Below are 56,675 nucleotides of genomic sequence, written 5' to 3'. Positions count from 1 at the left end.
ACTTCGCGGGCCTGGTCGCTGCCGGGCTGCACCCGTCGCCCGTGCCGTACGCCGACGTCGTGTCCAGCACGGTCCACAAGACGCTCGGCGGGCCGCGCTCCGGCCTGATCCTCGCCAAGCAGGAGTGGGCGAAGAAGCTCAACTCCGCCGTTTTCCCCGGCCAGCAGGGCGGGCCGCTGATGCACGCCATCGCCGCCAAGGCCGTCTCCCTGAAGATCGCGGGCACCGAGGAGTTCAAGGACCGTCAGCAGCGCACCCTGACCGGCGCGAAGATCCTCGCCGAGCGTCTGACCGGCGCCGATGTCGTCGACAAGGGTGTCAGCGTCCTCACCGGCGGCACCGACGTGCACCTCGTGCTCGTCGACCTGCGCAACTCGCAGCTCGACGGCCAGCAGGGTGAGGACCTTCTCCACGAGGTCGGCATCACCGTCAACCGCAACGCGGTGCCGTTCGACCCCCGCCCGCCGATGGTCACGTCCGGCCTCCGGATCGGCACGGCGGCGCTCGCGTCGCGTGGATTCGGGGACGAGCAGTTCACCGAGGTCGCCGACATCATCGGCACCGCACTCGCCGGATCGTCCGACGTCGAGACGCTGAAGTCCCGCGTGTCGAAGCTTGCCGCCGACTTCCCGCTGTACGAGGGTCTCGAGGACTGGCGCCTGATCTAAGCGGCTCCGCCGCCCGTGCGTGGCCTGCGAGTGCAGGGACTCGTTAACCACGCACGGGCGTCGCAGGCGCCCGCACGTAACTTGATGTTCACCGACACGCCCGCCGCTCGCACGGCCGTCCGGCGTGTTTGGCAGTACCGTCGGGGGTAACAGGCAGCGGGGAAGTTGCTTGTACGGGAGGTCCTGATCGTGGCTGACACACTCAGTGCGAGGGGGCCGGCGCCCGGCCCTCGTGTGGTGACACACCAGGGACGGACCGGTCCAGCGAACCGAGTTTGCGTGGGTGCCACGCAGACCTAGGAGCCAACGTGACTGCTTCACGCTCCGTCTCAGCCCGCGTCGGACGTTCGTCCGCCGCCCCCAGGAAATCGTCGGATTCTGCAGTTCGTACATTCGTACTCGATACCTCCGTACTGCTGTCCGACCCCTGGGCCGTCACCAGGTTCGCCGAGCACCGTGTGGTGCTTCCCCTCGTCGTGATCAGCGAGCTCGAAGGGAAGCGGCACCACCACGAGTTGGGATGGTTCGCAAGAGAATCGCTGCGCATGCTCGACGACCTCCGTCTGGAATACGGTCGTCTCGACCAGCCGGTGCCGATCGGCACCGAGGGTGGCACCTTGCAGGTCGAGTTGAACCACACCGACCCGTCGGTTCTTCCGGTCGGATTCCGCACGGACAGTAACGATTCGAGGATCCTGGCCTGCGCACTGAACCTCGAGGCCGAGGGCGGTGACGTCGTCCTGGTCAGCAAGGACATCCCGCTGCGAGTGAAGGCCGGTGCGGTGGGTCTTCCCGCCGACGAGTACCACGCCCACGACGTCGTTCCGTCGGGTTGGACGGGTATGACCGAACTGGACGTGGCGTCCTCGTCGATCGACGAACTGTTCTCCGAGGGTGTCGTCGATCTGGAGGAGGCCCGGGAGCTTCCGTGTCACACGGGTATTCGGCTGCTGGGCGGTTCGTCGAGCGCACTGGGCCGCGTGAACGCCGACAAGCGGGTGCAGCTGGTGCGGGGGGAGCGTGAGGCATTCGGTCTGCACGGACGTTCGGCCGAGCAGCGGATCGCCCTGGACATCCTGCTGGACGACAGTGTGGGCATCGTGTCGCTGGGCGGCAAGGCGGGCACCGGCAAGTCGGCGCTGGCGTTGACGGCGGGGCTGGAGGCGGTGCTCGAGCGCCGCACCCAGCGGAAAGTCGTTGTCTTCCGGCCGCTCTACGCGGTGGGCGGGCAGGAGCTCGGCTACCTGCCGGGTAGTGAGAGCGAGAAGATGGGCCCGTGGGCCCAGGCGGTCTTCGACACACTCGACGGCCTCGCCAGCACCGAGGTGATGGACGAGGTGATCAGCCGCGGCATGCTGGAAGTGTTGCCACTCACGCATATTCGCGGACGGTCGCTGCACGATTCGTTCGTGATCGTGGACGAGGCGCAGTCGCTGGAACGCAATGTGCTGCTCACGGTGCTCTCCAGGCTCGGCACCGGCTCCCGGGTGATCCTGACTCACGACGTCGCTCAGCGCGACAACCTGAGGGTCGGACGTCACGACGGGGTGGCCGCGGTGATCGAGAAGCTCAAGGGGCATCCGCTGTTCGCCCACATCACGTTGACGCGCAGTGAACGTTCGCCGATCGCGGCGCTCGTGACGGAGATGCTGGAGGAGTTCGGGCCGACGCCGTAGGCGCCTGCCGCGCAGCGTGATCCGCCCGATGGCACCACGGTCCGACCGGACCGAGGTGACATCGGGCGGAAACGTCAGAAGGCGCTCAAAATACCTTTGAGCGTGCCCCACAGAAAGTCCCGGCTGCTGAAGTAGTCGCGCCAGACGGCGATCTTGCCGTCCTTCATCTCGAACGTGCCGCACACCCAGAACTCGCTGCGCAGCCGCTTGTAGATCAGGACGTCGGTGCGTTCGGTCAGCACGGCCGTTCCGTCGCCGGCGATGTGGTGCAGGCGCACGTCGAATCCGACACCGGGGCGGCTCATTCCGCGGAGTATCCGCATGACGGAGCCGAGGCCGCGGATCTTGGGCAGGGACACGTTGTGCCACATGATGTCCTGGTGCAGATACTGTTGCGCGGCGTCCGGGTCGCCGGCGACGAGCGCGTCCAGGAAGGCCCGGACCACCTGGACGTCTGCCGTGTCCGTTCGAGTGGTTCCCGTCGGTTCGTGCGAGTTCGTGCTCATGGTCTTCTTCCCGTCGAAGTGTCGGCTCAGCGGACGAATGTCCCCCGGCCTTCCGTGTCGTAGTACTCGAGTGTGACGTTGTTGCCGGCGAACGTGGCCTTCGAGATGGTTCCGGGTGGGGCGTTCTCACCGCTGGGTATGAAGGTGAAGGTCTCGCCGTCCCAGTGGGTGAGTGGGAAGGTCTGCCCGGCGGGCCCGAGTTGGAGCGACAGCGCGCCGTTGCTCTCCGTGACGACGGCGGGACCCCAATACGGGTTGCCGTAGGTGCCCGCGTAGGTGGGGAGCGGCTGCGGTGGTGCCGGGTTCGCGGGGGCCGTCTGGCCGACGAGACTGCCCTCGGGCTCGTCCATCGGCGCGATGGCCTGCCGGTACAACGACCTCCAGTCCTCGCGGATCTCCCCGAACTGGACGAGGTCGGCGAACTCGGCGGTGAGGGACTCGGGAATGCCGATGGGCGACCCGTTGGTCAGCGCGACGATGGCGACGTCGGCGGACGGTATCGCGACGAAGTTCGTCGCCACCCCGAGCTGGAATCCACCGGAGTGGCTGAGGGAGACCCGCCCTGCCGGGGTGGTCGAGACGTTGAACCCATAACCGTAGGACCCCGGACGGCTGTCCATCGACCGTGGTGGGCTGGACACCATCTGAGGACTGACCGCGGGGAGCAGTGATTCGGGGGACACGATCTCCTTGCCCTCGAACGTGCCGTCGGCCAGCAGCATCGCCAGCCATTTGCCCATGTCGTTGATGGACGAGCTCACCCCGCCCGCGGGGGACTGGGCGTCGGGATTGCGTACCGCATCGGCGACGTACTTGCCGTCGACGAGTTGGTGCGCGACGGCGCGGTCGTCGCGGGCCTGATAGTCAGCGAATCGCGAACTCGTGGAGGACATCCCCAGCGGCTGGTAGATCGTCTGCTCGGAGAGCGTCGCCCAATCCGTCCCCGACGCCGCCACGACGGCCTCCGCCGCCGCGGTGAGGCCGAAGTTGGTGTACTCGTAGGTGATCCGGAACGGGTTCAGCGGCTCGAGCCGGAGCTTGTCGAGCACCTGCTGCTGGTTGAAACCCAGGTCCTCGAGCAGATCGCCGGCGTGATCGGGCAACCCCGACCGGTGCGAGTACAGATCGCCCACCGTGACGTGCTCGGTGACCCACGGGTCGGCGAGGGCGAAACCGGGTGACTTGGACACCACGGGAGTGTCCCAGCCGATGACGCCGGCATCGACCTGATGGGCAACCACCGTCGACCCCACCGGTTTCGACATCGACGCCAGCTGAAACACGGTGTCGGCGTCCACCTTCTGATCGGTGCCGGCCTCGCGCACCCCGAATCCCTTCGCGTACACGGTCTGCCCACCGTGGACGACGGCGACCGCCATGCCCGGCAGACGGGAACTGTCCATCAACTCGGTCGCCAGTTCGTCGAGACGGCCCACGGCGTCGTCGATCTGACCATCGGGTATATCGACGCCCGCGACCGTCCCCGGGTTCGGCGGCTGGGAGGACTCCGAGGTGGGGTTCGCGCCGGACGTCTCGGAACCGGAGTCGTCTGCGTCGGAGCCGCAACCCGTCACGAGTGACCCGCCGAGCGCGAGAGCCGACAGAAGTATCGTCAGGTTCCGATGTCTGCGCATGGGTGATCCTCTGCTCGGGCCCGGGGTAACCGTGGACTGCCAGCCTAACGACTTCAAGCCCATGACCAGGATGTTTTCGTCACAACGCCGCCGTTGTTCCCGTCGAATTCACCGGTGGTCGACCCGGTGCCCCGGCGCGGACGCTACGGTGTGCGGATGCCGATTGAAAAGAATGACTCGCAGCTGCTCAGTGAGCTGGCCCCGGTGGTGGACGAAAACCTCACACGTCACATCGCCGAGGCGGACGGCTGGCAGCCGCACGATCTGGTCCCGTGGGACCAGGGCAAGAACTTCGCGTTCATGGGTGGAACGGATTGGTCGGCAGATCAGTCGACGCTGAGCGACGTCGAGGCGCTCGCACTGACCGTGGGTGTGCTGGTGGCGGACAATGTGCCCGCGTACCACCGGGAGATCGCCAAGCACCTCGCCCAGGTGGGCCCGTGGTGGCGCTGGGTGGGCCGCTGGACCGCGGAGGAGAACCGGCACTCCATCGTGCTCCGGAACTACCTGATGGTGACGCGCGCCGTCGACCCCGTCGCCCTCGAGCGCGCCCGGATGGACGAGATGGTCCGCGGTTACGCGATGCCGCCGATGCATTTGATCGAGATGCTCGCGAACTCCGCGTTCGAGGAGAAGGCCGCGGCGGTGCGTCATCACAACACGGCGGCACTCGGCGAGGACCCGCTGGTGGCCGTGATCGCCGAGCGGCTGGCCGCGGACGACGAACTGCAGTCGCTGTTCTACCGAAACATCGTCGAGGCCGCGTTCGAGCTGGTACCCGACCAGACGATGCGCGCGATCGCGTCGCGGATCGCCGCATTCGACGTGCCGAGCGTGGCACTGCCCGGCGGAACCGACAGCACCGCCGTGCTCGCCGAGGCCGGTATCTACGACCCCGCACAGCAGGGGGAGAAGGTGTTCGCTCCGCTGCTCCGCTCGTGGAACATCGCCGACCGCACCGATCTCGGCTCGGAGGGCGAGAAGGCCCGCGACGAGCTGTCCGCGCTGCTGTAGGACTTCTGCGCGAGAGGGCCCGCACTCGATCGAGTGCGGGCCCTCTCCGTCGGCAGGGTCAGTCCTTCACCTTCGCCATCGCCAGCACGTCGAGACGCTTGTCGAGTTCTTCCTCGCTCAGCTTGTCGCCGATCAGACCACGGTCGACGACGGTCTCGCGGATGGTCTTCTTCTCCTTCAGCGCCTGCTTGGCGACAGCAGCGGCCTCCTCGTACCCGATCGCGGAGTTCAGTGGCGTCACGATGGACGGCGACGACTCCGCGAGCGTCTTGAGGTGCTCGGTGTTCGCGACGAGCCCCACGACACACCGGTCGGCGAACAGTCGCGTGACGTTGGCCAGCAACGTCAACGACTCGAGCAGGTTCCGCGCCATCATCGGGATGTAGACGTTGAGCTCGAACGCGCCGGCGGCGCCGCCCCAGGCGACCGCGGCATCGTTGCCGACCACCTGAGCGGCGACCTGGGTGGCAGCCTCCGGGAGCACCGGATTGACCTTGCCGGGCATGATCGAACTGCCGGGCTGCAGGTCGGGGAGACGGATCTCGCCGAGACCGGTGAGCGGTCCCGATCCCATCCAGCGGATGTCGTTGGCGATCTTGGTCAGGGACACCGCGATGGTGCGCAGCGCGCCGGACGCCTCCACCAGGCCGTCACGCGCTGCCTGCGCCTCGAAACTGTTCTTCGCCGGTGTGAGGGCGTCGACGCCCGTCGCCTTCACCAGTTCGGCGACGACCTTCGGGCCGAATCCGTCGGGGGCATTGAGTCCCGTTCCGACCGCGGTGCCGCCGATGGGCAGCTCACCGAGCCGGGGAAGGCAGGCCACGACCCGCTCCATCCCCGCCTCCATCTGGCGGGCGTAACCGCCGAACTCCTGGCCGAGGGTCACCGGGACGGCGTCCATGAGGTGGGTGCGGCCCGACTTCACGACGTGCTTCCACTCGGTGGACTTGTCGAGCAGGGCCAGGCGCAGGTGGTCGAGGGCGGGGAGGAGGTCCTTCACCGCGGACTCGGTGGCCGCGACATGCGTCGCGGTGGGAAACGTGTCGTTGGACGACTGCGACATGTTGACATCGTCGTTGGGGTGGACGACCACACCGTTCGCCGCGGCGATCGACGCGATCACCTCGTTGGCGTTCATGTTGGAACTGGTGCCCGAGCCCGTCTGGAAGACGTCGATGGGGAATTGATCGTCGTGCTTGCCCTCGGCGATCTCGCCCGCCGCGGCGATAATGGCGTCCGCCTTCTCGGCGTCGAGGAGGCCGAGGTCCTTGTTGACCTGCGCGCAGGCCGCCTTCAGCAGACCCATTGCACGTATCTGGGTGCGCTCGAGACCTCGACCGCTGATCGGGAAGTTCTCGACGGCGCGCTGAGTTTGCGCGCGCCACAGGGCATCCACGGGCACCCGCACCTCGCCCATGGTGTCGTGTTCGATCCGGTACTGCTGCTCGTTGCTCTCGGTCATGCGTCAAACATGCCACTTCTGAGCGCGTCGTGGGGGCGCTCCCCGTGCGCCTTTCCGGTAGCTCTGGCTACCGGAAAGGCGCACGGGCAGCGGAGCTGCCTAGAACGTCGGCGGAATGGCACCGTCCTCGCCCGTGAAGTCCACGGACGAGTACTCGCGCAACTTCTCGAGACGGTGGTACGCGTCGATCATGCGGACGGTGCCCGACTTCGACCGCATCACGATCGACTGGGTCGAGGCGCCGCCACCGTAGTAGCGGACACCGCGGAGCAGGTCGCCGTCCGTGACACCGGTGGCGCAGAAGAAGACGTTCTCACCGGACACGAGATCTTCGGTGGAGAGCACACGGTCCAGGTCGTGGCCTGCGTCGATGGCCTTCTGGCGCTCGGCATCGTCGGTCGGGGCCAGCCGGCCCTGCAGCGAACCACCCATACAGCGCATGGCGGCGGCGGCGATGATGCCCTCGGGCGTTCCACCGGTGCCGATCAGGATGTCGGTGCCCGACTCCGGACGTGCGGCGGCGATCGCACCCGCGACGTCGCCGTCGGAGATGAGGCGGATCCGGGCGCCGGTGTCCCGGACCTCCTGGATGAGCCTGGCGTGCCGCGGACGGTCGAGGATGCAGACCGTCACGTCGGAGGGGGACGCCTTGCGGACTTTCGCGACGCGCTTGATGTTCTCGGCGACGGGCGCTGTGATGTCGATGACATCGGCGGCGTCGGGGCCGACGGCGATCTTCTCCATATAGAACACGGCAGACGGGTCGAACATCGCGCCGCGCTCGGCGACCGCGAGCACGGCGATCGCGTTGGGCATGCCCTTCGCCATCAAGGTGGTCCCGTCGACCGGGTCGACGGCGAAGTCGCAGTCGGGTCCGTCGCCGTTGCCGACCTCTTCGCCGTTGAACAGCATCGGAGCTTCGTCCTTCTCGCCCTCGCCGATGACGACGACGCCGCGCATCGAGACCGAGCTCACGAGCTGGCGCATGGCGTCGACGGCGGCTCCGTCGCCGCCCTCCTTGTCGCCACGGCCGACCCAGCGACCGGCAGCCATCGCACCAGCCTCGGTGACTCGGACCAATTCCAGAGCAAGATTTCGGTCCGGGGCCTCGCGGCGACTCGAAGTGGTGCTAGCCGTCATGGGCAGTGCCTCCTGGTGCAGTCACGGTCGACGTTGTACGTCGACGCTGTGTCGGTGGCCGTCGGCCGCCGAGTGTCGAGTGGATCTCGCTGCTGATTCTCCCAGAAAGAAGTGTGACGTGCGCTGCTGGGGCGCGAATCATGGGACCGAGAATCGTTGTTCCGGGACCGACCCTGGATACTGGTGGGCGTGGCATCTGATAAACCCCGCATCCTGCACAACAACCGCGACATGGTGTGGTCGCTCGTACCCCTTGTCCTGTTCTGCGTACTGATCGCGGGTATCGCCAGCCAGTGCACGTTCAGCCCGGGCGGACCCACCAGTGGTCCGATTCCCAGCTTCGACGTCGATGCGGCGCTGAAGTACGACGCGCAGGACCTTCCGTTCCCGGTGCGTAAGCCGGAGACACCGGAGGGCTGGACGCCCAACTCGGGCAGCCGCAGCATCGTCAGCGGCGACGGCGGCGGCGATTCGAGCACCGTCGGCTTCATCACCGAGGCAGGCCGCTACATCCAGCTGACGCAGAGCAATGCCGTCGAGACGGTGCTCGTGCCGTTCGTCGCGGGTGGTCCGCGTACGGCGACGGGAACCGAGGACGTTGCAGGTCACAGCTGGATCGTGTACGGCGGGGAGGGAGTCGAGCCGATCTGGGTCTCCGACTTCGGCGACGTCCGGCTCCTCGTGACGGGCAGTGCGTCACCCGAGGCGTTCGAGCAACTCACCACCGCCGCGGCCGACGCCCAGGTCCTCGCCGCCTGACGACCGGGGGCGTGTCAGCCCTCGTCGTCGGCGTGGGCGAGCGCCGTCTCGACGCGCTTGCGCGCCCCTGCGAGGTGCTCCTCGCAGCGTTTGGCCAGGGCCTCGCCCCGCTCCCACAGCGCGAGTGACGCGTCGAGGTCGAGGCCGCCCTGTTCGAGCACCTTGACCACGTCGACGAGTTCGTCGCGCGCCGCCTCGTAGCCGAGCTCCGCGATGTCGGTGTCGGTGTCGTTTCCGGTGGGCTTGCTCATGTCCTACTTGTCCTTTCCCATCACCGCGGCACGGATTGCGCCGTCGGCGACTCGAACGCGAATCTGGGTGCCCGGCGGGGCGTCGTCGACCGAGCGCAGGACCTCGGGATCGCCGTCGGGCACGATCCGCTGGACCACGGAGTAGCCGCGGGCCAGGGTCGCAGCGGGGCCGAGGGTCGTCAGCCGTGCCCGCAGGTGCTCGATCGTGGTGCTCTCCGCGGCGATCGCCCGGCTGATGTCGCGTCGCCCGGCCTCCCGCAGTCGCTCGACCTCGTCCGACCGGTGGTCGAGTGCGCGCAGCGGATCGGCGAGCACCGGCCGGCTCCGCAGCTGGGAGATCAGGTGGGACTCGCGCTGCACCCAGTTGCGGAGAGCAGCCGCGCTCCGCGACCGCAGTTCGCCGACCAGCGCCTGCTCGGCTACGGCATCCGGTACGACCCGCTTGGCAGCGTCCGTCGGTGTCGCGGCCCGCAGGTCGGCGACGTGATCGCTGAGCGGACTGTCCGGCTCGTGGCCGATGGCGCTGACCACCGGAGTTCGGCAGGCGACGATCGCGCGGCACAGCGTCTCGTCGGAGAACGGCAGCAGATCCTCCACGCTGCCGCCGCCGCGCGCGAGGATGATGACGTCGACGTGCGGGTCGGCGTCCAGTTCCTTCAACGCGTCGAGGATCTGCGGAACGGCGGTCGCGCCCTGCACCGGGGTGTTGCGCACCTCGAAGCGCACGGCGGGCCAGCGGCGCTGCGCCACGCTGAGAACGTCGTGCTCGGCGGCGCTGGCGCGACCGGTGATCAGCCCGATGGTGCCCGGCAGGAACGGCAGCGGACGCTTCAGTCGAGGGTCGAACAGACCCTCCGCTGCCAGCAGCGCGCGCAGCCGCTCGATCCGGGCGAGGAGTTCACCGATCCCGATCGCGCGGATCTCCGTCACTCGCAGCGAGACCGACCCGCGGCCGGTGTAGAACGACAACTTGCCGAACATCACCACCCGGCTGCCCTCGGTGAGCGGGACGGGGGAGTTCTGCAACAGCTGCGGGGAGCAGGTCACCGACAACGACATGTCGACGGACGGATCCCGCAGCACCAGAAACGCGGTCCGGGTTCCCGGACGCGCGTTGATCTGGGTGATCTGTCCCTCGACCCAGACACTCCCGAGCCGGTCGATCCACTGTGCGACCTTGGCCGACACGGTGCGGACCGGCCACGGCTGCTCGGCGGTACTCGGTCCGGTACTGGCTGCGCGGGGCTGTGCGGAGGTCACTTGGCCTTGGCGGAGGTGATGCGGTTGGTCAGCATGGTCTGGAACGGTGCGCGTGCCAGGGTCGCGTTCTCGTAGTCCAGCAGCGTCGTGAGGTCCTCGACGGACAGGCTGCGCAGGCGCGCCCGCAGCTGGGCGAGCGTCAGCGTGCCGTAGTCGAGTACGACGGCGATCTCGGGTTCGGCCACCGTCGGGGCGGAGGTCGCGACCTTCTTGCTCACCGGCTTCACGGAGGCGGCGCCGTTGGTGGCGGCGGGAGCAGCCTTCGGGGTCGAGACCTTCCCGGGGGTGCTCTCGTCCTGCGGACTCAGCGAGTACAGGGCGAACCGCCCAGGCCCGGCCGACCGCTCGTCGGTCCCGCCGTCGACGGCGGGTACCGGATCGGTGTCCTCGTCGAAGACGGCCCAGACCGGCTGCTCCTCGTCGTGGGTCCAGTTGATCAGTGCGAAAGCCTGGTCGCCCTTGATGGCCAGCGCCGTCATGGACTGCTGAACACGCATCGTGGTCTGCAGCACCTGACTGACCGCGGTCATGGGCAGGGTCGCCGCGGTGGTCGGCAGTTTCCTGGCCTCTTCGACGGCCGTCACGGCGATTCCAGCGGCGACACGCGCCACGAACGGGGGACGAATCATTCCCACAGCCTGCCTGACAACGGCACGTTTGGGTAGCCGACGTGCCCACAGCGTCGACGACTTCGGTGCGACGATGCGCACACTACCCGGCCGAGGCCCCGCGAAAGTGTCGTCCGTACGGGGTGACCCGTAGTCTGGAGCCATGTCTTCGGCTGTTCCACTCAATGTGGGTATCACACGTTCTGCAGATTCGGGAGCGTCGCGCGCCGACGGCGAGAAGCGCGTACTGCTCGCGGAACCCCGCGGCTACTGCGCCGGCGTGGACCGCGCCGTCGAGACGGTGGAGAAGGCGCTCGAGAAGCACGGCGCCCCGATCTACGTGCGCAAGGAGATCGTCCACAACCGGCACGTCGTCGAGACGCTCACCGATCAGGGTGTCGTCTTCGTCGACGAGACCGACGAGGTTCCGGAGGGTGCGCTGCTGGTGTTCTCCGCCCACGGCGTGTCTCCCGCGGTCCACGAATCGGCCGCGGCGCGCGACCTGCGCACCATCGACGCCACCTGCCCGCTGGTCACGAAGGTCCACCAGGAAGCCAAGCGCTTCGCCCGCGACGACTTCGACATCCTCCTGATCGGCCACGAGGGCCACGAGGAAGTGGAGGGCACCGCCGGCGAGGCCCCCGATCACGTGCAGCTGGTCGACGGACCCGACTCCGTCGACGCCGTGACGGTCCGCGACGAATCGAAGGTCATCTGGTTGTCGCAGACCACGTTGAGCGTCGACGAGACGATGCAGACGGTCGCCCGGCTGCGGGAGCGTTTCCCGAATCTGCAGGACCCGCCGAGCGACGACATCTGCTACGCCACCCAGAACCGTCAGGTCGCCGTCAAGGCGATGGCGCCCGAATGCGACCTCGTCATCGTCGTCGGATCCCGCAACTCCTCGAACTCGGTTCGCCTCGTCGAGGTGGCACTTGGTGCGGGCGCGAAGGCGTCGTACCTGGTCGACTACGCACGCGAAGTGGATCCGGCCTGGCTCGACGGTGTCCGGACGGTCGGGATCACCTCGGGTGCGTCCGTGCCGGAGATCCTGGTGCGCGGTGTGATCGATCTGCTCGACGAGCACGGATTCCACGACGTCCAGCCGGTCACGACGGCCAACGAGACGCTGGTCTTCGCACTGCCGCGCGAGCTGCGGGCCGCGCGGACCTGATCGGCTCGCGACCCGCCCCGTCCCTGCTCTAGCGGGGCTGCTCCGTCTCGAACGGCGGCTCGTACCGGTCGCGGTAGCGCACCTGCGGAATGGGGTGGGCAGGCACGTCGGGGTTCGGCCGGGGTCGCGGCGTCGTCCGCGGCGGCACCGAACGTGGCGCCTGAGTGGTGCGCGGAGGTGCCGAGCGGGGTGCCTGCGCTGCCCGGTCGACCATCGGCGGTGGAGGCGCTGTGCGTCCGCCCGACGAGGACGAGCGGCGAGGCGGTGGGGTGGCCGCCCGTCGCGCCGAGCGGGGGTGCTCCCGTGCGGCGTCCTTGTCACGCGTCCGACGCGGCGGCGGAGACTGCTCCGACTCCTCGGCGGCGCGCCGAGGGCGGGCGGCGCGTGGCGCCCGCTGCGCGCGCCGCCGCTCGGACGTGCGAGCGGGACCGGTCTTGCGTTGCTGCAGCAGGAAGAGGCGGAGTCCGCCGATCAGCAGGGTCACCACGGTGGCGGCGAGCATCACCGGAAAGCGGTTGACCAGTGGATACGCGACGTTGATCGCCAGGTCTTTCAGTGCGGTGCTGTTCTCCTCCGCGATGAGACTCTGCCCGAGCGGCACCGCGACGAACAGGATCAGCGGCGGCTGGACGATCGCGGTGAACAGCGCGCGGTTGCCGGCAGCCGCCACGGCGAGGACACAGCCGAGGAAATAGAACGTGGAGAACGCAGCCGTGAGTTCGGTGCCACGAGCCGCATCGACAGCGAATCCGACAAAGGTGACTCCGACGGCCAGGAGAATGACACCCCACCAGGGGAGACCGGGGACCGTAGGGACAATCGACCGCCTGTCGAGCGGCACCCCAGAGCGAGCACGTTGGGTTGCAGACACACAACGACAGTAGCGGCAACTTGTTAACTAGCCTCGTTGGCGTGACCGGTAGAGCCTGAGAGATCCTCGCGATTTGTGCGTCTCGGCCACGAATCGACGGCGCTGACCTCGGTGACGTCGCCGTCGAACACGTCGAGGTCGTGAAGCTTGCGGGCGGTCACTGTGACCCGGGACTCCATCGACGCGACGGTGAGATTGAACGAGTCGACGGCCTTGCCGAGTTGGGAGCCGAGACGGTCGAGGTGCGCGCCGACCGTCCCCAGCCGCGAATACAGCTCCCGGCCGAGCTGGTGGATCTTCGCGGCGTCCCGAGACAGCGCCTCCTGGCGCCAGGTGTGCGCGATGGTCCGCAGCAATGCGATGAGCGTGGTGGGGGTGGCGAGGATCACGTTCCGTGAGAACGCGTGCTCGAGCAGCCCGGAATCGGCGGTCAGCGCCGCGTCCAGGAACGGATCACCGGGCACGAACAGCACCACGAACTCCGGCGTCGGGTCGAACGACTCCCAGTACGTCTTGTCGGCCAACTGGTCGACGTGCGTCCGCAGCTGCCGGGCGTGTCTGGAGAGGTGCTGTTCCCGGGCGGCCGGGTCTTCCGTCTGCGCGGCGTCCAGGTACGCCGCGAACGGGACCTTGGCGTCGACCACGATCTGCTTGCCGCCCGCGAGGTACACGAGCAGGTCGGGACGGACACCCTCCTTCGACACCTGGGTGTCGAAGTCGCAGTGCCGAACCATCCCGGCCAGTTCGACCACCCGCTCCAACTGGATTTCACCCCACCGGCCCCGGATCTGCGGCGCCCGCAGCGCCGTGACGAGTCTGTTCGTCTGCGTGGACAGCATCTGTGACGTGCGGTGCATGCCCTCGACCTGCTCACTGAGTCCGGCGTACGCGTGAACCCGGCTGCGTTCGACGTGGTCCACCTGTTCCGCCAGCGCGCCGACGGCCTCGTGCAGCGGCCCGACCAGTCGCGAGATCTGCTCGCCGATCGAACCCGAGTGGCGGCGGGCAGAATCCTCGCTGACGGCGCCGAGTGACTGCCGCAGCAGGGCCTCGTTCTCGCGCAGCGCGGCGAGCTGTGCCTCCGCTCGCGCCGCCCGATCACCGCTCCGCGCCGCGTGCAGCAGCCACCCGAGGGCGGTGCCCGCGGCGAGCGCCAGGAGCATTCCGAGTGCAGCGAGTGCATTCATGTGGCTCATGGTGCACCGACCCACCGACATGTGGGGCACCGCCCCGCTACATGTGGGGCACCGCCCCAGCGACACGTCGAATCGCTCGGACGCCACGCGGCCGAGGTGTTCGAGGTTGTCGGCACGGTGCTCTACGGTCTCGGGACATGAGGATCCTGCACACTTCGGACTGGCACATCGGACGCACGTTCCACGGGGTGGACCTGCTCACCGACCAGGCCCGTGTGCTCGACGCGATCGCCGCCCTCGTCGCCGAGCACGGCGTGGACGTCGTCGTCGTTTCCGGTGACGTGTACGACCGGTCGATCCCCAGCGCGGACGCCGTCACCGTGTGCAACCGCGGCTTCGAAGCGATCCGGGACGCCGGCGCGGTCATCGTCGCCACGTCCGGCAACCACGACTCCGCGGCGCGGCTCGGGGCGGGTGCCGCGTTCTCCCGCGCGGGCGGGCTGCACCTCATGACGACGGTCGCCGGGATCGGCTCGCCCGTCGTGCTCGAGGACGCGCACGGTCCCGTCGCGTTCTACGGCATTCCCTATCTCGAGCCCGAGATCACCCGCGCGCAACTGGACGTGCCGACCGCGCGGTCGCACGCCGAGATCCTCGACGCCGCGATGGACCGTGTCCGCACCGACCTCGACAGGCGGAACGACACCACACCGCTCACCAGGTCCGTGGTGCTCGCCCACGCGTTCGTCGTGGGCGCCGAGGCCACCGGGTCGGAGAGGTCCATCTCCGTCGGCGGCGTCGAGACGGTGTCGGCTTCGGCCTTCGGCGGGGTCGACTACGTCGCGCTCGGCCACCTCCACTCGCCCCAGACCCTCGCGGAAAACATCCGGTACTCGGGTTCGCCGCTGCCGTACTCCTTCGGCGAGCGCACCCACAGCAAGGCGGTCTACCTCGTGGATCTCGACGCCGACGGACTGCGGACCGTCGAGCGGGTCGACCTGCCGGTGGTCCGCGGTCTCCGACAATTGACAGGGACGGTGCAGGAGTTGCTCGAGGACGACACGTACCGCGACGCCGAGGACTGCTACGTGTCGGCGGTGCTCACCGACCCGGAACGCCCGGTCGACGCCATGCGCTCACTCCAGACCCGCTTCCCGTTCGCCGTTCACCTCGAGTGGCAACGCCCCGAGGGCGGCGACGATCTGCGCTACCGGGACAAGGTGCACGGGCGCAGCGATCTGCAGATCACGCGCAGCTTCCTCACCGACGTGCGCAGCGAACCGTCGACCGGCGAGATCCGGCTGGTGGAAGCCGCACTCGGCTTCGCCGACCGGGCCGGCGAAGACACCGCCGAGGTCGTCGCGCTGGAACAGACGGCATGAGGCTGCATCGACTCGAAGTCGAAGCCTTCGGGCCGTTCGCAGGATCCGTGGAAGTCGACTTCGATCGGCTCGGCGCGGACGGGCTCTTCCTGCTGCACGGTCATACCGGCGCCGGTAAGACGACAGTCCTCGACGCGGTGGCGTTCGCGCTGTACGGCACGGTGCCCGGGGCACGGAAGGACGGCAAGCGCCTCCTGTCCGACCACGCGCCCGCCGGTTCCGTTCCCACGGTGACGCTCGAGGCGACGATCGCGGGCCGGCATCTGCGTCTCGTCCGCAGCCCCGAGTTCGAGCGTCCGAAGCGCCGTGGGTCGGGGACCATCAAGGAGAACGCGAAGGCCACGCTCACCTGGCTCGACGGCCGCGGGGAGAACCTGTCACGAATCCCCGACATCGCCGACGAGGTCGGTCGGCTGATGGGTATGAGCGCCGACCAGTTCTTCCAGGTGGTTCTGCTGCCGCAGGGGGAGTTCGCGAAGTTCCTGCGCGCCGACAACGAGGAACGCGGTCAGCTCCTGGAGAGGCTGTTCGACACCACCCGATTCGGGACGGTGGAGGAGTGGTTCCTCGACCGCAGGCGCACCAGCGCCCACGACCTGGACGAGCATCAACGGGCCATCGACGTGCTGCTGGCACGGGTCGCGACGGCCGCGGGTATCGAGGGAGGCGCAGATGCCGATCCGGTGACCTGGGCCCACAAGCTCGAGGACGAGGCCCGCGAGACCCGTGACCTGGCTGCGGACGACCTGCAGAACGCCAAGAGCCGGGCGAAGATGGCCCGCGACGCGCTCACGGAGGCGCGCCGCGTCCTCGAACTCCAGAACCGCAGGCGGCGAGCCGAGGCGGAACTCGAGGCCCACGCAGCGGGGGCGGCCCGGCGGGCGGTCCTGGTCGCCGAATTGGCGGATGCGCGCCGGGCCGAACCTGTCGCGACCGTCGCGCACGAGGCCGACGCCGCCCGGGCCAAGGCTGCGGCTGCCGCGCGGAACGTCGAGGCGATCACGGACGGATTGCGCTCGACGGCGGGCGGCGCCGATCTCGTGGCGGAGTTGTCCTGGCCTCCGACCGCTGACGAACGGGAGCACATCCGGTCGAGTATCCGGGCCTGGCGTGACGAGATCGTGCGCCTCGACGGAGCACTCGCCGAATCCGTCGCCGCCGACCGGCTCGCTGTCGAAGTGGAGCGACTGCACGCCCGGCAGGTCGAACTCGCCGAGGCCGGTGACGCGCTGACCCGGGAGCGGGAACAATTGCCGCTCGCTCTGCGGGAAGCGGAGAAGGCGCTCGACTCGGCGCAGAAGGCCCGCGCCGCACTCCCGGCCCTCGTCGATGCCCGGGACCGGGCAGCCGACGCTGCCTCGGCGGCAGCGGATCTCCGTACCCGCCGCACCGAGCGCGATCGGCTCGAGCGCGGCGTGCTCGATGCCCGACGGAAGCATCAGGACGCGCGGGAACACTGGCTCGACCTGCTGCAACGTCGGATCGCGGGTATGGCAGCCGAACTGGCGGGCACGCTCGAAGACGGTGTCCCGTGCCAGGTGTGCGGTTCGCCCGAGCACCCGCAGCCTGCCGAACCGTCCGAGCTGTCGGTCACGAAGGCCGACGAGGACAAGGCCCTCGCCGCGGAGCAGAAAGCCGCGGCGGCGCTGACGACCGCGACCGAGAAATTGGGCGCGGTGGAGCGCGCGATCGACGTGCTCGTCCAGCGCGGCGGCGACGGTGACGCGGACGAACTCGCGCAGGCACTCACGGTCGCGGACACGGCGGTGGGGGAGGCGACCGCGCTCGGCGACGAGGTCGAGCGCCGGTCCGCATCGCTCACCGAACTGCGGGACCGCGAGAGTCACCTGCAGGAACGGTCACGGGACGTGGGCGTCGACGCCGCCACCGTGGCCGAGAGGATCACTGCGAGTACGACACAGTTCGGGGAGATCCGGGCCCGGGTGAGCGAGGCGGCAGGTGACGACCCGAGCGTGGCGGCTCGTCGCGCACGACTCGACGCCCTCGCCGAGTCCGCATCCGAGCTGCTCGACGCGCGGGACGCCGGTGCCGGAGCCGAGTCGGCGGCCCGTGAACTCGCGGCGAAGGCCGAAACACTCGCCGGGGACGCCGGTTTCGACGGCACTGCCGACGCCCTGGCCGCGGTCCGGACGCCCGCCCGCCAGAGTGAGATCGAGGCCGTGCTCACGGCGGCGCGGGACGCCGAGGTCGGGGCGCGCAGCGTGCTCGACGACCCCGAGGTCGTTGCCGTCGCCGAGGCAGATCCCGTGGAACTGGCGTCCGTCCAGCACGCGCACGACGTGGCCGCGGAGGTCGTGAACGTCGCCGTCGCGGCGGCATCCGACGCCGAGCGCCGACTGCTCGATCTGGAACGGTTCGTCGGTCAACTCGACAAGGCCGCCGAGGCGATCGCGCCGATGCAGGCCGCGCACGAGGAGTTGGCCGCCCTCGCCGAGGTGATCGCGGGCCGTGGCCAGAACGCCAGGAAGATGTCGCTGCGGTCGTATGTGCTGGCGGCCCGGCTGGAAGAGGTGGCCGTCTCGGCATCCGCGCGGCTCGGCCGGATGTCGGCGGGACGGTACGAGTTCGTCCACAGCGACGAGGCCGGTCCGAGAGGCCGCCGCGGTGGCCTGGGGCTGGACATCCGCGACGACTACACCGGAGTGGTGCGTTCGGCCAAGACCCTGTCCGGCGGTGAGTCGTTCCTGGCGTCGCTGTCGCTGGCGCTCGGTCTCGCCGATGTCGTCGCGGCGGAGTCGGGAGGCGTTGTCCTCGACACGATGTTCATCGACGAGGGATTCGGCACCCTCGACGCGGACACCCTCGACTCGGTGATGGGCGTCCTCGACGAGCTTCGTGACGGCGGCCGGGTGGTCGGGATCGTCAGTCACGTCGACGAGATGCGTCAGCGAATCCCGAGCCGGCTGCACGTGATTCGCGGACGCACCGGCTCCACGGTGGAGGTCGTCGCCGGCTGAGTGCCGGTCAGTCCGCCTTGGGCGCGACGGCGGCCTCGTCGACGGTGACGCCCTCCCGTTCGGCGTCGTCGAGGTCGTCGTTCGCGGCGTCGGCGTCGGCGATGTTGCTTTCGGCGCTGTGCTCGTCGATCTGCTCACCGATGTAGCGCACCACCACGGCGGCGACGGCGGCGGCGGGCACCGCGAGGAAGGCGCCGACGATCCCGAAGACGGAGGCGCCGGCGGTCACGGCGAGCAGAACCACCACGGCGTGCAGTTTCATGCTCTTGCTCTGGAGAACGGGCTGCAGCACGTTGCCCTCGATCTGCTGCACCACGAGGATGATGATCAGCACGATCACCGCGGTGGTGAGGCCGTTGGCCACCAACGCGACGAGCACGGCGAGAGCACCGGCGACGAATGCACCGACGATCGGGACGAAGCCACCGATGAACGTCAGGATCGCGAGGACCGGTGCGAGCGGCACACCGAGAATGAGCAGTCCGGCGCCGATGAAGACGGCGTCGATGAGGCTGACCAGTGCCTGCGTCCGGATGAACCCGCCGAGCGTGTCCCACATGCGGCCCAGCACCACTTCGAGGTGACGGCCCGCGCGGCCGCCGCCGACGGAGTGCAGCCACGGGATGAACCGGGGGCCGTCCTTGATGAAGAAGAACGACAGCACCAGCACGAGGCCGAGCGTGAGCAGTAGGGAGCTGGCAGTGCTGACCCCGGTGAACACACCGGACGCGATGACCGTCCCACTCTCCTGCACCTTCACGACGATGGTGTGGATGCCCTGCTCGATCTGATCGTCCTGCAGGTTGATCGGCGGACCCTTCAACCAGTCCTGCACCTGGTTGATGCCCTCGGTGGCCTTGTTGGCCAGCTCGGGTGCCTGGTTGACGACGGACGGCACGATGCCCGCGATGATTCCGGCCACGACGGCGATGAACACGACGAGCGACGTCGCGGCGGCCGCCGCCGGGGGAATACGTCGTCTCGTCATCGCCCGGGTCGGCGGCCACAGCACCGTGCACACCACGACGGCCAGGAGCACGGGGAGGACGATCACCCACAGCTTTTCGATGATCCACCCGAACAACAACGCACCCAGCGAGATGGCCACGAGGACCAGTGACCACTTGGCCAGCCACATCGCACCCACCCCGATGAGATGCCCGCGGTCCGGTTTCGTGACCGTGCTCCCGGACGGTGCCGGGGCTTCCTTCTCCGTCACAGATGGTCCTCCCTGCCGTGTCTGCTCAGTTGATCAGTACTGACAGTACTGGGGGACGCCGGGACGGCCCGGTGTGGTCAGCAGCAGCGGGCACCTGGGTTCGCGTCGGCGTCCGCATAGCGCGCCTTCCAGTACTCGCGCTCGGTCGGCACCTCGGCGTCCGGATGGTTCCGGCGGAGGTGTTCGACGTACCTGCTGTAGTCGTGGTCGCCCATCAGCGACCCCGTCCACCACCAGGCGGTCCGGACGGCCCGCACGACCCTATTCATCATGGTGATGTGCCCTGTCCGTGTGGGTGTGCGCAGCACCGGGTGCGCGCACCGCTCCCGACGCGATGAGTTCGTTCCATTCCTTGTCGAGTTCCTTCTCGGCGGCGGTGGGGACGAACCCGGCAGGCGCGAAGATCTTCGACGGCTGCTCGGGTGACTCGGTGGTCGGCAGTCCACCCGCCCGGAACGCCTTGATGCACACGAGCACTCCGGCCACCACGACGACGAGGACGAGGCCGGCGAACACGATCGACAGGGTCCCCTGGATGAACGTGTTGCGGATGACGGCGTCGATGGCCTCGGGGGTCTTGGCGGAACCGAAGCTGGTATTGCCGGCTTCCTTCGCTTCCTTGAACGCGGCGTGCTGGGACCAGTAGCCGACGGCGGTGTTGCCGGAGAAGATCTTCTGCCAGGACGCCGTCATGGTCACGATCAGGTCCCAGACGAGGGGAACGCCGGGAATCCATGCCCACTTGAACAGGCCCCTCTTCATGACGACGGCGAGGACCACGGTCAGCGCGATCGCAGCGAGCAACTGGTTCGCGATGCCGAAGAGCGGGAACAGGGTGTTGATTCCGCCGAGCGGGTCGGTGACGCCCATCAGCAGGATTGCGCCCCACAGGCCGACGACGGCCAGCGAGCACACCCAGGCTCCGACGCGCCACGACGGATCCTTGAACTTGCGGGCGGGTCCGCCGAAGTTGCCGAGCGAGTCGGACAGCATGAACCGGGCGACACGGGTGCCTGCGTCGACGGTGGTGAGGATGAACAACGCCTCGAACATGATCGCGAAGTGATACCAGAACGACTTGAGGGCGGCGCCGCCGAGGAACTGGCTGAGCACTTCCGACATGCCGAACGCGAGCGTCGGGGCACCGCCGGTGCGCGAGATGATCGACTCCTCGCCCACGTTCTCCGCGGCCTGCGCGAGCGTGTCGGGGCTGATGTTCGGGCTGGACAGTCCGAGGCCGTTCACATACGCGGCGGCCGTCTCGGGGGTCCCGCCGGTGAGGGTGGCCGGTGCGTTGAGCGCGAAGTACAGGTGCTGGTCGATGATGCACGCGGTGACGAGCGCCATGATCGCGACGAACGACTCGGTGAGCATGCCCCCGTATCCGATCAGCCGCATCTGCTTTTCCTTCGCCAGCAGCTTGGGTGTGGTGCCGGAGGAGATGAGGGCGTGGAAGCCGGACAGCGCGCCGCACGCGATCGTGATGAACAGGAACGGGAACAGCGAGCCCGCGAACGCGGGGCCGTTGCCCTGGATGGCGAACGTCGTGACGTCGGGCATCTTGATGGTGGGCTGCGCGACCAGGATGCCGATGGCCAGCAGGATGATCGTGCCGATCTTCATGAACGTCGACAGGTAGTCGCGCGGGGCCAGCAGCAGCCAGACGGGCAGGACGGATGCGGCGAAACCGTAGGCGATCATCAGCCAGGCGATGGTCACCTTGGAAAGCGTGAACCAGTCGGCGCCCCAGCCGGTGTCGGCGACCCAGCCGCCGGACACGATGGCGAGGAGCAGCAGCACGACGCCGATCAGCGACACCTCGGCGACCTTGCCCGGGCGCAGGTACCGCAGGTAGACGCCCATGAACAGGGCGATCGGGATGGTCATGGCGATGGAGAAGACGCCCCACGGGCTTTCCGCGAGCGCGTTGACGACGACGAGGGCGAGCACCGCGATGAGGATGATCATGATGACGAAGACGCCGATCATGGCGGCGACACCGCCGACGAGGCCGAGTTCGTCGCGGGCCATCTGACCGAGGCTGCGTCCGCGGCGTTTCGTCGAGATCCACAGGACGAGGAAGTCCTGGACGGCCCCGGCGAAGACGACGCCGATGATGATCCACAGCGTGCCGGGCAGGTAGCCCATCTGCGCGGCGAGGACGGGACCGACGAGGGGGCCTGCGCCGGCGATGGCGGCGAAGTGGTGCCCGAACAGCACCCGCCGGTCCGTCGGCATGTAGTCCTTGCCGTTCTCCAGGATCTCGGCGGGCGTGGCCCGGTCGTCACGGGGTTGGACGAGTTTGCGCTCGATCAGCCGCGCGTAGAAGCGGTAGGCGATGAGATAGGTGCAGACGGCGGCCACCACGAACCAGACGGCGTTGATGTTCTCGCCGCGGATGAACGCGATCATCACCCAGGCGATGCCGCCGAGAAGGCCGAGGACGGCGAACGTGATCCGCGTCGCCGGTGAGATGGGGGTGCGGTCCACGACGCCGACCGCTGGTAGATCCGGATCCGTTTTCAGGTACTCGATCTCGGATTCGGGTGCGGCTCTCAGGGCCATCGCGAACTCCTTCCCAGCGCCCCCGTCGTCATTGTGTGCCAGGGGTGACGCCGTCGACAGATGCCACATCTCTTGTGGCCCCCGTCACCCTATTGCGCCGACGTTCGGTTCGACGAAAAAACGACGTCAGAAGCGAGACGAATCGGCGTCGATCCAGTCGGTGAGCCACTCCGACGGCGGATCCTCGAGCAGTTCGCCGGGCATTAGCCACTCGTACAGTTCCGCGTAGGTGCGGGTGGTGACTCCGTCGATCCGCCGGTTGAGCATCGCCGGTGTCAGTTGGTCGAAGCTGTCGAGACCCATCGATGCCACCATCTGCTGGGCGCCGGCCACCGTCGACTTCTGGAACCGGAACACCCTGGCCGCCTTGTCGGGGACGTCGAGTGCGCGGGTCCGCGCCGGGTCCTGGGTCGTCACCCCGACGGGGCAGCGGTTGGTGTGGCACATCTGCGCCTGGATGCACCCGACGGCGAACATCATCGCGCGGGCGGCCAGCGTGAAGTCGGCGCCCTGGATGATCCGTTTGACGATGTCGGATGCGCTGGCGACCTTCCCGGACGCGCCGATCTTGATGCGGTTCCGCAGTCCGGCGCCGGTGAGCGCGTTGTGCACGAGCATCAGCCCCTCGGTGAGGGGCATGCCCATGTTGTCCTCGAATTCCACTGGACCTGCACCGGTTCCGCCCTCGGAGCCGTCGACGATGACGAAGTCCGGGGTGACGTCGCGTTCGAGCATCGCCTTGCAGATGCCGAGGAACTCGGTGCGCGATCCGACGCACAATTTGAACCCGACGGGTTTGCCGCCGGAGAGCTTTCGCAGGGTAACGATGAAGTCGATCAGCTCGTTCGGGGTGGAGAACGCGGTGTGCGAGGGCGGGGAGATCACCGTCTTCCCGACCGGCACGCCGCGCGTCTCGGCAATCTCCCGCGACACCTTCGCCCCGGGCAGCACACCGCCGAGCCCGGGTTTCGCGCCCTGCGACAACTTGATCGAAATCGCCTTCACCTGCTCTGAGGCTGCATGTTCGGCGAACTTGCCGGGATCGAAGTGACCGTCGTCCGTCCGGCACCCGAAGTAGCCGGACGCGATCTCCCAGATCAGGTCGCCGCCGTGCTTGCGGTGATACGGGCTGATCGCGCCCTCGCCGGTGTCGTGCGCGAACCCGCCGCGCGCGGCCCCGGCGTTGAGGGCTTCGATGGCGTTCGCGGAGAGCGAGCCGAAGCTCATCGCCGACACGTTGAGAAGCGCGATGTCGTAGGGCCGTTCGCAGTCGGGGCCGCCGATGCGCACGGTCGGCGGCTCGGGCGGTGCCATCCGGGCGCGCAGCGAATGGGCCATGAACTCGTAGCCGACGGCGTGCACGTCCCGTTCGGTGCCGAACGGCTCCTCGGCGAGGGTCCCCTTGGCCCGCTCGTAGACGAGGTCGCGGGTGTCCCGGTCGAAGGGCGTTCCGTCCGTGGATGATTCGACGAAGTACTGCTGGATCTCGGGGCGAATCTTCTCGAGCAGGAACCGTGCGTGCCCGAGCGCCGGGTAGTTCCGCAGAATGCTGTGCCGCCGTTGCAGCAGATCCCATGTCCCGAGGGCTGCGAGCGCGAGAAGGACGACCGCGGCGAACCACCACCCGGTGGCAACGCCGAGGGCCAGGGCGAGAGCACCCAGTCCGAGGATCCATAACGCGAGGACGATCAACCAGCGGGTCACTCGCTGAGACTAGAACCTCACGTGAGTGCCGACGCGTACTCCGGCACTTTCCCACTCACGGGGGAGACAGGTGGGATAGTGGACGCACGAGGTCAGCTGCCACGACAGGGGGATGTCATGACGGAGTCATCGAGCAATCCGGAGGTGTCGAGCAATCCGGTGCCGCCGAAGCCCGGCGACACGGGTGCGTACGGCTACCAGTACCCGACGCAGCAACAGCAGCCGCCGCAGTCGCAGCCGTACCCGGGCCAGTACGGCCCGCCGCCGCTGCCGCCCTCGAACGCCGGCTGGGCGGTGGCCGCCGTGCTGTTCTTCTGGCCGCTCGCGTTCGCCGCGTTCAACCACGTCCACGACGTGTACCCGAAGTGGGCGATGGGCGACTACCAGGGCGCCCAGTACGCGTCCGACCGCGCCAAGGCGCTCGGCAAGATCGCCCTGTGGATCTGGGTGGCGCTGATCGTCGTCTTCGTCATCGGGTACGCCATCCTGATCATCGCCCTCGTCGCGAACAGCAATACTTCGAGCTGGTGAGGCCGATGGTCGTTGATACGGCCCCGACGCCGTAGAATCCAACGACCGTGAGCCTTACCCTCGGAATCGTCGGACTGCCCAACGTCGGCAAGTCCACCTTGTTCAACGCGCTGACCAACAACGACGTGCTGGCCGCGAACTACCCGTTCGCGACCATCGAACCCAACGTCGGCCTGGTCGAACTGCCCGATCCGCGGCTGTCCGAGCTCGCCCGGATCTTCGGTTCCGAGCGCATCCTGCCCGCCACGGTGTCGTTCGTCGACATCGCCGGCATCGTCAAGGGCGCCTCCGAGGGCGCCGGCCTCGGCAACAAGTTCCTCGCCAACATCCGCGAGGCCGACGCGATCTGCCAGGTGGTTCGCGTCTTCAACGACGACGACGTCGTGCACGTCGACGGCCGCGTCGACCCCGCGTCCGACATCGAGGTGATCGAGACCGAGCTCGTCATCGCCGACATGCAGACGCTGGAGAAGGCCCTGCCGCGTCTGGAGAAGGAAGCGAAGAAGAACAAGGAACTCAAGCCCATCCACGAGGAGGCGCTGAAGGCGCAGGAAGTCCTCGACGAGGGCAAGACCCTGTTCAGCGCGAAGGACAAGCTGGACTTCTCGCTGCTGCGCGAGCTGAGCCTGCTCACCACCAAGCCGTTCCTGTACGTGTTCAACGCCGACGAGGCCGTGCTCACCGACGAAGCGAAGGTCGCCGAACTGCGCGCCTCCGTCGCCCCCGCGGACTCCGTGTTCCTCGACGCCAAGGTCGAGCAGGAGCTGCTGGAGCTGGACGAAGAGGACCGGCAGGAGATGCTCGACTCCATCGGACAGTCCGAGCCCGGCCTGCACGCACTCGCCCGCACCGGCTTCCACACCCTCGGCCTGCAGACCTACCTCACCGCAGGTCCCAAGGAGTCCCGCGCCTGGACCATCCACAAGGGCGACACCGCCCCGCAGGCCGCCGGCGTCATCCACACCGACTTCGAGCGCGGCTTCATCAAGGCCGAGATCGTCTCCTTCGACGACCTCGTCGCCGCCGGGTCCATGGCCGCCGCCAAGGCCGCAGGCAAGGTCCGCATGGAGGGCAAGGACTACATCATGGCCGACGGCGACGTGGTGGAGTTCCGCTTCAACGTCTGACAGCGGTTCCTCGCACGAGGATTCCGACGACGCCTGCGCCGACGAGTGAGATCAGCCCGGTGGTGACGGCGGCGTAGTCCCAGCCCGACACCATGCCGTCGACGGTGCCTGCCGGGTCGAGGGCGATGATGCTGACGACGGTGACGCCGATGGACGAGCCGAGGTAGCGGGCGGTGTTGTTGGCGCCGCTGCCGAGTCCGCCCTGGTCGGCGGGCACGCTGGCGACTGCTTGGCGGCCGAGGCCGGCGTTGAGGAGCCCGCTGGCGACGCCGGCGAGCAGCAGTCCCGGGACGAGGCGCAGCAGGGACGAGTCGGGGGTGAGGCCCGTCATCGTGAGCATGGCGACGCCGACGCCGGCGAGTCCGATGACGAGTTGTGGTGAGCCGGCGAGCCGCGCCGGGAGTGTGCGGGCGAGCAGTGACGCCACGACGCTCGTGCCCGACCACAGCGCGATCACCCCGGCTGCGGCCAGCGTGCTGACGTGCATCGTCTTGACGAGGAACGTGCACGCGAACGACATCAGACCGATGATGCCCGCCCCGGTCGCGAGGGCCGCGAGGGTGGCGGCCAGGAAGTCGCGTCGGCGGAACAACGCGAGGTCGAGCATCGGGAACGGTCGTCGCCGCTCGACCGCGACGAAGGCGAGGGTGAACACGGCAGCGCCGACGCCGCAGAGCACGGTGGCGGCGAGGTTGCCCTGCCTGCCCTCGACGAGTGCGACGAGCACCAGGACCATCGCGGCGCACAGCGTGACCGCTCCCGGGACGTCGATCCGCTTCGGGACGGCGGAGCGTGACTCCGCGAGCGCACGCGTCGCGACCTGTCCGATCACGAGCGACGCGGCGGCGAGTGCCCAGTACAGTCCGCGCCACCACCCGGCGAGGTCGAGGAGGCCGGCCAGGACGGGACCGACGGTGATGCCGGCGCCGACGCTCGCGCCCCAGATCCCGCTTGCCGTGGCCCGCGCCCCTGGCGTGGTGAAGGCGTGTGCGACGGCGCCGAGGCTGGCCGCGATCAGTGCCGCGCCCGCCACTCCCTGGATCAGTCGTCCGACGATGAACAGGACGGGTTCCTGACTGACCGCGCCGACCACCGCGCCCAGGGCGAGAAGCCAGGCACCCCAGTGGAACACCCGGCACCTGCCGTAGTCGTCGGCGAGTGCGCCCGCAGTCAATAGGACCGCGGCGAGGCCGACGCTCATCGAACTGAGAATCCACGTCTGCGCTGCCGGCCCTGCCGACAGTGCCGCGGCAACGGTGGGCATGTTGCCGAGCGGGGCGCAGAACGCGACCAGAGCGACGAACGTCCCGAGCGACGCGACGGCCAGCGTGGTCGCCGGGCGGGGTGTGCGTGCGCGGATCGGTGGGGCAACCGCAGTTGGTCTGTTCACAAGACTGAACTTAGAACCAATTTGGTCTGGTGACAAGACTGAATTGCGATAGCATGTGGGCGTGGCACTGGGAACCGGGTACTCGCAGCAGAACTGCAACCTCGCTCGCGCCCTCGAAGTGGTGGGTGAGCGGTGGACGATGCTCGTGCTGCGCGACTGTTTCTACGGGGTCCGCCGCTTCAGTGATCTGCTGGCCCATCTCGACATCTCGCGCGCCGTCCTGACGGATCGGCTGACCGCTCTCGTCGAGACCGGTGTCCTCGTCCGTGTCGCCGACGGCGGTCATCCCGAGTACGAGCTCACCGAGGCCGGAAAGGCGCTGTGGCCGAGCATCTATGCGCTGTCGCAATGGGGTGAGCAGTACGTGTCGCCCGGCAGTTACCCGGGCCGCGTGTTCTCGCACGCGGAGTGCGGAACGCAACTCGATCGTTTCGGGCGATGCCCCGACTGCGGCACGATCCCGGGCCCCGAGGACCTGGTGGTCGCGCCCGGGCCGGGGGAGGCCGTCCGTCCCCGCAGCGACACCGTCGCCGTGGCCCTGCGTGCACCCCGCCGGATGCTCACTCCGCTGCGTCCGCGCAGCGACGCCTGATCGGCGCGACCCTTACGCCGCGACGGGCAGGGCCGGTTCGAACGTCGCCCGCACCTGCAGCCATTGGGCGAGGATCTGGCATCCGGTGAGCCCGCTCGCATCGAGGGGTTCGCTGGCGTACGCGACATGCCGCCCGCCCCGCGCATTGACGACGCGCACACCGCGCCAGGCGAGGCGCGGCGGTAGGTAGCCGAGCACCTCGATCGCCGCGGTCCGCAGTCGACGCAGGTCGGTGCGCCACTGCCGAGGGCTGACGCGGGTCTTGGTCGCGTTCTGGAAGCTGTTGTTGCGGATCAGTTCCCACGTCTGGGCGAGCCACGTCCGCAGCGCGCGAAACGACATCCACCGGGTGAGGTCCGCGATGTCGCGGACGTAGCTGTCTTCGCTGGCATTGCAGATCATGTCGTCCGGGTGCGCGATCCACTGGACCGGAACGGAGTCGGGGATCGGGGCGCCGTCGCCCGCGACACCGCGCCCCCGGCAGCCCGGCACCACCCCCGCGGGTTGCTCGGGGTCGGAGACGAGACCCACCGCGGAGAGGTTGTCGGCGCGCAGGGCGCCGGTGGCGATCTGCCCGAGCACCTCACGGATCACGGTGCATCCCTGCGAGTAGCCGATCAGCATGACCGGTCCCGGAGCGTCCTCCATGGCGTCGATCAAGCGGCGGACGCCGACCTCGGTGCTCTCCCGGTAGCTGAGCCCGCCCGCGGCGACCGGCCCGTACGACGCCGGATAGCCGACCCACCGCGACACGAACCGGTCGTCGAGGGCATCGGTGACGTCACGCAACAGTCCGGAGACGTGGCGTCGGTGGTCATCGGGGTGGGACTCTCCGGTGCCACCGACGGCGAGAACGGTCACCTGGAACATGGCTCCCATCATGCCGACCGCGAGTAAGGATCCGTTCGGTCGACCCTGAGAAGTTCCTGGCAATCGGACGCCGTGGGATGTCACCCGATCGCCAGCGCGATCAAGGCCACCAGCGGGGGCACACTCTGCGACAGTGCGCCGACGACGCCGTCCCCGCGCTGTCGGCTGAGCGCCATCCGGTCCGAAAGGGCCAGGGCGATGCCGGCCAGGAACATGAAGAGGCAGGTGTAGACGACGAGGGTGCGACCCGGAGTGTCGTGACCCGCCCACCACAGGACGACGCCGGCGATGGCGCCGGAACCGAGGAACAGGTTGTAGAAGCCGACGTTGAACGCCCACAGATGGGCGGCGGGCACATCGCTGCCGGGGATGCGGAAGATGCCCTCGTGCACCGACGGCCTGCGGAACAGGACCGATTCCCACACGAACGCCAGCAGGTGCACGCCTGCGGCGACCAGTGTGGCGATCTGGGCGACGATGGTCACGGCGCACCCGCCCCGGTCGCGAGTTCGACGCCGTACCGATCGGTGACCTCGTGCAGCAGCCGGTCCATTTCCGCCGGCGAGTGCCCGCCGCGGCCGACCGCGTCGAGATCACCGAAGAAGCCGCTGTTGGATGCCCCGGCGGAGACGAGGAGGAAGTCGGCGGACTCGGAGAGGACCGTGAACGTATTCATCGTTCCCGCCTCGACGGCGATGGTTTCCCCCGCCGCGAGCTCGTACCCGGTGTCTCCGGCCTGGACGAGAATCCGGCCGCGCAGCACGTGGTAGGACTTCGGCCACGGTTCGGCGTGCAGTGGGCCGTCCGGCGCATTCCGGGACGCTTCGACGAGGAAGACTTCGTACGCTCCGCCGGCGTGATCGCCGCCGACCAGGACCGTGATGTCGGCGTCCGGTGCGGTGAGGTGCCTGCCGTCGCCTGCTCTGTTTACGTGAACGTGGGTGGACATACTGCGACGGTAGGACCGGCGTACCCCGCTGCCCATCCCCGGAATCTGGGATGGTGGTGTGCCTGTGACCAGCGCATACTGTGTTCATGCTGGAGGTCCGGGCGGAAAAGCTGCGCCGCGAGGTGCTCGCGGTCGCGGGATCGGGCGCCGGTGTCACACAGCTGCACGAGCGCGCCCTAGAACTGGTCGGTGAGACGGTGCGCAGCGACCTGACGTGCTGGGCGATGCTCGACCCGGAGACGCTCGCGATCAGTTCGATGACCAGCGGGCGTAGCCGGATCCCGCAGCAGTACGAGCCGCTGCTCGCCGAATCGGAGTACAACGGCGACGATCCGGGCACGTTCGCCGAACTCGCCCGCAGTGGTCGAACCGTCGCGCGGGCCTCGGACCTCCCCGCGGACGAGGTCGCGCACAGCCTCCGTCACGGCGCGGTGTGGGCGCCGCTGGGGCTCGGCAGCGAGGTCCGCCTCGTGTTCCGCGTCGACGGCGTGTGCTGGGGCGCAGCCGGATTCGTGCGGTCCGGACCGGATTTCACCGACCGTGAGCTCGAGTTCCTCACACTCGTGGCCCCCGGCCTGGCGGTCGCGACACGGGCCGCGTCCGTGCACGCCCCGGCGATCTCCGGTTGCGGCGACCAGGGTCCGGCGGTGGTGCTGACCGATGCCGCCGGCGATCCGGTCGCGCTCACGGCCGCTGCCCGCGGTTGGCAGGATCGCTTCGACGAGGTGGCCCCGGGCAGGCTGACCGTCGTGTTGCGGGCCGCGACGTTCGGGGCGCGATCCAGCGGTTCGGGGATCTTCAAGGCGCGTGTCCGCGATGCGGAAGGTGGCTGGATTCTGGTGCGCGCCACGGCCTTGATCGGCGGCGACGAACCGCAGACTGTGGTCACCCTCGAACCCGCGGTCGGCGGCGAGCTCACGGGACTGCTGCTCGCGGCCTATGCGGTGACCGCACGCGAACGTGATGTGTGCGCCGACGTGATCGCCGGCTACGCGACGTCCGAGATCGCGGACCGCCGCGGCATCACGGTGAACACCGTCCAGGACCACTTGAAATCGGTGTATGCGAAGGCCGGGGTCCGCAGCCGCGCGGAACTCGCCGCGCGGCTGCGGACCGGTCGCGAGCACTAGCTGCGGCTCACGAACCGGCCCCGCCGGAACACGCCTCCTGCGCGGCCGCCCACGTCGAACTGTCGACCCCGGGAGGAGCGCTCGACGCGTCCGGAGTTCCGCCCTCAGGCGGGGTCGAACCGTCGCCGCCCTCCGGCGGTGTCATCTCGCCGCCGGGCGGCGCCATTCCTCCCGGTGCGCCGCCACCGGCCTGGTCGGGCGGTGCGGGTACGCCGTTCTCCTCGAGGCAGGCCTGGAGTTCATCGCTTATCGTCGCGGCCGGGGCGCCGCCCTCCACGGCGGCGCTGCTGGTGTCGGTCGACGAAGTGCCGGACGACGCCTCGCCCGAACTACACGCGACGACGGAACATGCGAGACCGACAGCCATCGCCGCTCCACCGATGCCTCGAACCAATTGTGAACGCATGATCGATGCCGTTCCCTTCTGTGAGTGAGACACCACTACACCGCGGGAGGCTGAAAGAACTCTGCGTGCACGCTGGAAGGGCACTGTCAGCGCGGTTCGGGCCGCTCCTGGTAGCACTTGAAACTCAGTGCGAGACGACCACGCCCGTGTGTCATCGAGCGCAGCGCGACCGGATAGTCGGTGACCTCGCTGGTCGGCACCGACGCGATCACGGTGACCTCGCCGTCCCCTGCCGGTTCGGTGCCCTCGATCTGGCCGCGCCGCCGTCCGAGATCCGCCATCACGTCACCCTGAAGCGCCGACGGCACCGTGACCTCGACGTGGTCGACGGGTTCGAGGACGAGGGTGCCCACCTTGTCGATGGCCGCCCGAAGGGCGAGTGCCCCCGCCATCCGGAAGCTGAAATCGTCGGAGTCGACCGAGTGATGCTTGCCGTCGAGAACGGTGGCCCGTAGGTCGACGAGCGGAAACCCGTGCCTGCCTCCGCGTCCCATCGATTCGGCGATCCCCTTGCCGACCGCGGGAATGAGGGACTTGGGTATCACTCCACCGCGGGTCTCGTCGACGAACTCGTAGCCCTCGTCGCGGGGGAGCGGCTCGAAGCGGACCGTCGCCACCCCGAACTGGCCATGGCCGCCGCTCTGCTTCTTGTGGCGGCCCTCCGTCTCCACGGTGCCGAGCAGCGTCTCGCGGTAGGCGATCTTGACCGGTTCGGTCTGGAGGGTGATGCCGTACCGCCGCTTCAACCGGGTCAGCGCCACCTGCACGTGCACGTCGCCCGCGCCCCGGACCACCGTCTGGTGGGTTTCGCTGTCGCGGGTCACTTCCAGCGTCGGGTCGTCGCTGACGAGCTCCGCCAGGGCGGTCGCCAGTTTGTCCTCGTCGCCTGCGCTCTCGGCGGCCACGGCGATCCCGTAGACCGGACGCCGGTGCACGATCGGAGGCACGGTGAGGGACGAGCCGATCGGCGCGAGGGTGTCGCCCGTCGACACGTCGGTCAGCTTGATGGCGCCGACGATGTCGCCCGCCTCCGCGGTGTCGATCGCGGTGTGCTTACTGCCGAGGACGCGAAGGAGGTTGTGCAGGCGCTCCTTCGCGCCGGTGCGCTGATTGACGAGGACGTCATCGGCGTGCACGGTGCCGGACAGGATCTTCACCAACGCCACCTGCCCGACGTATTCGTCGGTCTGCGTCTTGAAGACGTACGCGAGCGGGTCCCCCGAGGGATCGCACCGCACCTCGGCGACCCCGTCACCGCGCACTTTGGCGACCCCGTCACCGCGCACTTTGGCGACCCCGTCACCGCGCACCTCGATGCCCGGGACCTCCGACGGTGCGGGCGCGATCCGGCACACGAAGTCGAGCAACCGGTCGACGGCGATCGCATCGACGGCCGACCCGCACAGCACCGGCCACAGCGAGCCCGCCGCGAAACCCGCGCGGAGCGCGTGCTCGAGTTCGGCCACGGAGATGTCCTCCCCGTCGAGGTACTTCGACAGCAGGTCGTCCTCGATCTCGACCACGTCCTCCACGAGATGCTCGTGCTGTTCGTGCTCGCGGTCGGCGATGTCGGCGGGCAGTTCGTCGCTCGTGTTCGCGGACCCGCTGTCGTAGAGGATGACGTGCTCGGTGAGGAGATCGGCGACCCCGGTGAACGCCGACGCTTCGCCTACGGGCAGGTCGACCGGCTCGACTCCCGACCCGAAATGGTCGCGGATCCCGGCAAGGACGACATCGAACGACGCCCGCTCCTTGTCCATCTTGTTCACGAACAGGATGCGTGGGATGGATCGCTCGCCGGCCACCTGCCACAGCAACTCGTCGTTCACCTGCAGACCGCTGACTCCGTCGATCACGAACACGGCGACGTCCGCGACCCGGAGCGCGGTCGTCGCGTCGCCGACGAAATCGGCGTAGCCCGGCGGGTCGAGGAGGTTGATCCGGTAGTCGCCCCACGAGAAGGAGGCCAGGCCGAGCGTCAGCGACTGCGTGCGGTCGTGCTCCTCGGGCTGGGTGTCGAGCACGGTGTTACCGCTCTCGACGCGTCCGGGCCGGGTGACGACACCGGCGCGGAAGAGCATCGCCTCCGCGAGTGTCGTCTTCCCGTTACCCTGATGTCCCACCAGAGCGATATTGCGGATCAGATCCGTCTCGGTCGTCACTGCTACCCCCACCACAGCACTGTCGTTGGGTCGCTCCCGACGATACCGCGCGCGCGACCGCCGGTGAGGCGTTATCTTCCACCTCGACAGGTGGGCGCGACGTCGGTCCACCACACCCGACACCGAATGGAGACCGGCATGGCTTCGGACGACTTCCTCGTCGAACGTTCCACCGTCATCGATGCGAGCCCCGACGTCGTTCAGCCGCTTCTCGACAACTTCCGGCTGTGGCAGTCGTGGTCGCCGTGGGAGAACGTCGATCCCGACCTGAAGCGCACGTACTCCGGCCCGGAGTCGGGCGTCGGCGCCGCCTACGCCTGGGAGGGCAATCGCAAGGCGGGTGCGGGGTCGATGGTGATCACTGAGTCGGTGCCCGGCTCGAAGGTCGTGCTCGACCTGAAATTCCTCAAACCGTTCAAGGCCGACAATGTCACGACGTTCCTCCTCGAGCCGAACAGCGCCGGGACCACCGTCCGCTGGCAGATGACCGGCAAGACCAACCGCTTCTTCACGATCGTGGGGGTCCTCTTCCCGATGGACAAGATGGTGGGCAAGGACTTCGAGAAGGGGCTCGCACAGCTGAAGGCGGCGGCCGAGCAGCGTTAGGCGTCCGTTCCCGTCGTCAACTCGAGGTCGGTCATGGTCCTGAATCGGGGCGTGCCGTCGCTGCCGTTGCGTGCCTGTTCCATCACGAGGCGGGCGGCCCGCCCGTTCAGGTGGAGAGTCGCGACCTGATCGCCGAAGAACGGTCCGGCGACCTTCGACCAGTCGATGGGGACGGGTGGCACCCGCGACACCCGGCCGAGGATGAAACGCACGGTCCGCTCGGTGGCGCGCCGCCACGAGATCCGGAACGTCACCTTCATGGCGGCCGGAACGTAGTTGTGCAGGGGCGAGCACGTCAGCTGATACACCAGTGACTGCAACCGCTCGGTGTAGTGCGCCTGCGCGACGTAGGCGTGGTGGACGTCCCCGGACAGCACCGAGATGGTGGACGGCGCCCGGCCCCCCGGCCCGGCCCGACGGCCTGCGCCGACCTCGGCGAAGAGGCGGGCGAGCCGGTCGAATGAGTCGCGAAACGCCGCCCAGTGCTCCAGGTCCGCTCCCCGCCGGATCTTCTCCGCCAAGGCCGCGACCCGCGGGCCACGGGACCCGGCGGCGAGGCGTTCGTCCCAGGACTCGAGGTCGTGAAGGGCGCGGGGCAGCAACCACGGCAGCGACGTGCCGACGAGGAGGTGGTCGTAGGTGCCCTCGGTCTGACGTTCGATCCAGGAGAATTCCGGGTCGGACACCATCTCGCGGCGACCGCCGGAGAGGATGCGACCGCACCTCGAGTCGATGACGAGCAGCCTCGCAACCCCGAGGTCCCGGCGATACGACCATTGCATGCCTTTGGCCCCGTCCGCTTCCTCGTCGGCGGCAGACGCGAATTCGCGGAGCATCGGCTCGACGTCGCCGCCGTGCTTCCGAACGCGTTGGTACAGTTCATTTTCGGCGAGGTGACTCGGCGCCAGGTTCCCGAGGTGCTGGTAGACCCAGTACGAGGAAAGCGCGCCGACGATGCGCTCCTCCCACCACGACGTGGCCTCGATTTCGGCGCGCCAGGATTCCGAGGTGTTCCAGTCGTCCCGGACGTCGTGGTCGTCGAAGATCATCGACGTCGGAACCGTCGACATCAGCCAGCGCACCTGAGGGTCCGACCACGACTCGGCGTAGAGCCAGGTGTACTCCTCGAAATTGCGCACCTGCGGCCCCGGTGGCTCGTTCACGTCGTGGATCTCGGCGACCCGTGCCTCGGTCTCGGGGGAGAGTTCGTCGGCGTACACCTGATCCCCGAGCAGCAGCAGGGCGTCGGGCCACTGGTCCGGCGACTGTTCGGCCATCCGCACCGCATACGCGTCCAGGGCGTCGGCGCCGAGGTGCCGGTTGCCCTCCGTCGTGGACATCGTGGCGAACCGGCACGACCCGAACGTGAGGACGAGCGTGTCGTCGTCCTCCCGGAGCGTCCGGATCATCGACGGGACGGCACTCGGCAACGGCCACACCGGGCGGCCGTCGAGGGTCACCTCGTACGGGGTGGTCGACCCGGGCTCCAGACCCTCCACGACGACGAGCGCATAGTGGTGACCCGACACGTTCCACGTGCGTTCCTCGTGGCCGAGGACTCGGACGGTGCACGCCTCCGACGTCTCGACCCACACCGTCGCGTCGCACGTGCCGACATGTCTCAGCAGTGGCCCCAGAATCAGCTCCGCCATGACGTCACCCTGCCGATGTTCGTTCCATGCAGTCAGCTTACGGACGTCGGCGTCGGCAAGGGCGCGACATCCGAAGATGCTTGTCGGACAGAATGTGTCGGCGGGTGCCGGTAGCCTGTCGCGCATGGCTGAACCAGTGAAGGGCCCCGCGTCCTATTTCCCGTCGATCGAGGAGAAGTACGGTCGGCCGATCAGTGAATGGCAGACGCTCATCCGGTCGTCCGAGCTGACCAAGCACATGGAGTTGGTGAGCTGGCTGAAGTCCGATCACGGCCTCGGTCACGGTCATGCCAATGCGTTGGTCGCGTACACCCTGAAGGAGGACGCCGCCGACTGAGGGACCGGGCAGATCGGCGCCGGAGGTCCTCGCCTCCCTGGCGCGGCCGGATCCGGACCTCTCGCCACGATGAATCCGGTATTCGGCCGCGGGATATCATTCCGACGACGAATCTGGTGTCGAGGGTTCTGCTGTCGAAGGGAATCGAAGTGAGCACGAAAATCGAACAACTGGAGTTCCAGGCGGAGACCCGCCAGCTCCTGGACCTCATGATCCACTCGGTGTACTCCAACAAGGACTCGTTCCTGCGGGAGCTCATCTCCAACGCGTCGGATGCGCTGGACAAGTTGCGGCTCGAAGCCTTCCGCAACAAGGAGCTCCACGTCGACACGTCGGATCTGCACATCGAGATCGAGGTGGACGCGGAGCAGCGCACGCTCACCGTCCGCGACAACGGCATCGGCATGTCCCACGAGGAGGTCGTCGACCTCATCGGCACGCTGGCCAAGTCCGGCACCGCAGACCTGCGCCGCAAGTTGAAGGAAGCGAAGGACGCCGCCGCCTCCGAGGAACTGATCGGGCAGTTCGGCATCGGCTTCTACTCGACGTTCATGGTCGCCGACAAGGTCACCCTGCTGACGCGGAAGGCAGGCGAGAGCGAGGCCACGCGCTGGGAGTCGAGCGGCGAGGCCACGTACACGATCGAAGCGGTCGACGACGCCCCGCAAGGCAGCTCCGTCACCCTGCACCTCAAGCCCGAGGACGCCGAGGATCACCTGCACGACTACACGTCGGAACGGAAGATCAGGGAGCTCGTCAAGCGCTACTCCGACTTCATCGCGTGGCCGATCCGGATGAACGTGGAGCGCACGGTCCCCGCGGAGGGCGACGGCGAGGACGAGGTCACCACGACGTCCGAGACGATCAACTCGATGAAGGCGCTGTGGGCGCGCTCGAAGGACGACGTCTCCGAGGACGAGTACAAGGAGTTCTACAAGCACATCGCCCACGCCTGGGACGATCCGCTCGAGGTCATCCCGATGAAGGCGGAGGGCACGTTCGAGTTCCAGGCTCTGCTGTTCATCCCGTCCCACGCGCCGTTCGACCTGTTCATGCGGGACGGGAAGACGGGTGTGCAGCTGTACGTCAAGCGCGTCTTCATCATGGACGACTGCGACCAGCTGATGCCGGAGTACCTCCGCTTCGTCAAGGGTGTGGTCGACGCTCAGGACCTGTCCCTCAACGTGTCCCGTGAGATCCTTCAGCAGGACCGGCAGATTCGTGCCATCCGGCGCAGGCTCACCAAGAAGGTCCTCACCACGATCAAGGACCTGAAGGCCGAGCGGCCCGACGACTACCGCACGTTCTGGGCGGAGTTCGGCCGCGCGGTCAAGGAAGGCCTGATGTCGGACACCGACAATCGGGATGTGCTGCTGGGTATCTCGTCGTTCGCGTCCACCCACAGCGAGGAGGAGCTGACCTCGCTCGAAGACTACGTGGCGCGGATGAAGGACGGTCAGGAGCAGATCTTCTACGCAACCGGAGAATCCCGGCAGCTGCTCGAGAGCTCACCGCACATGGAGGCCTTCCGCGCGAAGGGCTTCGAGGTGCTGCTGCTCACAGATCCGGTGGACGAGATGTGGGTCGGTGCCGTGCCGGAATTCGACGGCAAGGCGTTCCAATCGATCGCCAAGGGCGAGGTCGATCTCGACACCGAGGAAGACAAGAAGGCGCACGAATCGGAGCGGGAGGAGCAGGAGAAGGACTTCGCCGGCCTGCTCTCCTGGATGGCCGACGCGCTGAGCGAGCAGGTCAAGGAGGTGCGGCTGTCGACGCGGCTGACCACGTCGCCGGCCTGCATCGTCGGCGACGCGTTCAGCATGTCGCCGGCGCTCGAGCGGATGTACCGGGCGTCCGGACAGCCCGTCCCCACCACGAAGCGCATCCTCGAGCTGAACCCGACCCACCCGCTCGTCACCGGGCTGCGGGAGGCGCACGGCGAACGCAACGAGGATCCGGCGCTGGGGGAGACCGCGGAGCTGCTCTACGGGATGGCGTTGCTGGCCGAGGGCGGCGAGCTGGAGGATCCCGCCCGGTTCACCACCATGCTCGCCAACCGTCTCGCCAGGACGGTGTAGTTCACCTTGCTCGTATTGGTCACGGGGGGAACAGGTTTCGTCGGTGCGTGGAGTGCGAAGGCTGCGGTGGACGCCGGTCACCGGGTGCGCTTCCTCGTGCGGGATCCTGCTCGCCTCGTGACCAGTGCCGCGGCACTCGGACTGGACACGTCCGATCACGTGGTCGGTGACATCACGGACGCCGAGTCCGTGCGCCGCGCTCTGGACGGCTGCGACGCCGTCATCCACGCCGCGGCCGTGGTCGCGGTCGACCCGCGGCGCGCGGAGGAGATGTTGCAGACCAACCTGGCCGGCGCGCAGAACGTGCTGGGAACCGCAGTCGAGCTGGGCCTCGACCCGATCGTCTACGTCTCGAGTATCGCCGCGCTGTTCCAGCCGGGGGCCCGGCTGCTCACTCCCGAACTGCCGGTGTGCGGGCCTCCCGACGCCTACGGCCGGAGCAAGGCACGTGTGGAGCAGTACGCTCGCGACCTTCAGACCGACGGCGCACCGATCGCGATCACCTATCCGGGCATGATCATCGGCCCGCCCGCGGGAAACCAGTTCGGCGAGGCGGCTCAGGCAGTCGAGGCCGCCGTTCACCTGCGGGGTCTGCCCGGGCGGAGCGCGGCGTGGACGATGGTCGACGTCCGGGAGGTGGCGAGCGCGCACGCCGCGCTCCTCGAGTCGGGACGCGGCGCCCGCCGGTACATGCTCGGTGGTCCCCGGATTCCGATCGCCGGGATCGCGGAGATGCTGGGCGTGATCACCGGCAAATGGATGGGGGTGTTCCCGGTTCCGGACGCCGCGTTGCGCCTGGTGGGCAGGCTGGTCGACGCCGTCGACCGGTTCGTCCCCATCGACACCCCGATTTCGGAGGCCGCGATGGAGTACTACACGCGGATGCCGGACACGGACGACCGCCCGAGCGAGAGCGAACTGGGCGTGAAGTACCGGGATTCGGCGGAGACCTTGGCCGACACCGTTGCGGGGCTGACGGAGGCGGGCCGACTGTGAGTGCGCAGGCGGGCAGGCTGTGAGCTTCACTCGTGCGGAGTTGGAGTCGTTCCGGGACGCCGAGGTTGCGGACCTCATCGGACCGGGCTGCCGACTGCTGTTCGTCGGTATCAACCCGGGACTGTGGACGGCCGCCACTGGGGCGCATTTCGCGCGCCCGGGCAACCGTTTCTATCCGGCCCTGCTGGCCGCGGGGATCATCGAGCGTCCGATCGATCCGACGGCAGGGATGTCGGACGCGGATCGCGATCACCTGATCGAGCGGGGCGTCGGCATCACCAACCTTGCCCCGCGCGCCACGGCGAAGGCGGACGAGTTGACCGGTGAGGAGCTGGCCGTCGGCGCCGAGCGCTTGCGCACCGTGGTCCGCGACACCACTCCCCGGGTGGTCGCCGTCGCCGGAATCACCGCCTATCGCACGGCTTTCGGGGAGCGTGCCGCGAAGAAGGGCAAGCAGCCGCGCGACCTCGAGGGCGCGGAGTTGTGGCTGGTCCCGAACCCCAGCGGGCTCAACGCCCACGAAACCGTCGCCACGCTGGCCGCGTCGTACCGGGAGGCGGCGATCGAGGCGGGAATCATATCCGGCTGACCGGGCAGGTCGCTAGGCTGCGGAGATGACCGTCGTCTACAACCTCTTCTTCGTCTGCCACCTGCTCGGCATGGCCGCCCTCGTCGGCGGCTATTTCGCGGTGCTCGGGGCGCCGCGGATCTCCGAGGTCATGGTGTGGGGTGCGCGGCTCCAGTTCGTGACGGGACTGATCCTGGTCGGGCTCGGCGAGGCCGCACTGGACAAGGATTACAACCACGTCAAGATCGGCGTGAAGCTTCTGCTCTCACTGGTGGTGGTCGCGCTCGCCGAGATCGTCCGGGGCAAGCAGAACAAGGGGCAGGAGAATCCGAACCTGGTCCACGTGACCGGTGGGCTCGGCATCGTCACCGTGCTCGTGGCCGCCCTCTGGACCTGATCCCGCGCCGGTTTCACTTCTTCGGTGGAGCAAGGATTTTCATCGCCAGTCGCTGCGCGGACTCGGGCATCCGGTCCTTCATCGACATCGCGAACTCGCCTGCCTTCGTGCGCACGGACGTGCCCCTGCCGAACCGCCGGTTGAAGGCGGATCCCTCGGTCGGCTGATCGAAGTGGAGGGGCGGGGCGCCGTCCGCGGCGCCGAGAGCGCGCCCGATCACCATCCGCTGAATCTCACTGGTGCCCTCGAAGATGGTGTACAGCTTGGCGTCCCGGTACCACTTCTCGACGGGGTGGTCGCTGATGTACCCCCACCCGCCCATCGTCTGCAGTGCGCGTTCGGTGGTCTTCACCGCGGCCTCCGACGCCGCGAGTTTCGCCATCGAGCCCGCGCCGTGGCGGAACTCCACTCCCGCCGCCGCCATCCACGACGCCCGCCAGGTGAGCAGCCGCGCGGCGTCGATCTGGGTCGCGAGGTCGGCCAGCGGAAATGCGATGCCCTGGTTGTCGATGATCGGGCCGCCGAACGCCTCGCGGCGGTTCGCGTACTCGGTGGCGTATTCGAGCGCTGCGCGGGCGATGCCCAGCGCCTGAGCGGCGACCATGGGGCGTGTCTGCTCGAACGTGCCGAGGGTGGCCGATTTGCGCCGGGGCGCGCCGGTTGCTACCTCTTCCTGCACCTCACGGGCCTTCCGCATGCGGTTCTGCAACTTGTCGTCGCCGCCGAGCAGATGGTCGGCGGGAACCCGCACCTGATGGAACTTCAGCTCCGCCGTGTGCGACGCGCGGCAGCCCAACTTGTCGAGCTTGCGGACGAGTTCGATACCCGGACTTCCGCCGGGCACCACGAAGAGCGCCTGACCGCGATGGCCCAGGTCCGGGTCGACGGTCGCGTTCACGACGTGCACGTCGGCGATTCCCCCGTTGCCGATCCACATCTTGTGTCCCTCGATCACCCACTCGTCGCCGTCGCGCGTCGCGGTGGTCCGCAGATTGCGGACGTCGCTGCCGCCCTCGGGTTCGGAGATGCACAGTGCGGCGAGTTTCAGGTTGCCGGGCTCGCCGAAGCACTCGGGCGCCCAGCGCAGCATCTGCTCCGGCGTCGCGGCCTGCCCGATCGACGACAGCGCCAGCGCGGGCATCACGACGGCCAGCCCGATTCCGGCGCAACCCCAGAACAACTCCTCCATGAAAAGGGGGAGGGACAGGCCGGTCGGGTCGCCGATGAGGTCGCGGTAGAACAGCGGACTGTAGAAGCCCTCCTGCGCGGCCTTCTCGAGAACGTCCCAGGGGAACTCCTGCGCGCGGTCGTGCTCGGCCGCCACCGGCCGGATCACGTTCTCCGCGAAGGCGTGCGTCCGCTCGACGAGGTCTTTCTGCGCCGGAGTGAGAGCGAGGCTGAAAGTCATGGCAGTCCCTCGGTTGCCGCGTTGGTGTGCAACAACGTAACACTCACGGCCTGTCGCGGGCGAGATTCACGCTATCCTGGATGGTGAGATGGTGATCCCATTATCTGGTCGAAGTTGCTAGCGTCGGAGACATGAACGGCGACGAGACGGTCTACACCCACGGTCACGACGAATCGGTGCTGCGAAACCACCGATGGCGCACCGCCGAGAACTCCGCCGGTTATCTGCTCCCGCACCTGCGCGCAGGCATGGCGTTGCTCGACGTCGGGTGCGGGCCGGGCACGATCACCGCCGACCTCGCGGGACTCGTCGCACCCGGAGTCGTCACCGCCGTCGAGATGAACGACGAGGCGCTGTCCCTCGCCAGGAACGAGTTCGCGAAGCGGGGAGTCCCGAACGTCCTGACCGTGGTGTCGGACGTCCACGCCCTCGACTTTCCCGACGACAGCTTCGACGTCGTGCACGCGCATCAGGTCCTGCAACACGTCGGCGATCCGGTGCAGGCGCTGCGCGAGATGAAGCGGGTGTGCAGGCCCGGTGGAATCGTCGCCGCCCGCGACGCCGACTACGGCACCTTCACATGGTTCCCGCCGACACCGGAACTCGACGAATGGCTGACGCTGTACAACTCCATCGCGCGGGCGAACGGTGGTGAACCGGACGCCGGCCGTCGCCTGCGGGCGTGGGCGCACGAGGCGGGTCTCGCCGACGTCGTGAACACCGCGAGCACGTGGTGCTTCTCCTCCGACGAGGATCGCGAGTGGTGGGGAGGGTCCTGGGCCGATCGCTCGCTGCAGTCGCACTACGCGGACCGGGCGCTCGAACTGGGGCTCGCCACCGTGGCGGACCTGGAACGCATCGCGGCGGGCTGGCGTTCGTGGGTGCGGGAGGACGACGGCTGGTTCGCGCTGCTGCACAGCGAGATCCTCTGCCGGGTGTAGCAGCGCGGAGGGAAATCACGCAACGAGTGCCCGAGGATGGAACACTCGCCCCATGACGACGTTACGGGTGGGTCGACTGTGGTTGGCGGGACTGATGGTGGCTCTGATCGGGCTGGTGCTCGCACCCGGCGCCTCCGCAGCCCCGGACAGAGCAGTCTTCTCCGGCGCCTCGGACCAGGTGATCACGGTCTACGCGCCGTCCGCGGGGGCAGTGATCGCCGAACTGACCGCCTGGGAACGGACTGCGGACGGCACGTGGCAGGTGTTCGCGGGCCCCGTCCCCGCCGACGTCGGCGCAGAAGGAATCGGTGCGGCGAACGAATTCTCCACCCGCACGCCGGCCGGTGTCTTTCCGCTGTCGCAGGCGTTCGGCCGGCAGCCCGCACCGGAGACGGCGATGCCGTATTTCCAGTCGGACCGGCGGGACTGGTGGGATTCCAATCCGCTCTCGCCCACGTACAACACGCACGTCCGGCAGGACGCGAGCCCCGGTGGTAACAGCGAGAACCTCTACGCGGCCGGACCGCTGTACGACTACGCGGTCGCGATCGGTTACAACGCCGCCCGCGTTCCCGGCCTCGGTTCGGCGATGTTCCTGCACGTCACGGACGGCACCACCACCGAAGGGTGCGTCGCCATCGACCGCGACACGCTGACCTCACTCCTCGGCCGGCTCGACCCGGCGAAGAACCCCGTCATCGAGATCGCCGTAGGCGCGTAGCGCCCGTGCGCCTTTCTGGTTGCTCCAGCTACCAAAAAGGCGCACGGGCGGCGGAGCCGCCTACAGGCCGGGACGCTTGCCGATGGTGAGGGTGGGGGTGGAGACACCGGCGAAGAAGTCCTCGCCCTTGTCGTCGACCACGATGAACGCGGGGAAGTCCTCGACCTCGATCTTCCAGACCGCTTCCATGCCGAGCTCTTCGTACTCGACGATCTCGACCTTCTTGATGCAGTCGAGGGCGAGACGCGCCGCGGGACCGCCGATGGACCCGAGGTAGAAGCCGCCGTACGACTTGCATGCGTCGGTGACCTGCTTGGAGCGGTTGCCCTTCGCGAGCATCACCATCGAACCGCCCGCGGCCTGGAACTGCTCCACGTAGGAGTCCATGCGACCGGCGGTGGTGGGGCCGAAGGAACCGGACGCCATGCCGTCGGGGGTCTTGGCCGGGCCGGCGTAGTACACCGGGTGGTCCTTGAGGTACTGCGGCATGTCCTCGCCGGCGTCGAGCCGTTCCTTGATCTTGGCGTGGGCGATGTCGCGCGCGACGACGAGCGGGCCGGTGAGCGACAGCCGCGTCTTCACCGGGTGCTTGGACAGCTCGGCGAGGATTTCGGGCATCGGCTTGGTGAGGTCGATCTTCACTGCGGCGCCCTTGCCGGTGCCGGAGACGCCGTCGGTCTCGGCGTCGAGCTGGGCGTCGGTGACCTCGGGGAGGAACTTCCCCGGGTTGAATTCGAGCTGCTCGAGGAAGACGCCCTCGGGGGTGATCTTCGCCTTGGCCTGGCGGTCCGCCGAGCAGGACACGGCGAGAGCGACGGGCAGCGACGCGCCGTGCCGGGGGAGGCGGATGACGCGGACGTCGTGGCAGAAGTACTTGCCGCCGAACTGTGCGCCGATGCCGATCTGACGCGTCAGCTCGAGCACCTTCTCCTCGAGTTCCAGGTCGCGGAATCCGCGGCCGGTGATCGCACCCTCGTTGGGGAGTTCGTCCAGGTAGTGCGCCGACGCGTACTTGGCCGTCTTGAGCGCGAACTCCGCGGACGTGCCGCCCACGACGATCGCGAGGTGGTACGGCGGGCAGGCTGCGGTGCCGAGGGCGCGGATCTTCTCCTCGAGGAACCGCATCATGCCGTCCGGGTTCAGGATCGCCTTGGTCTCCTGGAACAGGTAGGACTTGTTGGCGCTGCCGCCGCCCTTGGCCATGTACAGGAACTTGTAGGCGTTCTCGTGGCCGGTCGCCGTGTCGGCGTAGAGCTCGATCTGGGCGGGGAGGTTGCTTCCGGTGTTCTTCTCGTCCCACATCGTGATCGGCGCGTTCTGCGAGTACCGCAGGTTGAGCCGGGTGTAGGCGTCGTAGACCCCCCGGGCGATGGCCTTCTCGTCGTCGCCGGGGGTGAGGACGTGCTGGCCGCGCTTGCCCATGACGATCGCGGTGCCGGTGTCCTGGCACATCGGCAGCACGCCGGCGGCGGAGATGTTGGCGTTCTTGAGCAGATCGAGTGCCACGAACTTGTCGTTGCCCGATGCCTCGGGATCGTCGAGGATGCTCGCGAGCTGCGTCAGATGGTCGCTGCGCAGGTAATGCGAGATGTCGTGGAGCGCGGTCTCGGTGAGCAGGCGCAGCGCCTCGGGCTCGACGGACAGGAAGGTGCGGCCGTCGGGTCCTTCGACGGTCGACACCCCCTCGGTGGTCAGCAGCCGATACTCGGTGGGGTCCTCACCGATCGGCAGCAAGTCCTCGTAGAGGAAGTCGGCCATTCTATCTCCTGGACAGCGGGTTGTGTGAAGTTCGTATCCAGGCTAGACGCGGGCTCCGGCAGCCCTGTGACGCGGGGGCATGCTTCGACCTGCGCAGTGGCGTGGCTCACAGAGGTTTCACAGACGAATCCGTACACTTGACTTGATGCGTGTACACGAAGCAGATCGGCCGGCCGAATGACCCCTGAAGTCCAGTGCGCCGGAGCTGTCGACGGCGAGAAGTCCGGTGCACGCGCCAACCGTCCCGTGCTGCATGCCTACCTGGACATCGCGATCGTGGTGGTCGTCCTCGCGGCCACGAACCTGATCGCGCACTTCACCACCGCGTGGGCGAGTATCGCCACCGTTCCCATCGCCGCTGTCGTGCTGCTCGTGCTTACCCGGCGCCGCGGGCTCGGCTGGGCAGAACTGGGGCTCTCGCCCCGGCACTGGCGAAAAGGTTCGTTGTACGCGCTGGCGGCGATGGGACTCGTGATCGGCATCGTGGCGATCGGCGCAGCCCTGCCGATCACCCGCCCCTTCTTCATGGCCGACCGGTACGCCACCCTGTCCGGTGCGCTCATCGCGTCGATGATCGTTATCCCGTTGCAGACCGTCATCCCCGAGGAGCTCGCGTTCCGCGGCGTGCTGCACGGCACCCTCGACCGGGTCTACGGCGCACGTGGCGTGTTCGCGGCGGGATCGCTGATGTTCGGTCTCTGGCACATCGCGTCGTCGCTGGGACTGACGTCGGGCAACAAGGGACTGTCCAGCTTCCTCGGTGGCGGCGTCCTCGGTCAGGTGCTCGGCATCCTCGCGGCGGTGGTCGCGACGGCGGCCGCGGGCGTCGTGTTCACGTGGCTCCGTCGCCGCAGCGGCAGTCTGATCGCGCCCATCGCGCTGCACTGGTCGCTGAACGGCGCGGGTGCGCTCGCCGCCGCCATCGTGTGGCACACGACCATGGCCTGAGTCCGCAAGTCAGCCGGCTTCCGGCGTTCAGAGCCATTCGAGCAGCTTCTCGTACACCGACTCGTGGTTGAGCATCGTGAAATGGTTCGCGGGCGCGAGGTGCATGCCGTCCTCGTCGCGGAAGCCGATCATCCGCGTCCGGTTACGGCCGGACGCACTCGGCACGAGCACCATGCCGTCGCCGAGCAGGCGTCCCAGCGGGTGTCTCGGGCTGCGCGTGATGGTCGCGGAGACGAAGCAGTACGTCACGCCGTCGAGGAGCGGGACCTCACTGCACGCCGCGGCGCGGAGCGCGTCGGGATCGCGATCGCGCCAGTCCTCGTCGACGAGCGAACCCTGGTTCAGATCGCGGATGCCGGCGCTCCTTCTGCGCAGGAGCCCGGAGATCGCCCGCGTCTCGGGCAGTGCGGCCAGGCCGGCGCTCGCGTAGTGGACGGCCTGCTCCAACGGGGCTCCGAGGTGGGGTGAGCCGAGACTTACGACATGTTGAACCTGCCTCACCCACGGGCGGTCGTCGAGGAAGGCGATCCGGCAGGCGCTGCGGGCGACGAGGCCACCCATGGAATGCCCGACGAGGGCGATCGACTCGACCTGGACCGGCCAGTGCTCGGTGACCGCGTCCAGAAGTTCGGACAGGCTCCTGCCGTTGTCCGAGATGTGCCTGCCGGAGTTGTACCGGATCTGCAACGCCGTGTACCCCAGGTCCGTCCCGAGCCGTTCACCGTAGGTGGGACGGCGACCCAGTGCCCACGCGTCCTCGGTCTCGACGAGTCCGTGCAGGAAGACGACGATGCGGCCACCGGCGCGCGGGAAGGCGTCGGCGAGCGTGCCCGCGTCCGGTGCGAGCGCGACACCGTTCACCCGTATCGACAGGGGTTCGGCGAGCGGCGACCCCTCCGATTCCAGTATGTCGCCGATCAGACCCTGGATCGCGGCGATGGCCTGGGCTCCGCGGCGTGTCTGGGACGGGGCGACGTTCTCCGACGACGGGAGATCGAGGAACCGTCCTGCGAGGGAACCACCGAGACGTGCGGTGTCGGCGACGAGTGTGTACGCGGCGCCCGAGATCTCGTCGTGGAGCAGTTTGGCGGGGACGGCGTGGGAGCCGACACCGAGCCGGATGCCGGCGAAGACACGATCCGAGATGGCGCGGTGGATGCTGCCGATGCCGGTGGCGGCGGCCCCGATTTCCTCGAGGGCCAGCCGGGCGAGGGCCCGCACCTCGGAGCGGCGTCTGATCTGCGGGTCGGTCACGAGATTTGAGTGTACGCATGTGCACTGAGATGCGCGCGTGTTACGGAAGTGTCGAACATATGCGCCGTAGTCGATTATTTCGAGAATAAATCAACGGTGAAGCGGAAAAGTTGATCTTCGGAAGGTCGACTCAATTGGTCGATCGACCAATTCCGGGAAACTCGCTGGTGACGTGGATAATGAACATGTTCACGTCACGCATTAATCGCCGTGATAGGTACGTGATTGAGCCGAACGAAGTGTGCCGACAACGCCGTGACGGGGCTCGCGCGCCTGAGCGTGCGAACCCCGTCGCGGGTGTTCAAGTCTTGTGCCAGCGGAAATGCTAGCCAATCGTGGCCGCGGCCGCGGTTGCGGCGTCTGCGCCACCGCCCAATGCGTCGGCGGAACCCGAGAAGAAGTCCAGGGCACCGGCGAGGTCGGAGAAGGCGGAGAAGAATTCGGACAGGAAGGCGAGATCCATGCTTTTAACTCCTTGCTCGGTTGTGGGCATTTATGTCGGCGCTGAGCGGGCGCCGGATTCATTCCTACCGTTATTGAAATGAGATCGCAATCCGAAGGTTTAACCGAAATGAAACGCGGGACGAATTACCGGGTTCCGACCAGGTGAGAAGCCCGTGTCCGGATTCGCATCCGTCGGGCCTGATCCCACGATGTGGGAGCCGCGGCGCTGCCTGAATACCGCCGTCGCCGGGCGCCGGCGGGGCTATCCTCGTCCCACGACGTGTAGCGCCTTCCGGACATACCGACGTATAGGGGAATCCATCATGCGCAAGACCATCGTCACCGGTATCGCGGTCGCGGCCATCGCTCTGCTCGGCGCGGCCGGCTGTTCCGACGACAGTTCGAACGAGGCTCCGATCGCGACCACGACGACCTCCTCGGCGTCCGACCGGGTGGAAGGCGCGATCAGCAGTGTCCAAGCCACGGCGTCGTCCGCTGTGAACACCGCGCGCGAGGCCACGCAGAACGCGATCAACTCGGCCATCTCGGCGGTCCCGATCGGATTCGAGTCGGGAACCGCCGAGCTCAACGCGATCTCCGACGTCACCGTCAGCGCAGTGGCCGCAGCGCTGAACGCCAGCGACAACAACATCCGGATCGAGGCGTACGCCACCAACTCGGACGAGTCCGCCGCCGAACTGCTGGCCGATCAGCGCGCCCAGGCCGTCGCAAACGCACTCGAGGCCAAGGGCGTCGACAAGAGCCGTATTTCCGTCGAAGGAACGGCGAACCCGCCCGAAGGCGTGAACGCCGATCAGGTGGAGATCACCGTCGAGGACAGCTGACCGGCACGGTCAGTGCAGGACCGCCCGGTGCTCGTTCGTGAACGGGACGTGCTCGGCGGTTCTGCCGTCGCGGAGTTTGAGCACCCACTCGGGATCGGACAGCAGCGCGCGACCCACCGCGACGAGATCGAATTCGCCGTTCTCGTACTGCCGGAGCAGGCGGTCGATACCGGCGGTGTTCGACGCGCCGTCCGAGGTGAAGGCCGTCGTGAACACGTCGTCGAGGCCCACCGAACCGACCGTGATGGTGGGTAGTCCGGTCAGCCGTTTGGTCCAGCCGGCCAGGCCCAGTTCCCCGTCCTCACCGGCCAGCTCCGCGAACGCCGGTTCCCAGTGCCTGCGGGTGGAGGGGTGCAGCACGTCGACACCGGCGGCGACGAGGGGTGCGAGCACGGCCGCGAGTTCGTCGGGGGATTGTGCAATCCGGGAGTCGTAGTGGTTCGACTTCCACTGGCTGAAGCGGTAGACGATCGCGAAGTCCTCGCCGACGGCCTCGCGGATCGCTGCGACCACCTCGGCGGGGAACCGGGTGCGGTCCTCGAGGGATCCGCCGTAGCCGTCGGACCGGACATTCGTGCGGTCCCACAGGAACTGGTCGAGCAGATAGCCGTGGGCACCGTGGAGTTCGATGCCGTCGAAGCCCACGTCGCGTGCGTTGACGGCGGCCGCCACCCACGACTCGCGCAGCGCGTCGAGATCGGATTCGGTGAATTCGCGTCCCAGGCGGGTCCCGTCCAGAGCGATTCCGGACGGGCTGGCGGTGGTCACGTCGGGATTCAGGCGGGGCTGCGGACCGCGTTCGACACCCAGGTGCCACAGCTGCGGGATGATCTGCCCGCCCTCGTCGTGGACCGCGTCCACCACCGATTTCCAGCCCGCGAGGCTGTCCGGTCCGTAGAGCCGCGGCACCCGGGTGTGAGATCCGGCGGCCGGGTCGGGAATGTACGTCCCCTCGGTGATGACGAGTCCGACGCCGCCCGCCGCACGCCGCCGGTAGTAGGCCGCGACATCGTCCCCGGGAACGCCGCCGGGGGAGAAAGCTCTGGTCATGGGTGCCATCGCGAAGCGGTTCCGTAGCCGGAGGGATTTGACGGCGAACGACTCGAAGAGCCCGTCCACGGGTAGCGGTGTTTCGGTCATGCCTGTCTGCAACTGATCTTGGTTACGCACTATTCCTGCATACGGCCTGCTGTGTAGTTGTAATCTGAAGTCACAGTCGACACTCGCTGCCGGCGCGTGGGCCCTCGCCCACGCCCGGTCTGACGGGAGGGTGCACTGATGGGCACGAACGACGGAAAACCTGCCGATCTGGTGCTGTTCGGTGACGTGGTCACCATGAACGACGCCGCGCCACGCGCTCGGGCGGTCGCGGTGCGCGACGGGCGGATCGCCGCCGTCGGCAACGATTCCGCGGTGTTCCCGCTGATCGGACCGGCAACGATCACGGTCGACCTGCACCGCGCATGCATACTCCCGGGATTCATCGAGGCGCACGGCCACCCGCTGAACTCCGCGGTGTTGCTCGGCGAACCGGTGGTGGACATCAGGCCGGTGACCATCGCCGATGCGGGGGAGGTGGTCGACGCCGTGCGCCGCGCCGTCGACGAACACCCCGACGGCGCCGTGCTCAACGGCTGGGACCCACTGCTGCAGAAGGGACTGCCCGAGCCGACCCGTGACTGGCTCAATTCGATCGCTCCCGATACGTCCCTGGTGATCCTGCACAACACCGGCCACGTGGCCTACTTCAACGACGTCGCCGCGCGGGATTCCGGATTGACCAAGGACACGCCGGACCCGGAGGGCGGCAGTTTCGGTCGCGACGAGTCGGGTGAACTGGACGGTTCGGCGTTCGAGGCGCCCGCGGTGATGGCGGTGGCCGCCTCGATCCTCGCGGGCGCGACCACCCGGCTCCCGGAGCTCCTCGCCGCGGAATGCGCGCGGATGAACGCGGCAGGGATCACCACCGCCAGTGAGATGGCATTCGACCCACGGTTCCGGAGCGCCCTGACGGCGTTCGCCCGGTCCGGCGCTCTCACCACCCGACTGCGGTTGTACGAGATGTCCAACCCGGAGCGCACCTCCGAAGTCTCACCCGGAGTCGGCAACGACCTGCTGCGCCAGGTGGGCATCAAGATCTGGTCGGACGGGTCGCCGTGGGTGGGCAATGCGGCCACCAGCTTTCCGTACCTCGACACGGACGTCACCCGGTCGCTCGGCCTCGCCGGAACGCGTGGCGAGGCCAATTACACCGAGGACGAGATTCTCGAGATCAGCAAGCCGTATTTCGAGAACGGCTGGCAGATCTCCTGCCATGCCAACGGTGACGCCGCGGTCGCCCTGGTCCTCGACGCGTGGGAGCGGATGCTCGCCGACTCGCCACGCGAAGACCACCGACTCCGGCTCGAGCACGTCGGGGCGATGACCCCGGACCAGTTCCGCCGAGCGACCGAACTCGGCGTCACGTGCAGCCTTTTCGTCGACCACCTCTACTACTGGGGCGACGTGCTCGTCGACGACCTGTTCGGTCCCGAGCGCGGAGCACGCTGGGCGGCTGCCGGTTCCGCGATCAAGGCGGGCCAGCGGATCTCGTTCCACAACGATGGCCCGGTCACCCCGACCAACCCGCTGCGCAACATCGCCGACGCCGTCACCCGCCGCACCCGATCGGGACGTGTGCTCGCTCCCGAGGAACGGATCTCCGTCCCGGATGCCCTGCGGGCGGAGACGATCAACTCGGCGTGGCACCTCCGGAGCGAGGACGCCATCGGGGCGATCGTCCCCGGTATGCACGCCGATCTCGTCGTGTTGTCGGCCAACCCACTGCTGGTGGATCCCGACGACATCGCGGGTCTCGAGGTGCTCGCCACGATCCTGGAGGGTCGGACGGTCTTCGGAAAGCTGGAGTGATCCGGGTGGCGCCCGGGTCGAGGGCTCTGCGGTCGATCGGGACGTCAGCCGGAAACTGGATCCGGACTTCGGGTTACACCCGCAAATGGCTGGTTCTCGGCGTCGTGATCGGGATCGTCGCCGGGCTCGGAGCGGTCGTGTTCTACGTCGCGCTGTCGGAGGCGACGCAACTGCTGATCGTCGGCATCGGGGGTTACCACCCGCCGACCGCGGCGGGTGACGGTGGGGCGGTCGGCAGCCGGGAGTTCACGAGACCGTGGGCAATCCCGCTCGTGGTGTGCCTGGGTGGTCTGGTGTCGGGCATCATCGTGTTCACGCTGGCACCGGAGGCCGAGGGGCACGGCACCGACGCGGCGATCGACGCCGTTCACCGGGATCCCCGCATGATCCGCGTCCGCGTCGTCCTCGTGAAGCTGGTCGCGTCCGCCATCACGATCGGGTCCGGCGGATCCGGCGGTCGCGAGGGACCCACCGCGCAGATCTCGGCGGGTTTCGGATCGCTGCTCGCCCGCAGGCTGGACCTGTCCCCACGGGACGGCCGAATCGCCGTGGCGATCGGGATCGGCTCCGGTATCGGCGCGATCTTCGGCGCCCCGCTCGGCGGCGCGGTGTTGTGCTGCACGATTCCCTACAAGGAAGACTTCGATTTCGAGGTGCTTGTGCCGGCGCTGGTCACGTCGATCGTCAGCTACACGGTGTTCGGCAGCTTCCTCGGATTCGGGCCGCTGTTCGGGTACGCCGCTCAGGACTACGTCTTCGACACCCCGGTCCAGCTGGTGTGGTTCGCGCTCATCGGTGTGCTCGGCGGCCTGATCGGATTGCTGTACAGCGGGACGTTCTACACGGCCGTCGATCTCACCCACCGTCTGCCCGGCAGCCGGATCGTCAAACCGGCGGTCGGCGGGCTGCTCGTCGCACTGATGGCGCTCGTGTTGCCGGAGGTGCTGGGCAGCGGTTACGGCTGGATCCAGCAGTCGATGGCCCGCGCCGACCTCACGGCGATCCCGCTGTGGGTGGTGCTGCTGTTGCCGTTCGCGAAGATCCTCGCGACGTCGCTGTCCATCGGCTCGGGGGGATCCGGCGGCATCTTCGGCCCGGGAATGGTGATCGGGGCGTTCACCGGCGCAGCGGTGTGGCGACTGCTGGAACCGTTTGCCCCGGGCGTCCCCGACAATCCGGCGCCCTTCGTCATCGTCGGCATGATGGCCTGCTTCGGGAGCATCGCCCGCGCTCCTCTCGCGGTCATGCTGATGGTCGCGGAGATGACGGGCAGCGTCGGTGTGCTGGTGCCGGGAATGATCGCCGTCGGGCTCGCCTATCTCATCGTGCGCCGATCGGGGAAGACGATCTACCGGGCGCAGCTCGAGAACCGTGCGGAAGCTCGGCTCGCCCCGGGATGATCGGATCGGGGTCCGTGTGCGGAGTGCCGGGTGGATTCCGGCATGCTTGTGGCCATGACTGTTCACGTTCCTCAGTACGTCGACCTCCTCTGGCCAGCGCTTCAGGCTGCCATTGCTCTCGGTGGGTCGGCGTCCAACGAGGAGCTCGACAGTGCAGTCGTTGAGCGAGAAGGGCTTTCGTCCGACGTGCAGGGTGTGCTGCACGGTGACGGTCCCAGCACCGAGATCGAGTACCGGTTGGCGTGGGCCCGCACCTACCTCAAGGGGATGGGTCTGCTCACGAACAGCCGGCGCGGGGTGTGGAGTGTGACGGAGAAGGGCCGCGAGGTCGCCGAGAGCGAGATCCGCCCCCTGCACGCCGAGTTCTCCGCCGAGAACCGCAAGAAGAATGCCGCCCGCAAATCGGCGAAGGCCGCGTCCCGCCGCAACGACGAACCGGATGCCAACATCGCCGAGGCCGAGAACGACGCGGACTGGAAGGACCTCCTGCTCGACACGGTCCTGAAGATGTCGCCGCCCGCATTCGAGCGGCTGACCCAGCGGTTGCTGCGGGAGGCCGGATTCTCGAGCGCGTCCGTCACCGGTCGCGGCGGTGACGGGGACATCGAGGGGCTCGGGGTGTATCAGTTGTCGTTGCTCAGTTTCCCCGTGTTCTTCCAGTGCAAGCGCTACAGCGGCAGCGTCGGGGCCGGCGCGGTGCGCGATTTCCGCGGCGCGATGGCGGGCCGCGGCGAGAAGGGCCTGCTCATCACCACCGGAACGTTCACCGGTGACGCCCGCACGGAGTCCAAGAGGGACGGGGCGCCGCCGATCGACCTGATCGACGGCGACCGGCTGTGCGACCTGTTGAAGGAGCATTCGCTGGGTGTCCAGACCACCACGCGTCTCGTCGAGGACGTCGAGGTCAGGTCGGACTACTTCCACTCGCTGGAGCCGAAATGATCAGCGCCGGGTCACCTACCCGGCGCCCGGACACTCTTTCCCGTTGCGGTATGGCCACGAAGCGATCACGCAGGCCCTGAAGCGGTGCCGACAGTGTCCTTCCGTGTGTAAAGAGGAAGTTAAATACACATGTCGATGACGTGAAAGACGATCGAGGGAAGTCGTTATGACGACCACGACGCCGTGGCCGTTGACGGGCCACAGGGCACGGCCGCCCGCCGGAATGCTCGCGGACCGTCGCTTCGGGATGCTCGTCGACCAGTTCTTCCGACTCTTCCACGACAGCAGCCAGGGCGGCGGCGCGCTGGCCGTCTATCTCCACGGTGAACCGGTCGTCGACGTGTGGGCGGGATGGGCCAGCCGCGACACGTTCTGGCAGGACGACACCGTCACCCTCACGTTCTCCACGGGCAAGGGCGTCGCGTCCACGGTGCTGCACCGGCTCGCGGGACGCGGGATCATCGACTACGACACGCCGGTGGCGCAGTACTGGCCCGAGTTCGCCGCCGAGGGCAAGGACGAGATCACGGTGCGCGAACTGCTGTCGCACCGCGCCGGACTGCACCGGGTTCGTGGGCTCGTGCCCGGACCGCTGAGTCTGATGGACCATTCGCTGGTCAGTGCCGCACTGGCCGCGGCGACCCCGGATCAGCGGCGGCTGAAGGTCCCCGGATATCACGCGGTGACGTTCGGTTCGCTCGTCGCCGAACTGACGTCCCGCGCGGCCGGGAAACCCTTCACCGAGCTGGTGCGCACCGAGGTCGCCGAACCGCTCGGGGTGAAGGAGTTCTGGTACGAGGTGCCGCCGGCCGAGCGTGCCCGGATCGCGAGGACCTTCCCGCACATCAACCCGTTCGGCGTTCCGTGGGGAGCCACGTCGTTCGCGATGTCGCGGCTGCCCGGTCTGCGCAACCTCGCCGACGCGGGCATGCCCGCGGGTTTCGATGCCCTCGTCCGCAACCCCGCGATCCACGACAGCGTGATGCCGGGATGGAACGGCGTGTTCAGTGCCCGCGCGCTGGCGCGGATGTACGGGGCGCTGGCGAACGGCGGAACCGTCGGCGGTGTGGAGTTCCTCCCGCCGGACGTCGTGGCGCAACTGAGCCAGGTGCAGACGACGGCCCGCGACTACGTCCTGGGCATACAGATGAACTGGCGGCTCGGCTACCACGCGGGAATGGTGGCACGCCGCAGGCAGCCGTCGAATACCTTCGGGCACTACGGCTTGGGTGGGTCGGGCGCGTTCGCCGACGCCGACAGCGGGCTGTCGATCGCCTTCGTCACCAACCGGCTCGGCAACATGCTGACCCCCATCGCCGACCTCCGCCTGCCGAAGCTCGGCTCGACGGCGCTCGCCATCGCCGAGCGGCTGTAGCCGAGCAGTTCCGGCCGCCGGCGAACCAATTCGATTTCGACGCGCCGTTTTTCGATCGTCGCGAGCCGCAGGTCTGGAGAGCGGGGGACCGGTAGCATCGTGTCCGTGACCGACGCGACCGCCCACACCAGCCGTCCTGATCGGTTGCGTGTCCTCGTCTACAGCGACGATGCGAACACCCGCCAGAAGGTTGTGCTGGCGCTGGGGACGCGTCCGCACCCCGACCTTCCGGAGTTGGAATACGTCGAGGTGGCGACCGCGCCCGTGGTGATTCGGCAGATGGATGCCGGCGGTGTCGACCTGGCCGTTCTGGACGGGGAGGCGGTGCCCGCGGGCGGGATGGGGATCGCGAAGCAGTTGAAGGACGAGATCGACGACTGCCCCCCGATCCTGGTTCTGACCGGGCGCCCCGACGACGCCTGGCTGGCCACCTGGTCGCGGGCCGAGGCCGCGGTGCCGCATCCGCTCGACCCGATCCGGTTGTCCGAAGCGGTCATAGCGCTGCTGCGCACCCGCCGCTCAGCTTAGGCTCTCCTGACTCCGATTTCCGCCGCGTGAAGGTGCATCGAGCGCCTGTGCCGCAGGGGTTTTCCGTACTTCGAGATCGCCTGGAACTCGCACGGTCAAATCGACCGGGCTCGACTACTTCCCTTGTACGCTGTGGCATAACTCACAAGAGCGTAGCTTCGGAAACGACCGTCCGGGAATCGGGCGGACAGGCTCGGGAAGAGGGGAGCTGAGACGGATTGAATGTCTACGTGCCGATCCTCGTGCTCGGGGCGATTGCGGTCGCGTTCGCGGTCTTCTCCGTGATCGTGGCGAGGATCGTCGGTCCGAGGCGCTACAACCGTGCCAAGCTCGACGCCTACGAGTGCGGCATCGAGCCGACACTCTCGCCTCTGGGTGCGGGCCGCATCCCGGTGAAGTACTACCTGACGGCCATGCTCTTCATCATCTTCGACATCGAGATCGTCTTCCTCTATCCGTGGGCTGTTCATTTCGATGCTCTCGGTTTCTTCGGTCTCGGGGCCATGGCCCTGTTCATCTTCAACGTCTCCGTCGCCTACGCGTACGAGTGGCGGCGTGGCGGTCTCAGTTGGGACTGATCGGTCCCGCCAGCGATCCAAAAGCTAAGTCGGAAGAGAAGAGTCGGATATGGGCATCGAGGAGAAGCTGCCGAGCGGCTTCCTGCTGACCACGGTCGAAGGGCTCGCGGGTTACGTCCGCAAGGGCTCGCTGTGGCCGGCGAGTTTCGGGCTCGCCTGTTGCGCGATCGAGATGATGGCGACCGCAGGCGGACGCTTCGACATCGCCCGTTTCGGCATGGAGGCGTTCCGGGCGTCGCCGCGGCAGGCGGACCTGATGATCGTGGCCGGCCGGGTGAGCCAGAAGATGGCGCCGGTGCTGCGGCAGATCTACGACCAGATGGTCGAGCCGAAGTGGGTGCTGGCGATGGGCGTCTGCGCGTCGTCGGGCGGCATGTTCAACAACTACGCGATCGTGCAGGGCGTCGACCACATCGTGCCGGTGGACATCTATCTGCCGGGGTGCCCGCCGAGGCCCGAGATGCTGCTGAACGCGATCCTCGCCCTGCACGAGAAGATCCAGCAGATGCCGCTCGGCGTTCATCGCGAGGAGGTGGCGCGGGCGGCGGAGCAGGCGGCGCTGGCCGCCACCCCCACCATCCAGATGAAGGGCCTTCTGAGATGAGTGGCGTGGATCGGTGGGCTGAGCCAGGTCGAGGAACCGAGATCCGGCGTCTGGGCCGTGCGGTCTGGACTGAGGAGCGAGGGAGCGTAGCGAGTGAGTGACGAGGGAAGGCCGGACGTAGAAGCCCAGACGCCCGCGAGCGAAGCGAGCCATGTCCCCGCGAGCCATGTCCCAGAACAGATCGGTGTGCGCAAGGGGCTGTTCGGGGTGCGGGGTAGTGG

Annotated in this window: 53 protein-coding genes (1 of these 53 running past the window's edge); 28 read left to right on the top strand and 25 right to left on the bottom strand. The window is 68.1% G+C overall.

Features of this window, described 5'->3' with window-relative positions; translation table 11 throughout:
* Positions 1-668 carry the 3' portion of a serine hydroxymethyltransferase gene (gene glyA / locus G9373_RS01500; RefSeq protein ID WP_005253714.1) on the top strand. Its footprint begins 628 nt before the window's first position, so the window shows 668 of its 1,296 coding nt (coding positions 629-1,296); the start codon falls outside the window, past its left edge; the stop codon is at positions 666-668.
* A 308-nt stretch (positions 669-976) separates the two neighbouring features.
* Complete coding sequence (locus tag G9373_RS01495) at positions 977-2,344, top strand: PhoH family protein (RefSeq protein WP_025432159.1); 1,368 nt, start codon at positions 977-979, stop codon at positions 2,342-2,344.
* A gap of 74 nt (positions 2,345-2,418) precedes the next feature.
* Here the strand turns inward: G9373_RS01495 and G9373_RS01490 are convergent, their stop codons facing one another.
* Complete coding sequence (locus G9373_RS01490; protein WP_167113650.1) at positions 2,419-2,850, bottom strand: limonene-1,2-epoxide hydrolase family protein; 432 nt, start codon at positions 2,848-2,850, stop codon at positions 2,419-2,421.
* Between the two features lie 26 nt (positions 2,851-2,876).
* Positions 2,877-4,484: a serine hydrolase gene (locus tag G9373_RS01485; RefSeq protein WP_167113647.1), complete on the bottom strand. Its 1,608-nt coding sequence runs from the start codon at positions 4,482-4,484 to the stop codon at positions 2,877-2,879.
* A gap of 156 nt (positions 4,485-4,640) precedes the next feature.
* Here G9373_RS01485 and G9373_RS01480 point away from each other — a divergent pair, with 156 nt between their 5' ends.
* Positions 4,641-5,498 (top strand): acyl-ACP desaturase, encoded by an 858-nt coding sequence (locus G9373_RS01480; protein ID WP_037202965.1) that lies wholly within the window; start codon positions 4,641-4,643, stop codon positions 5,496-5,498.
* 58 nt (positions 5,499-5,556) lie between these two features.
* Here the strand turns inward: G9373_RS01480 and G9373_RS01475 are convergent, their stop codons facing one another.
* Positions 5,557-6,960: a class II fumarate hydratase gene (locus G9373_RS01475; protein WP_005238997.1), complete on the bottom strand. Its 1,404-nt coding sequence runs from the start codon at positions 6,958-6,960 to the stop codon at positions 5,557-5,559.
* A gap of 99 nt (positions 6,961-7,059) precedes the next feature.
* Entirely contained in the window at positions 7,060-8,100 is a 1,041-nt protein-coding gene (gene glpX, locus G9373_RS01470; RefSeq protein WP_043791864.1) for a class II fructose-bisphosphatase, read from the bottom strand.
* Between the two features lie 189 nt (positions 8,101-8,289).
* On the opposite strand from glpX, the gene G9373_RS01465 reads away from it, so the two are divergent.
* Positions 8,290-8,859 carry a DUF4245 domain-containing protein gene (locus G9373_RS01465; protein ID WP_054248324.1) on the top strand — a complete coding sequence of 190 codons (570 nt, stop codon included), beginning with the start codon at positions 8,290-8,292 and terminating at the stop codon, positions 8,857-8,859.
* Positions 8,860-8,873: 14 nt separating this feature from the next.
* Here G9373_RS01465 and G9373_RS01460 read toward each other — a convergent pair whose 3' ends face one another.
* The 3 genes from G9373_RS01460 to G9373_RS01450 are packed head-to-tail and all read right to left on the bottom strand — an operon-like array spanning position 8,874 to position 10,999.
* Complete coding sequence (locus tag G9373_RS01460; RefSeq protein WP_054248320.1) at positions 8,874-9,110, bottom strand: exodeoxyribonuclease VII small subunit; 237 nt, start codon at positions 9,108-9,110, stop codon at positions 8,874-8,876.
* 3 nt (positions 9,111-9,113) lie between these two features.
* Complete coding sequence (xseA, locus tag G9373_RS01455; RefSeq protein WP_005253706.1) at positions 9,114-10,370, bottom strand: exodeoxyribonuclease VII large subunit; 1,257 nt, start codon at positions 10,368-10,370, stop codon at positions 9,114-9,116.
* The gene (locus G9373_RS01450; RefSeq protein ID WP_167113644.1) at positions 10,367-10,999 is read right to left on the bottom strand and encodes a lipid droplet-associated protein; all 633 of its coding nucleotides are present in this window, start codon (positions 10,997-10,999) and stop codon (positions 10,367-10,369) included. Before G9373_RS01450 ends, xseA begins: the two co-directional genes overlap by 4 nt.
* A 142-nt stretch (positions 11,000-11,141) precedes the next feature.
* On the opposite strand from G9373_RS01450, the gene G9373_RS01445 reads away from it, so the two are divergent.
* A complete protein-coding gene (locus G9373_RS01445) occupies positions 11,142-12,152 on the top strand; it encodes a 4-hydroxy-3-methylbut-2-enyl diphosphate reductase (RefSeq protein ID WP_167113640.1) in 1,011 nt (336 codons plus the stop codon).
* 28 nt (positions 12,153-12,180) lie between these two features.
* Here G9373_RS01445 and G9373_RS01440 read toward each other — a convergent pair whose 3' ends face one another.
* Complete coding sequence (locus G9373_RS01440; RefSeq protein ID WP_317759257.1) at positions 12,181-13,023, bottom strand: DUF6542 domain-containing protein; 843 nt, start codon at positions 13,021-13,023, stop codon at positions 12,181-12,183.
* 23 nt (positions 13,024-13,046) lie between these two features.
* Entirely contained in the window at positions 13,047-14,210 is a 1,164-nt protein-coding gene (locus tag G9373_RS01435) for a DNA recombination protein RmuC (protein WP_167113637.1), read from the bottom strand.
* Positions 14,211-14,356: 146 nt separating this feature from the next.
* Here G9373_RS01435 and G9373_RS01430 point away from each other — a divergent pair, with 146 nt between their 5' ends.
* A complete protein-coding gene (locus G9373_RS01430; protein WP_167113634.1) occupies positions 14,357-15,541 on the top strand; it encodes an exonuclease SbcCD subunit D in 1,185 nt (394 codons plus the stop codon).
* A complete protein-coding gene (locus G9373_RS01425; protein ID WP_167113631.1) occupies positions 15,538-18,519 on the top strand; it encodes an SMC family ATPase in 2,982 nt (993 codons plus the stop codon). Before G9373_RS01430 ends, G9373_RS01425 begins: the two co-directional genes overlap by 4 nt.
* Before the next feature lie 7 nt (positions 18,520-18,526).
* On the opposite strand, the gene G9373_RS01420 is transcribed toward G9373_RS01425, so the two are convergent.
* From G9373_RS01420 to G9373_RS01405, 4 genes are all read right to left on the bottom strand, one after another.
* On the bottom strand, positions 18,527-19,738 hold the full coding sequence (locus tag G9373_RS01420; protein WP_005560521.1) for an AI-2E family transporter: 1,212 nt from the start codon (positions 19,736-19,738) through the stop codon (positions 18,527-18,529).
* Positions 19,739-19,815: 77 nt separating this feature from the next.
* Complete coding sequence (locus G9373_RS01415; RefSeq protein ID WP_043786824.1) at positions 19,816-19,995, bottom strand: YbdD/YjiX family protein; 180 nt, start codon at positions 19,993-19,995, stop codon at positions 19,816-19,818.
* Between the two features lie 4 nt (positions 19,996-19,999).
* Positions 20,000-22,303 carry a carbon starvation CstA family protein gene (locus G9373_RS01410; RefSeq protein WP_167113628.1) on the bottom strand — a complete coding sequence of 768 codons (2,304 nt, stop codon included), beginning with the start codon at positions 22,301-22,303 and terminating at the stop codon, positions 20,000-20,002.
* A 126-nt stretch (positions 22,304-22,429) separates the two neighbouring features.
* A complete protein-coding gene (locus tag G9373_RS01405; RefSeq protein ID WP_167113625.1) occupies positions 22,430-24,007 on the bottom strand; it encodes an FMN-binding glutamate synthase family protein in 1,578 nt (525 codons plus the stop codon).
* 117 nt (positions 24,008-24,124) lie between these two features.
* On the opposite strand from G9373_RS01405, the gene G9373_RS01400 reads away from it, so the two are divergent.
* Both G9373_RS01400 and ychF read left to right on the top strand, forming a co-directional pair.
* The gene (locus G9373_RS01400; protein ID WP_005560516.1) at positions 24,125-24,538 is read left to right on the top strand and encodes a CD225/dispanin family protein; all 414 of its coding nucleotides are present in this window, start codon (positions 24,125-24,127) and stop codon (positions 24,536-24,538) included.
* A 47-nt stretch (positions 24,539-24,585) separates the two neighbouring features.
* Complete coding sequence (gene ychF, locus G9373_RS01395) at positions 24,586-25,665, top strand: redox-regulated ATPase YchF (protein WP_005239054.1); 1,080 nt, start codon at positions 24,586-24,588, stop codon at positions 25,663-25,665.
* Here ychF and G9373_RS01390 read toward each other — a convergent pair.
* On the bottom strand, positions 25,655-27,055 hold the full coding sequence (locus tag G9373_RS01390) for an MFS transporter (RefSeq protein ID WP_167113622.1): 1,401 nt from the start codon (positions 27,053-27,055) through the stop codon (positions 25,655-25,657). The genes ychF and G9373_RS01390 overlap by 11 nt on opposite strands.
* 55 nt (positions 27,056-27,110) lie before the next feature.
* Between G9373_RS01390 and G9373_RS01385 the strand changes: the two genes are divergently transcribed.
* Positions 27,111-27,647: a helix-turn-helix domain-containing protein gene (locus G9373_RS01385; protein ID WP_167113619.1), complete on the top strand. Its 537-nt coding sequence runs from the start codon at positions 27,111-27,113 to the stop codon at positions 27,645-27,647.
* A 12-nt stretch (positions 27,648-27,659) separates the two neighbouring features.
* Here the strand turns inward: G9373_RS01385 and G9373_RS01380 are convergent, their stop codons facing one another.
* From G9373_RS01380 to G9373_RS01370, 3 genes are all read right to left on the bottom strand, one after another.
* A complete protein-coding gene (locus G9373_RS01380; protein WP_120659417.1) occupies positions 27,660-28,529 on the bottom strand; it encodes a PE-PPE domain-containing protein in 870 nt (289 codons plus the stop codon).
* A 68-nt stretch (positions 28,530-28,597) separates the two neighbouring features.
* The gene (locus G9373_RS01375; protein WP_005253691.1) at positions 28,598-29,002 is read right to left on the bottom strand and encodes a DUF1304 domain-containing protein; all 405 of its coding nucleotides are present in this window, start codon (positions 29,000-29,002) and stop codon (positions 28,598-28,600) included.
* Complete coding sequence (locus G9373_RS01370) at positions 28,999-29,466, bottom strand: hypothetical protein (RefSeq protein WP_005253690.1); 468 nt, start codon at positions 29,464-29,466, stop codon at positions 28,999-29,001. Before G9373_RS01370 ends, G9373_RS01375 begins: the two co-directional genes overlap by 4 nt.
* An 86-nt stretch (positions 29,467-29,552) precedes the next feature.
* Here G9373_RS01370 and G9373_RS01365 point away from each other — a divergent pair, with 86 nt between their 5' ends.
* On the top strand, positions 29,553-30,596 hold the full coding sequence (locus tag G9373_RS01365; RefSeq protein ID WP_167113615.1) for a helix-turn-helix transcriptional regulator: 1,044 nt from the start codon (positions 29,553-29,555) through the stop codon (positions 30,594-30,596).
* A gap of 7 nt (positions 30,597-30,603) precedes the next feature.
* On the opposite strand, the gene G9373_RS01360 is transcribed toward G9373_RS01365, so the two are convergent.
* Positions 30,604-30,963, bottom strand: coding sequence for a hypothetical protein (locus G9373_RS01360; RefSeq protein WP_005567029.1), 360 nt, complete (start codon positions 30,961-30,963; stop codon positions 30,604-30,606).
* A gap of 125 nt (positions 30,964-31,088) precedes the next feature.
* Complete coding sequence (locus tag G9373_RS01355; protein ID WP_065490136.1) at positions 31,089-33,164, bottom strand: elongation factor G; 2,076 nt, start codon at positions 33,162-33,164, stop codon at positions 31,089-31,091.
* Positions 33,165-33,302: 138 nt separating this feature from the next.
* Here G9373_RS01355 and G9373_RS01350 point away from each other — a divergent pair, with 138 nt between their 5' ends.
* Complete coding sequence (locus G9373_RS01350) at positions 33,303-33,770, top strand: SRPBCC family protein (RefSeq protein ID WP_005253686.1); 468 nt, start codon at positions 33,303-33,305, stop codon at positions 33,768-33,770.
* On the opposite strand, the gene G9373_RS01345 is transcribed toward G9373_RS01350, so the two are convergent.
* A complete protein-coding gene (locus tag G9373_RS01345; RefSeq protein WP_005253685.1) occupies positions 33,767-35,422 on the bottom strand; it encodes an alkaline phosphatase D family protein in 1,656 nt (551 codons plus the stop codon). The genes G9373_RS01350 and G9373_RS01345 overlap by 4 nt on opposite strands.
* A 124-nt stretch (positions 35,423-35,546) precedes the next feature.
* Between G9373_RS01345 and G9373_RS01340 the strand changes: the two genes are divergently transcribed.
* From G9373_RS01340 to G9373_RS01320, 5 genes are all read left to right on the top strand, one after another.
* On the top strand, positions 35,547-35,759 hold the full coding sequence (locus G9373_RS01340) for a DUF4287 domain-containing protein (RefSeq protein ID WP_167113612.1): 213 nt from the start codon (positions 35,547-35,549) through the stop codon (positions 35,757-35,759).
* Positions 35,760-35,908: 149 nt separating this feature from the next.
* Positions 35,909-37,837, top strand: a complete 1,929-nt coding sequence (gene htpG / locus G9373_RS01335; RefSeq protein ID WP_133986417.1) for a molecular chaperone HtpG — start codon at positions 35,909-35,911, stop codon at positions 37,835-37,837.
* Positions 37,838-37,843: 6 nt separating this feature from the next.
* Positions 37,844-38,833: an SDR family NAD(P)-dependent oxidoreductase gene (locus tag G9373_RS01330; protein WP_167113609.1), complete on the top strand. Its 990-nt coding sequence runs from the start codon at positions 37,844-37,846 to the stop codon at positions 38,831-38,833.
* Positions 38,834-38,852: 19 nt separating this feature from the next.
* Positions 38,853-39,422 (top strand): mismatch-specific DNA-glycosylase, encoded by a 570-nt coding sequence (locus tag G9373_RS01325; protein ID WP_005253681.1) that lies wholly within the window; start codon positions 38,853-38,855, stop codon positions 39,420-39,422.
* Positions 39,423-39,447: 25 nt separating this feature from the next.
* Positions 39,448-39,798 (top strand): hypothetical protein, encoded by a 351-nt coding sequence (locus G9373_RS01320; RefSeq protein ID WP_005253680.1) that lies wholly within the window; start codon positions 39,448-39,450, stop codon positions 39,796-39,798.
* A 13-nt stretch (positions 39,799-39,811) separates the two neighbouring features.
* On the opposite strand, the gene G9373_RS01315 is transcribed toward G9373_RS01320, so the two are convergent.
* Positions 39,812-41,206: an acyl-CoA dehydrogenase family protein gene (locus G9373_RS01315; protein WP_167113606.1), complete on the bottom strand. Its 1,395-nt coding sequence runs from the start codon at positions 41,204-41,206 to the stop codon at positions 39,812-39,814.
* A gap of 131 nt (positions 41,207-41,337) precedes the next feature.
* Between G9373_RS01315 and G9373_RS01310 the strand changes: the two genes are divergently transcribed.
* Positions 41,338-42,147, top strand: coding sequence for a methyltransferase domain-containing protein (locus tag G9373_RS01310; RefSeq protein WP_005567020.1), 810 nt, complete (start codon positions 41,338-41,340; stop codon positions 42,145-42,147).
* A 52-nt stretch (positions 42,148-42,199) separates the two neighbouring features.
* On the top strand, positions 42,200-42,868 hold the full coding sequence (locus G9373_RS01305) for a L,D-transpeptidase family protein (RefSeq protein ID WP_043790002.1): 669 nt from the start codon (positions 42,200-42,202) through the stop codon (positions 42,866-42,868).
* 60 nt (positions 42,869-42,928) lie between these two features.
* On the opposite strand, the gene G9373_RS01300 is transcribed toward G9373_RS01305, so the two are convergent.
* Positions 42,929-44,626, bottom strand: coding sequence for a fumarate hydratase (locus G9373_RS01300; RefSeq protein WP_054246711.1), 1,698 nt, complete (start codon positions 44,624-44,626; stop codon positions 42,929-42,931).
* 177 nt (positions 44,627-44,803) lie between these two features.
* On the opposite strand from G9373_RS01300, the gene G9373_RS01295 reads away from it, so the two are divergent.
* Entirely contained in the window at positions 44,804-45,574 is a 771-nt protein-coding gene (locus G9373_RS01295; RefSeq protein WP_167113603.1) for a CPBP family intramembrane glutamic endopeptidase, read from the top strand.
* Positions 45,575-45,601: 27 nt separating this feature from the next.
* Here G9373_RS01295 and G9373_RS01290 read toward each other — a convergent pair whose 3' ends face one another.
* Complete coding sequence (locus G9373_RS01290) at positions 45,602-46,828, bottom strand: alpha/beta fold hydrolase (RefSeq protein WP_167113600.1); 1,227 nt, start codon at positions 46,826-46,828, stop codon at positions 45,602-45,604.
* Positions 46,829-47,153: 325 nt separating this feature from the next.
* On the bottom strand, positions 47,154-47,291 hold the full coding sequence (locus tag G9373_RS01285) for a hypothetical protein (RefSeq protein ID WP_009479155.1): 138 nt from the start codon (positions 47,289-47,291) through the stop codon (positions 47,154-47,156).
* A gap of 304 nt (positions 47,292-47,595) precedes the next feature.
* Here G9373_RS01285 and G9373_RS01280 point away from each other — a divergent pair, with 304 nt between their 5' ends.
* Complete coding sequence (locus G9373_RS01280) at positions 47,596-48,117, top strand: OmpA family protein (RefSeq protein ID WP_005567011.1); 522 nt, start codon at positions 47,596-47,598, stop codon at positions 48,115-48,117.
* Between the two features lie 9 nt (positions 48,118-48,126).
* Here the strand turns inward: G9373_RS01280 and G9373_RS01275 are convergent, their stop codons facing one another.
* On the bottom strand, positions 48,127-49,257 hold the full coding sequence (locus G9373_RS01275; RefSeq protein ID WP_133986420.1) for an NADH:flavin oxidoreductase: 1,131 nt from the start codon (positions 49,255-49,257) through the stop codon (positions 48,127-48,129).
* Positions 49,258-49,395: 138 nt separating this feature from the next.
* On the opposite strand from G9373_RS01275, the gene G9373_RS01270 reads away from it, so the two are divergent.
* The 7 genes from G9373_RS01270 to G9373_RS01240 all read left to right on the top strand — a co-directional run bounded on the left by G9373_RS01270 (position 49,396) and on the right by G9373_RS01240 (position 56,454).
* Positions 49,396-51,027, top strand: a complete 1,632-nt coding sequence (locus G9373_RS01270; protein ID WP_133986421.1) for an amidohydrolase — start codon at positions 49,396-49,398, stop codon at positions 51,025-51,027.
* On the top strand, positions 51,024-52,427 hold the full coding sequence (locus tag G9373_RS01265) for a chloride channel protein (protein ID WP_167113596.1): 1,404 nt from the start codon (positions 51,024-51,026) through the stop codon (positions 52,425-52,427). The genes G9373_RS01270 and G9373_RS01265 overlap by 4 nt, the downstream gene beginning before the upstream one ends.
* 42 nt (positions 52,428-52,469) lie before the next feature.
* A complete protein-coding gene (locus G9373_RS01260) occupies positions 52,470-53,369 on the top strand; it encodes a restriction endonuclease (protein ID WP_005253670.1) in 900 nt (299 codons plus the stop codon).
* A 166-nt stretch (positions 53,370-53,535) separates the two neighbouring features.
* Positions 53,536-54,744, top strand: coding sequence for a serine hydrolase domain-containing protein (locus G9373_RS01255; RefSeq protein WP_065490156.1), 1,209 nt, complete (start codon positions 53,536-53,538; stop codon positions 54,742-54,744).
* 105 nt (positions 54,745-54,849) lie between these two features.
* Positions 54,850-55,272 carry a response regulator transcription factor gene (locus G9373_RS01250; RefSeq protein WP_037202955.1) on the top strand — a complete coding sequence of 141 codons (423 nt, stop codon included), beginning with the start codon at positions 54,850-54,852 and terminating at the stop codon, positions 55,270-55,272.
* A 218-nt stretch (positions 55,273-55,490) separates the two neighbouring features.
* Complete coding sequence (locus tag G9373_RS01245) at positions 55,491-55,850, top strand: NADH-quinone oxidoreductase subunit A (RefSeq protein ID WP_005239104.1); 360 nt, start codon at positions 55,491-55,493, stop codon at positions 55,848-55,850.
* A 49-nt stretch (positions 55,851-55,899) separates the two neighbouring features.
* The gene (locus tag G9373_RS01240; RefSeq protein ID WP_005574811.1) at positions 55,900-56,454 is read left to right on the top strand and encodes an NADH-quinone oxidoreductase subunit B; all 555 of its coding nucleotides are present in this window, start codon (positions 55,900-55,902) and stop codon (positions 56,452-56,454) included.
* Positions 56,455-56,675: the final 221 nt, after the last annotated feature.

The sequence above is a fragment of the Rhodococcus sp. A14 genome (genome assembly GCF_011603105.1).
Lineage (GTDB): Bacteria > Actinomycetota > Actinomycetes > Mycobacteriales > Mycobacteriaceae > Rhodococcus_F > Rhodococcus_F opacus.
Note: the sequence above shows the minus strand (reverse complement) of the source record. Positions and strands in the feature narration are given on the sequence as shown.

Excerpts from the sequence above, each read along its gene's own strand:
- G9373_RS01490 (WP_167113650.1), bottom strand. The coding sequence starts at position 2,850 with ATGAGCACGAACTCGCACGAACCGACGGGAACCACTCGAACGGACACG.
- G9373_RS01485 (WP_167113647.1), bottom strand. The coding sequence starts at position 4,484 with ATGCGCAGACATCGGAACCTGACGATACTTCTGTCGGCTCTCGCGCTC.
- G9373_RS01480 (WP_037202965.1), top strand. The coding sequence starts at position 4,641 with ATGCCGATTGAAAAGAATGACTCGCAGCTGCTCAGTGAGCTGGCCCCG.
- G9373_RS01475 (WP_005238997.1), bottom strand. The coding sequence starts at position 6,960 with ATGACCGAGAGCAACGAGCAGCAGTACCGGATCGAACACGACACCATG.
- glpX (WP_043791864.1), bottom strand. The coding sequence starts at position 8,100 with ATGACGGCTAGCACCACTTCGAGTCGCCGCGAGGCCCCGGACCGAAAT.
- G9373_RS01460 (WP_054248320.1), bottom strand. The coding sequence starts at position 9,110 with ATGAGCAAGCCCACCGGAAACGACACCGACACCGACATCGCGGAGCTC.
- G9373_RS01450 (WP_167113644.1), bottom strand. The coding sequence starts at position 10,999 with ATGATTCGTCCCCCGTTCGTGGCGCGTGTCGCCGCTGGAATCGCCGTG.
- G9373_RS01445 (WP_167113640.1), top strand. The coding sequence starts at position 11,142 with ATGTCTTCGGCTGTTCCACTCAATGTGGGTATCACACGTTCTGCAGAT.
- G9373_RS01435 (WP_167113637.1), bottom strand. The coding sequence starts at position 14,210 with ATGAATGCACTCGCTGCACTCGGAATGCTCCTGGCGCTCGCCGCGGGC.
- G9373_RS01430 (WP_167113634.1), top strand. The coding sequence starts at position 14,357 with ATGAGGATCCTGCACACTTCGGACTGGCACATCGGACGCACGTTCCAC.
- G9373_RS01425 (WP_167113631.1), top strand. The coding sequence starts at position 15,538 with ATGAGGCTGCATCGACTCGAAGTCGAAGCCTTCGGGCCGTTCGCAGGA.
- G9373_RS01410 (WP_167113628.1), bottom strand. The coding sequence starts at position 22,303 with ATGGCCCTGAGAGCCGCACCCGAATCCGAGATCGAGTACCTGAAAACG.
- G9373_RS01400 (WP_005560516.1), top strand. The coding sequence starts at position 24,125 with ATGACGGAGTCATCGAGCAATCCGGAGGTGTCGAGCAATCCGGTGCCG.
- G9373_RS01380 (WP_120659417.1), bottom strand. The coding sequence starts at position 28,529 with ATGATGGGAGCCATGTTCCAGGTGACCGTTCTCGCCGTCGGTGGCACC.
- G9373_RS01370 (WP_005253690.1), bottom strand. The coding sequence starts at position 29,466 with ATGTCCACCCACGTTCACGTAAACAGAGCAGGCGACGGCAGGCACCTC.
- G9373_RS01365 (WP_167113615.1), top strand. The coding sequence starts at position 29,553 with ATGCTGGAGGTCCGGGCGGAAAAGCTGCGCCGCGAGGTGCTCGCGGTC.
- G9373_RS01360 (WP_005567029.1), bottom strand. The coding sequence starts at position 30,963 with ATGGCTGTCGGTCTCGCATGTTCCGTCGTCGCGTGTAGTTCGGGCGAG.
- G9373_RS01350 (WP_005253686.1), top strand. The coding sequence starts at position 33,303 with ATGGCTTCGGACGACTTCCTCGTCGAACGTTCCACCGTCATCGATGCG.
- G9373_RS01345 (WP_005253685.1), bottom strand. The coding sequence starts at position 35,422 with ATGGCGGAGCTGATTCTGGGGCCACTGCTGAGACATGTCGGCACGTGC.
- G9373_RS01340 (WP_167113612.1), top strand. The coding sequence starts at position 35,547 with ATGGCTGAACCAGTGAAGGGCCCCGCGTCCTATTTCCCGTCGATCGAG.
- G9373_RS01320 (WP_005253680.1), top strand. The coding sequence starts at position 39,448 with ATGACCGTCGTCTACAACCTCTTCTTCGTCTGCCACCTGCTCGGCATG.
- G9373_RS01315 (WP_167113606.1), bottom strand. The coding sequence starts at position 41,206 with ATGACTTTCAGCCTCGCTCTCACTCCGGCGCAGAAAGACCTCGTCGAG.
- G9373_RS01310 (WP_005567020.1), top strand. The coding sequence starts at position 41,338 with ATGAACGGCGACGAGACGGTCTACACCCACGGTCACGACGAATCGGTG.
- G9373_RS01305 (WP_043790002.1), top strand. The coding sequence starts at position 42,200 with ATGACGACGTTACGGGTGGGTCGACTGTGGTTGGCGGGACTGATGGTG.
- G9373_RS01300 (WP_054246711.1), bottom strand. The coding sequence starts at position 44,626 with ATGGCCGACTTCCTCTACGAGGACTTGCTGCCGATCGGTGAGGACCCC.
- G9373_RS01295 (WP_167113603.1), top strand. The coding sequence starts at position 44,804 with ATGACCCCTGAAGTCCAGTGCGCCGGAGCTGTCGACGGCGAGAAGTCC.
- G9373_RS01285 (WP_009479155.1), bottom strand. The coding sequence starts at position 47,291 with ATGGATCTCGCCTTCCTGTCCGAATTCTTCTCCGCCTTCTCCGACCTC.
- G9373_RS01280 (WP_005567011.1), top strand. The coding sequence starts at position 47,596 with ATGCGCAAGACCATCGTCACCGGTATCGCGGTCGCGGCCATCGCTCTG.
- G9373_RS01275 (WP_133986420.1), bottom strand. The coding sequence starts at position 49,257 with ATGACCGAAACACCGCTACCCGTGGACGGGCTCTTCGAGTCGTTCGCC.
- G9373_RS01270 (WP_133986421.1), top strand. The coding sequence starts at position 49,396 with ATGGGCACGAACGACGGAAAACCTGCCGATCTGGTGCTGTTCGGTGAC.
- G9373_RS01260 (WP_005253670.1), top strand. The coding sequence starts at position 52,470 with ATGCTTGTGGCCATGACTGTTCACGTTCCTCAGTACGTCGACCTCCTC.
- G9373_RS01255 (WP_065490156.1), top strand. The coding sequence starts at position 53,536 with ATGACGACCACGACGCCGTGGCCGTTGACGGGCCACAGGGCACGGCCG.
- G9373_RS01240 (WP_005574811.1), top strand. The coding sequence starts at position 55,900 with ATGGGCATCGAGGAGAAGCTGCCGAGCGGCTTCCTGCTGACCACGGTC.